Consider the following 54,249-nt stretch of genomic DNA (forward strand, 5'->3'; position numbering starts at 1 on the left):
TGCCGCCCACTTCGAAGAGGTCGGAATAGACACACACGAAGCGCCTATAACCGTGGCCGGCGGCAAAGGCGTTGATCATGCCGTTGCCGGAGAGGACGTAGGCGTCGGGTACGCGGCGCATTCCGAACTGTTCGGCAGCTTCGGCGACCATCCGGTATCCCTCGGGGAACTGCGTGGGGCTCATGCGCACGCCGGAGGCTCGAAGCTGCGCGTACATGAGCGCGCGGGCGATCCATAGCACCCATGGGATCAACATGAAGGCAACGAACAGCTGGATCCCGATGGAGATGGGGCTGTAGGGGTTCGAGAGCCCGCCGTCTGCCGACTCCCCCTCGAAGGCGGGCTGGATGCTCGACCACTTTCCCGTCGCCGCCATGTAAATGATGAACACGACGGCACCGACCCACGCGACGAAGAGAAGGCACGTGATGAGAACTCCCACGGCAAACAGCGGGATGTCCCACGGATGCCGAAGGGAAAGATCCCCCAGCAGCCCGTGGCGCGTGGAGCCGTTAAAAAGGCCCGGTTTCCCTGCCGGTTTCGTGTGCTCGCTTTCGAAGGTGGGCGGGTCTTGAGATTCGATTTCGGTCATGACTCCACCGTAACAACAGCGATCTTCCGATCCCTACCGCACCACCAACGCGAGAAGAGTGGCGGCGAAAGAATGATTGTGGCGTGTTGGTGCCTGCTGCCGATGGGGCATAGCGCGCGAAAGCACAAAGGTGGGGCGCCGCCGTCGCGACGCCCCACCCACATGACTGAGATGCTCAGGCCACCGGGGTGATGAGGCCCTTCGTCTGGGAGGTCGCGCGCGAGAAGCGCTCAGCGACATCGGCCCAGTCGACGATGTTCCAGAATGCCTTCACGTAGTCAGCCTTGACGTTCTGGTAGTCGAGGTAGAAAGCGTGCTCCCACATGTCGAGGAGGAGCAGCGGCACGGTTGCCGCTGCAAGGTTGCCCTGGTGGTCGTAGAACTGCTCGATGATGAGCTTCTCGCCGAGCGAATCCCATGCGAGGATTGCCCAGCCGGAGCCCTGAATGCCGAGCGCGGCAGCGGTGAACTGGGCGCGCAGGCCATCAAACGAACCGAAGAACTCTTCGACTGCCTGAGCGAGCTCACCCTCGGGCTTGTCACCGCCTTCGGGCGAAAGGTTCTCCCAGAAGATCGTGTGGTTCACGTGGCCGGCGAGGTTGAACGCGAGGTTCTTCTGAAGCTGGTTGATCGTGCCGAAGTCGTTCTTGTCGCGAGCTTCCGCGAGCTGTTCGAGCGCCTGGTTCGCGCCGTTGACGTACGTCTGGTGGTGCTTATCGTGATGCAGCTCCATGATGCGGCCCGAGATCGAGGGCTCGAGAGCGGCGTAGTCGTATCCGAGATCGGGAAGAGTGTATTCAGCCATGGTGGCCACCTTTCTTCGACGCTGACGTGCGGGGCATGCGCAAAGCACATACGCACAGGTGAAACCCTATCGAGTCCCATTGGGTGTTCAGTGTGAACTCGGGTTTACGATAGAGGCGTGAGTTCTACAACGACGAAACCAGGTAACGACCGCATCATCTGGGTGGATTGCGAGATGACGGGCCTCGATAAGACAAACGATGCTCTTATCGAAGTCGCCGTTCTCGTGACCGACGGGGACCTCGAAATCCTCGGCGAAGGGGTGGATGTCGTCATCAAACCCCCGGCAGGCGCGCTCGAGTCGATGGATGATTTCGTGCGGAACATGCACACGACTTCGGGTCTGCTCGAGGAGCTCGACGGTGGCATCACCCTCGTCGAAGCCGAGGAGGCGTGCCTCGCCTATGTCAAGGAGCATTGCCCCGAGCCCGGCAAGGCGCCTCTCGCGGGCAATTCGGTGGGCACCGACCGCGCGTTTATCGAGCGCGATCTTCCGAAATTCGCCGAGTTCATGAGCTACCGCACGATCGACGTCTCAAGCCTCAAGGAACTCGCCAAGCGCTGGTTCCCCCGCGTGTTCTTCAATACGCCGGAGAAACACGGCGGCCACCGCGCGCTCGCCGACATTCGCGAGTCGATTCAGGAGCTCAAGTACTACCGCGAAGTGCTCTTCGTGAAGGAGCCCGGCCCCACGAGCGACGAGGCCCGAGCAGCCTCGAAGAAGTTCGAGATCACGCCTCAGTAGACTCTTCCCGCACTCTCACACCACACAGGAGTTTTGACAATGACGACACCCCTCCTTCTCGAAGAAACGAAGACCGACCCCGCGCATGCCGCGTGGCTTGAGGAGGTGGGGACGGATCTACTTGAGTGGGGCGCGGCTTCGCGCACGGAGCATGGCTTTGGATGGCTCGACTCAAGCGGCACTCTCGATCCGGATCACGACCTCGAACTGTGGATCAATTGCCGCATGACGCATTGTTTCGCTCTCGCGAGCATCCGCGGCACCGAGTCCTCTCGCGATTATGCCGAACTCGCAGCTCACGGCCTCTCGGCGCTTTCGGGCGCGTTCCACGATGACGAACACGGCGGTTTCTACTCGATCATCGCCCGTGAAACGGGTGAGCCGGTCGATGATTCAAAGCAGGCCTACGCCCACGCGTTCGTGGTACTCGCCGCTTCGAGTCTCGTCGAGGCAAAGATCCCTGGCGCGGGCGAACTCCTTGAAACCGCGCTCGAGGCGCATGCACGCTTTTTCGAATCCGAACACGGGATGTTTGCCGACACCTACTCGCGCGATTTCTCGAACTGTGAGGACTACCGCGGGATCAACGCGAATATGCACAGTGTCGAGGGACTCCTCGCAGCCTCGGCAGCGACCGGCCGCCTCGAGCTTTTCGAGCGCGCCGCGGTCATCGTCGAGCGCGCGCTCGCGTTCGCGAAGGGCAACGGCTGGTTCCTGCCCGAGCACTTCACGACCGCGTGGGAGCCCCGCCCCGACTACAACCGGGAGGAGCCCGCCCACCCGTTCCGCCCCTATGGTGCAACGATCGGCCATTCGTTTGAATGGGCGCGCCTCGCCCTGCACACCGCGGCCGGTTTCGAGGGGCAGTTTTCCGACGCCACCCGGGCTCAGGAACGCGCCTCAGCTTTGCGCGACGGCGCGCTCGCCCTCGCCGAGAAGGCATGTGAGACGTGGGGCATCGACGGTGACGGCGGCTTCCCGTACACGGTGGACTGGGATGGCTCACCCGTCGTGCACGAACGCATGCACTGGGTCGTCGCTGAGGCCATCGGTGCGGCCGCTGTGCTGTTCCGCACGAACGGCGATGCCGTCTGGGAAGAACGCTATGAGTCCTGGTGGCAGTGGGCGAAGACGACAACCATCGTTCCCGGCAGGCTCGGCAGCTGGGTCCACGAGCTCACCGCCACGGGCGAGATCAGCGAAACGACCTGGAAGGGCCAGCCAGACATTTACCACGCCTACCAGGTCACGCTTATTCCGCGCCTGCCCGCATGGCCGCCTCTCGCTCACGCCGTCGCTACGGAAGCTCGCTCTCGATAAACCGCGCGTTCGACCCCGCGAGCCTTCGCTGCATCACGTCGAAGGCTTGCGGGTTCGAGTCGATCGCAAGGAACCGTCGGCCCAGTTTGTGCGCGACCGAAGCGGTCGTACCCGAGCCGGCAAAGAAATCGAGCACCCAGTCGCCCTCGCGACTGCTCGCTTGCACGATTCGCCTGAGAATCCCCTCGGGCTTTTGGGTCGCGTAGCCGGTCTTTTCGCGCCCCGTGGGTGACACGATCGTGTGCCACCACACGTCGGTGGGAAGTTTTCCCCGCTCAGCTTTTTCTTTCGTGACGAGGCCGGGCGCCATGTAGGGCTCGCGATCGACGTCCTCCGAGTTGAAGAAATAGCTTTTTGGGTCCTTGACGTACACGAGGATCGTGTCGTGCTTCGCGGGCCATCGCTTTTTCGTACGCGCTCCGTAGTCGTACGCCCAGATGATCTCGTTGAGAAACGACTCGCGGCCAAAGAGCGCATCGAGGAGAACCTTCGCATAGTGCGCCTCGCGATAGTCGAGGTGGAGGTAGAGCGTTCCCGACTGGGCGAGCACGCGATGTGCCTCGATGAGCCTCGGTTCGAGGAACTCCCAGTAGTCCTCGAACGCGTCGTCGTAACCGTAAAGGGCGCCCTTGATGCTCGTGTAACTGCGCCCTTTGAAACCGACTCGCGAGCCCTCGGTGCCGTCGACTGCGCGCACAGTCTGGAGGGACTGGCGCTGTTGGCGCCTGCCCGTGTTGAACGGCGGGTCGATGTAGATGAGCTGGATCGACTCGTCCGGGAGAGTGCGGAGTACCTCGAGGTTGTCGGCGAGCACAACGCTCGAGGCAGCGCCCTCTCCCACGAGGGCCTTTGTGTCGCTCATGTGTCCTCATTTCGCGAGTGCCGGTTTTGCGCGCTTAAAGGAAAGAGCCCCTCGCTCGAGGGGCTCTTTAGCGGGGTGATCGACGGGATTTGAACCCGCGACCGCCTGGACCACAACCAGGAGCTCTACCAACTGAGCTACGACCACCATTGTGCGGGGTCTCCCGCAACGGATAAATACTTTACCCGGCCACCCCGGGACTTCGCGAATCCTTGCAGGAGAAAGGGATGTGAATCTCACCGCATGTCAGAAAGCGGGGCGAGGGCGCGGAACGTGCGGATAGCCGCCTCGGCCGCGGCATAGCCAGCGTCCTCGCTCGCGCCTTCCACACCCGAACGGTCAACGGCCTGTTCGCGGGTATTGACCGTGAGCACGCCATTGCCCACGGGGGTGGACTCATCGAGGGCGACGCGTGCGAGAGCCTCCGTCGTCGCGCCGGAAATGTACTCGAAATGCGGGGTCTCGCCGCGAATCACGACGCCGAGCGCAACCACGACATCGCACGTGCGCGCAAGCGCTTGCGCGGCAACCGGGAGCTCGAACGAGCCGGGCACACGAACTTCCGTCACCGTGCAGCCCGCATCGGCGGCCGCGCGCCTGGCACCGTCGAGCAAGCCATCCATGATGTCCGCGTGCCAGCTCGCCGCCGCGATACCGATCGTCGCCGGGCCGGCATCATGCGTGCCAAGCGCCGCGGAGGGGGTGCCGTATCCAGCCATAGGGTTCTCCTTCGATGTCGTGGGGTTAGTCGTGCGAGGGGGCGAGGCGATGCGCCATCTTCTCGCGTTTGGTTTCAAGGTAGCGCCTATTTGCCACGCGCGGTGCGATGACGCTCGGCACGATCTCGGCAACGTCGATGCCGAGGCCCGCAAGCGCGCCGTCCTTTTCGGGGTTATTCGTCATGAGACGCACGCGCCCCATGCCCAGGGCGCGAAGAATGTCCGCCGCATCGTCGTAGCGGCGCGCGTCGACGGGCAGGCCTAGGTGGACATTCGCCTCGACCGTGTCGTCACCGAGATCCTGAAGGTGGTAGGCGCGAATCTTCTCGAATAAACCGATGCCTCGCCCTTCGTGGCCGCGCATGTAGATCACGGCCCCGCCTTCGCGCTGGATCGTCTCGAGCGCTTTTTCCAGCTGCTCGCCGCAATCGCACCGGTACGAGCCGAAAATATCGCCCGTCGCACATTCGGAGTGCACGCGCACGAGAGGAGGCTGGGAAGCGTCGGACCCCTCCCCCGGCCAAGCGGCGCCACGCGCGAGCAGACTCACGTGTTCCGCATCGCGACCGCGCCACGCACGCACCTCAAACGTGCCGAGAGGCGTTGGCATCTGAATCGGCTCAGTGCCGCAAACGCGCACCTCGCTCACTGGGCTGCCTCGCGGGCGTCGCGATCCTCAAGATACGCCGTGAGCTGCTCAATCGTGATGATGCCCAGCCCGTGCTCGCGAGCGAACGCCGCGAGGGCTTCCGCGTGCATCATCGATCCGTCGTCATACACAACCTCGCCGATGAGCCCCACGGGCCTCAGGCCCGCAAGCCGCGTGAGTTCAACAGCGGCCTCGGTGTGGCCGGGGCGCTCGCGCACGCCGCCGTCCTTCGCGATGAGGGGAAGGACGTGACCTGGGCGAATGAGGTCTGCCGCGCTTGCGGTCGCGAGCGTACGCGCAGTGATCGCCCGATCCACCGCGGAAATACCCGTCGCTTCAACCGCGCGCGCATCGCAGCTAATCGTGTAGGCGGTGCGCAGCGGATCCTCACTGTTCGGAACCATGAGCGGAAGCTCAAGGGCAGCGGCGCGCTCAGCGGTCATGGGCGCACACAGGTACCCGGAACTGTGCCGCACAAAGAAACCGACCTTCTCGGGGCTCGCGAGCTCGGCGGCCATGATGAGATCGCCTTCGTTTTCACGGTTCTCGTCGTCGAGCACCACGAGGATCTCTCCGCGCGCCAGCAGGGCGAGCGCCTCGTCCATAGGAGTCAGGTCAATCGCAAAGCTCATTTCGTGCACTCCTTGCGAGCGGCGCGCACGGCTACTAGACGCGCCGTGTATTTGGCGATTACGTCGGTCTCGACGTTCACTCGGGTTCCGACGGTTGCCTCGCCGAGCGTCGTAGCCTCGAGCGTCTCGGGGATGAGGGCCACCTCGACGAACGCGGGGCTCTCCCCCGGCGTATTCACGGCCGTGACGGTGAGCGAAACACCATCGAGGGTGATCGAGCCCTTTTCGGCGACCTGCTCTTCAAGGTTGTCGGGGATCTCGATGCGCATGCGGCGCCACGTCCCCTCATCGTCAATGCGGGCAACGGCTCCCACGCCGTCGACGTGCCCCTGCACGATGTGGCCGTCGAGGCGGGCGCCGACCTCGGTGCAGCGCTCGAGATTCACGCGGCTTCCGACGGCGAGGTCGCCGAGGCTCGTGCGCGCGAGGGTCTCCCCCATGGCGATCGCGGTGAAGCGAGCCTCCTCGCCCTGGGTTTCGGGCGTTTCAATCGCCGTCAGGCACACGCCGTTCACGGCGAGAGATCCGCCGAGCGCGAGGCCGTCGAGCAGAGGTGCCGGTGCCGCGAGGGTGAGGCGCGCCGCGTCGTCCGCCCCTTTCTCAAGCCCCGTCACGGTGCCCTTCGCGCTGATAATTCCTGTAAACATTGTTCACTCACCTTTCGTGGGAGTTTGCTGCCGCGCACGCGGGATCGCGTGGAAGAGAAGATCTGAACCGCTCACATGGAGTGATTCGGGAACGATGTCGAAGTCGAGCCGGTTCTTGAGGGTTCCGATACCGAGGCCCGCGACGGAGGGCGTGCCCGCGCCGAGCATGGTCGGAGCCTGATGGATCCAGAGGTCGTCGACGAGGTCGAGCTTGAGCGCCGCGGATATGAGGCGCGGACCGCCTTCGATAAGGAGGTGCTCAACTCCGTGGTCGGCACGGAGATTTTCGAGTACGCCGCGAATATCGTGCGTGCGGTAAAGAAGGGGGCGTGCGTGTTCAGGGCCCTGTGCGGCTTTCGCGAGCCACGAGTGTGGCTCGAGCGGGCTTTCACCGATCACCACGCGGCGCGGTTGACGAGCGCCGAGGCGGCCGTGCGCGTCGCGTGCCGTGAGCGCGGGGTCATCGGCGCGCGCGGTTCCCGTGCCCACGGCGATCGCATCCACGGTGCTCCTGAGCGCGTGTCCCTCTACACGGGCGTCCTCTCCGGTAATCCACGCGTTCGTGCCATCGACCGCTGCTACGTATCCATCGAGGGTGTGCGCGATCTTTGCGGTGACGAACGGACGCGACTCACGCGTCGCCTGGAACCAGCGGCGGTTCAGTTCCGTTGCGCGGGCAGTGAGGCCCCCTCCGACGCTAGCCGGCAGCGCGTCACTCCACAGACGGGTGTCGATGCCGGCGCTACGAAGAATGGCACTACCGTTCGCGGCGACGTCGTGCGGGTCGCGAACGGCGTAGAGAACGCGGCCGATGCCGGCGTCGACGAGAGTGCGCGCGCACGAGGGCGTACGGCCGGCGTGGGCGCACGGTTCAAGAGTCACGATGCAGGTCGCACCGTGCACATCGAGGCCACGTTCCCGGGCGGCTAAGAGGGCATCTGCTTCGGCATGCGGGGTTCTCGCTCCTCGGTGAAAACCTGTGACAAGGAGCTCCCCGGAGGGACTTAGGAGCGCTGCGCCAACGCGCGGATTGGCACCGAGGGGTCCGCGGCGCGCCTGTTCAAGCGCGCGCTCACACCCCTCAAGCAGGGCGCTTTCGCGCGCGGCGTCGTGAGGGGGCTGATTCATGCCCATGGTCCTCGCCTCCCGCATCGCTCATCTCGATCGATGGTCCGGGAGAAGGGAAAACTGCGAGAGCACGGCGCGTAAAAGCGGCATGCTTCGCCCGCATGAACCTCCCATCCAGACTGTACTGTCGGCACCGGAATTCCACCGGTCAGGCCCAAGGCTCGCCCCACGGAGTGAAACGCGCCCGGGTTAGCGGGCTTTCACCGCCAGTTCGGAATTGCACCGAGTTCCCGGAACATGCGCCACCAGTTTAGCGCGCATGCGGGAGGGAACGACAAAACCCCCGCTCTTCCGAGCGGGGGTTTCCGTGTCGTGCGCCATCAGGGATTCGAACCCCGGACCCACTGATTAAGGTGTTCTCCCACCCGAGTCGTTTTTCTCCGTGTAATTGGCCGTGTGCATATCCTTCGCGAGCGGGATCGACGCGCACTGGCGGAGCCGAAGCCCCTTCGATGGCGTCAACAAAGCGGTCGCGGGCCGGACGAGTCGAGGAGCCGCTCTCTCCCCTACATCGAGGAGGACCCCCATGTTTTCCGCTCCTTCATCATCACGGATCATGACGAGGTCGAAGGTGACCGAATTGCCGAGCTAAAAGGGCTCCCTGAGCCCTCCTCCATCGCGCAGAACCCGTACACCGCAGCCGAACACGACGTTATGGGTGAGCTCTTCAGCCGCGGCCGCAGCTGCGCAGCCGCAATAATCGCGGAAGAGTCTGTTGCGACCTCTCAAAAGACCAAGAAAATCATCACTTCCATTCCGCCTGCCCGCAGTGCTGCTAAAATGCACCAAGATGGAACGCATCACCTTTGGTTGGGACTACACGAGCTGGCCGATATTTAGCAGCACGACCGGCAGCGATCCGTATCCAGACATCCGCTCCCAAATATCTCCCGATCTCGCCAATGCTCTCGCGCAGTGGGCCGAAGAGATGTGCGAAGCGTATGCGGATGAGACTGGTCTCGTCCGACCATCACCTTCAACAGCCGCCAAACTCGATAACAAGTTTAATGAGCTGACTTCACGACTTCTCGCTGAAGGAATCGACGTTGAGCAAGACGCTCGTTGGTGGCATTCGTAACCACTGAGTGGATGTCAACGCAGTCGGCCTACGATCGACGTGAGTTCTATGCAGGTCGCACGTTTCCGCACCTTTGTCAGGGCAAGCGCTGCGGGTAGGGGTATGCGCGCCGCGTTCCCAAGGGGCAGTTTTGGCATGCGCGCGGAAATAAACGCGCAGGGAAACAATCATGCTCAAACGCAAGTGCTCACCGCGGCATAGGCGACTGGAGACCAGAACCGGTCGTTTCACATAATATTTGGGGCACTTTGCATCCGGTTGCACCAAAAACCAAATGACACTACAGCACAACGCGGGTCAATCCACATATCGGAAGGTCCTAGGAGCTGCGTAAAGACAGTTCAATTCGTTGGCGGCTCTGGGTCAAAGCGCAAGATGTCTCCGGGCTCGCACTCGAGCGCCTGACACAGAGCCGCCAACGTGGAGAACCTAATGGCCCGAGCACGACCATTTTTTAGGACACTTAGATTTGTCGGAGAAATATCTACACGCTCCGACAATTGCTTAACCGTCATTTTCCTCTGGACTAGCAAAATGTCTAAATCGACTCTGATGGCCATCAGACTAAACCTTGCATGTCAGTTTGCATAACAAGATAGGACCGTGCGGAGGACCTCAGGGCGAGAGTAAAGCAGACCGACGCTACACCAACAATGACATTCGCTGCCAGAAGTAGAACAATCCCTGGCCCGCCTACCTGCACGACCGCAAGAAGATGAAGCAGCACTAGAGCTGGAATTCCGAATACTCCGCAAAAAAGGACAGCTATACCCAGCAGCAAGTTCGGAGTTCGTAGCGGGAGTAGCTGCTTTGTGCGCAGTTCCCGCACGAGGAAAAAAGTAATGACAAGCACGCACTCGAGGCAGAAGAGAACTGCTATTCCCGCAAGCGCGTAGGGAAGAGTGAGAGGCGCGGTCTCCGCGTACGCCCCTCCGAAGGCCTCGGTTAGCTCGGGAAGAAGGATCTGGAGCAGGAGGCAGCCTAGGAGCAGTGCTATGAGTGCGCCTTCACTGGCGCGGCCAACCAATCGTGACATGTAACGATTATCGGTAATGACGTAACGATAGTCAATATGCATCCGAGAGCGAACAGCCTCAAGACTTGAATGAACTGGTCACCGTGGGCGGCGTTGCCGGGGATGGGCACGGGTGAGCCAGGAAGGAACACTTGGCCACCCGCACCCATGGTGTTCGTGTGAGCGGGGTCGGCGGTTGCCGTCATCGATATCGGCCTGGCGGATCCATTTATGGAGCGCCATCTCGTGGATTCCGAAGTCCTTCGCGATCTGCGCGAGCGTGACGCCGTCCTCACGGGACCGGGCCACCCGTACGACGTCATCGCGGAACTCTCGAGGGTAGGGAGCGGGCATAGGGCACATCGTTCCAGGCCGCCCTGCGGGCAAGCCAGATCAGATGTCACCTTTCCGCGCAGCAGTCCCTCCTGATTGCTTTTCAAATCGCGCTTAGACTCCTGCGCCGAGGAAGAGCCTGGTGCATACGTTGTTGGGAGGTGCTCGTGCGTCGGCTACATCTGCCTGTTGATGGGTGCGCTGCCGAATGTGATCGCATCGGCAGCGCACCCGCCGCGGGGGCGTTTTCAGCCGCCCGAGGCCCTAGGAGTCGACCCGGTTGGGCTCTGCCGCAGTGCGCGTGCTGCGGTTCGGTCCGCGTTCTGCCTCTCGTGGCGGCGACGGCTGTGAGTGTGCACTGCGTGCCTTGAACACGAAGCCCCCGGTCGCGACAAGGACTGCGAGTGCCCCAATGCTGGACCAAATAGCATGCGTCTGTTGAGTGAAGGCATCACTTACTGCGATGGAACTCGATACGCCTAAGCATATGCCGAATAGCGCACCGATTAACCGGTCTTTCATCATGGCGGTTCCTATCTCTCGGGCCGTCGTGTTAGGGAAGGCGCATGCACGGAACGCAGACATTGGGGGCGCCAAACTTTGAACAGCATGCTCGCAACGCGGGACCGCATGAAGCGAAGGCGCACGCTAGGCAGAGGGCGATACCGGCGCCGGTGGGAGATGAGGCGCATGGTGCCGCGCATGTAGCGCATCCTGCTGCTCGCTCCAGACACTGCATGACGTTCTTTGACTGGCAGGATCCACTCACCTGATAGTTCGTCTTCGCGCAACCGCCACAGGGATCTTTCTTTGATGCTCTCGCTGTGTGAGCATCGTACGTGGCAGCTAATTGGGCAGCTGGGATTGGCTTTTCCGCGCGACCATTGACACTTGCGGCTGAAAGGGAGAGAGCGTCTTTTTCCTGGTCATACCTATATATTTCGACGCCGACTCCGGTGGAGCCGTCTTCGGCGGTCTCTTTTGTATAAACGAGGAACCGAGAGTCGGGAAGCTGGAGGGCTGCGACGGACCGGTGGGAGCCGTCGCTGAAGCTTGTCCGGGCGAACTCCGATTGCATTGCTTCGGGCGCATCGGGACGCTGCCCGGCCTCGGTGGCCTCCTTACCACGTAATCCCTTCTGAGCGATGGCTGTGCTCCGCGGGAGACTCGTTGCCAGGTCGAGGTCAAGTGCGGCGAGGGCAGCTCTTGTGTTGCTATCTTCCGAAAGCTCTTGCATCAGCTCGTCGATGCTGGGCTGGTCGAGACCACTAGTCTTGGACTTTAGCGGCTTCGGCTCGAGGGCATGCGCCACCCCTGAGCCAACCCGTGTATGGATGGTTGCAATGGTAGCGACGGCCGCGAGCCCGGCTGCGCTTTGAAGCGCGGCGCGCCTACTGAAGAACCGTCGCTCCGCATGAGGAGTAGTAAATGCTAGATGTTCATTATTGCGGTGAACTCCGATAATTCGGGCCAGAAGGGACGTAGTCGGGCCAAAGCGGCGGGCCATGAGAGCAACAAGCCGCGGGCCTGAGTATACCTTTGGGGTAGTACGATTGAACGTGATCGCCACGGGGATGTGTGGCGGGTTTGGGCCGAAGCGGTTGATGCGGATCTGTTCGACCTCTGGGTCGGAAAGAGGTCGTGCGAGGAGTTTGCCGTTGGTTTCCTGCTCCAGTGAGTGAGAGATGGCGCTACATTCCCCGCACCCTGAATCAAAGGCGATGTAGGTTTCCGAATAGTCCAGTGAGTCCTGCGTCATTAATAGTCCAGTGAGTCCTGCGTCATTACTGTACTCCTGTGGCTTTTTCGGAAGGCACCGGTTGGTCACCCCTGAGTCAAACTAGCAGCCGACTCTAGTGTGGTCAAGATCTCAAGTGAGCTTCCTCTGAACTCCGGGCCAGTTCTAAGGACCAAGCATGGGGAGTTGGTCAAACGTGTTGCTCTCGGAGATCGGTTTGGATTTCGTGAACAAACGAGGTGTGTAGTCGGGCGGCGATAGCCCTTTGTGGAGGCGCATACCGCCGAGGCTATTTCCCGACTAACCTGGCCGCGATGACGTCGTCCGTGTCGCCCTGAACCGTGAGCACGGCACCCACCTGAAGGACATCGCCGAGGACTTCGGCACCAGCTTCTCCTGCCTGACGAACTGGGTCCGCCAGGCCGAGGCCGAGGCCGGCAACAAGTCCGGCACCACGAAAGCCGAAGCCGAAGAACTCCGCGCCGCATCCCCACGCCCCCAGATGCCCATGAGCACCACTGAAACGTGGCAACCGAGCCACCCGCGACACCACGAGCCCACGCATCCTGCATCAGCACATGGTCAAAACCGTCGCCGTCATCAGCACGCGACAGCTCCGAAAACCGTGTCACCGCCTCAACTCCAGGCCCCACCTGACGAGACCCAACCCCCATCACGTCCTCAACCGCAGCCCGATCAAGATTCGTCGCGACACTCGTAATCACGTAACCGAGAGGGTTATCCATCGCCAGCAACCGCGCCGCGAAAACCCCTAAATCACCGCCACCGCAGCCAGCCACAACCAAGACCGCTTCGCTCACGCAGTCCCCACTGCATTCGAGCGTCGAAGACTTAGCTGAAAGCACTTCACCGATGAGCTCCACGAACTCAGGACCTGCTTCGCCGTGCCAGCCGTCTTCGGCTAGCCCGCCCAAGATTCCCCGAAACCTCGCTTGGTCAGTCATCGCGCTACCGCCTACTGCGCCGAGCCCTCGTCGGACTCACGCGCTTGCTCGGCAGCTTCACCCCATCGGCGAAGCATTTGGCCGCGAACGTTAATTTTTTCGTCAGTCGCGGCTCGTAAGGACAATGCGACTTCGTCCCAGGTCGCAGGCCGAACGGAACGCCTTTGGTCCATTGCCCAGTCATAAAGTCCGGGGTAGCCCTTTTGTGTGAGCAGGATGTCTGCAATTCGAGCACTAGTAGTCATAAGGACAACGGACTACTATTTTTAGTAATCTCGCACCATCTTAAATACAAATTGGTAACGATGCAGTTAGCGCCCACCCTGAGGGTATGTTGACACTGAATCAGGTAGGAATCATAAAGCAAACGGTAGACGAACGAATTTCTGCGGCCACTCGCGCACTGGTAGCACTCCACGGCATGAGGAACGCCGACCTAGCAGATGTGCTTGGCATCGGGCAGAACTCTGTGTTTATGAAGTTGCGCGGCGACTCACCTTGGAAGGCGGCTGAGGTGGCACCGGTGGCGGAATACTTCGGTGTGCCGATCTCTATCATTTTCGATGGGATGGCTGCCGTTAACAATGAAGAAGCCCCCGCTCTTCCGAGCGGGGGCTTCCGTGTCGTGCGCCATCAGGGACTCGAACCCCGGACCCACTGATTAAGAGTCAGTTGCTCTAACCAACTGAGCTAATGGCGCCTAACGAAGAAATACTTTACGCCGCACTGTGCCGCTTGCGCCAATCGAGCCTGGCTTTTTATGCCGAAGCACACATTCAGTGCCGCCACTTAGACTGTGACGGTGAGTCGTAGCCGAACCATAAGGAGCTGAGCGGTGAGGATCGCAGTCACGGGTGCCACGGGAGTCCTTGGGCAGCAGGCTGTCGAGGCCCTCGTCGCGGCCGGGCACGAAGTCACGGGTGTCACGCGTCGCGAGCGCGGCCTTCCCATTGTCGAGGGGCGCGGCGCTCACGGCGTCATCGCCGATGTCTTCTCCGCAAGCGACCTCGAGCGCGCCTTTCGCGGCCACGACGTCGTGATCAACACCCTCGCGAAGATCCCCACGGGAATGGGCGCACTTCGCCCCTTCGCCTGGCGCGAGGACGACCGTCTCCACCTCGAGGCTTCCGCAGCAATCGCGAAAGCAGCCGCACGCGCGGGCGTTCGCAAACTCATCCAAGAATCCTCGATGTTCATGTACCCCGATAACGGGAGCAAATGGATCAGCGAGGATCACCCTCTCGCCGTGAAAAACCAGGCCTTCAAACCCCGCGTGCGCGAAATGCGCGCGGCGGTCGACTTCGCGGAAAATGGACGCAGCGCCGTCATCCTCCGCCTCGGGCAGCTGTACGGCCGCGACCCGGGCACCACCTACGCTCTTCGCAAGACTCGCGAGGGCGAAGCGGTTCTCCTCGGCAAGCCGAGCGACTACATCACTCTCGTGCACCACATCGACGCGGGCCGAGCCTTCCTCGCGGCCCTCGATGCCCGATCCGGCTTCTACAACGTGGGCGGCGAGCCCATTACCCGTGCACGATGGGCGAAGGACCTCGGTCGTGAGGCGCGCGCGGGCATGGATGCGAAGTTCTTTCCCGCAGCAACCCAGGCCGTACTCCCCGCAAAAATGGACGTGCAACGCCGCTCGCTGCGGGTCTCCTCGATTCGATTCATGCGCGAAACGGGCTGGCGACCCACGATCGGGCCGTCGAGTCTCGGCTGGTCGCGGATCTAAACCGCCGACGCACGACGATTCATGACACCTGTCACGTCAATGTCGTGACAGGTTCCGATAGCGAGAAATTCGTGCCTGAAAAAGACTTGAGGCATGAACGAAGTAGCAGTGGAGATCACGGGGATCCGTAAACAATTCCCCTCGGTGCTTGCCGTCAACGACATCGACCTCACGGTCGAGCGCGGCGAGATTCTTGCGTTTCTCGGGCCGAACGGCGCGGGAAAAACCACGACGCTCGACATGGTGCTCGGGCTCTCGCAACCCTCGTCGGGGAACATCCGGGTGTGCGGCACCACGCCGCACGAAGCGATCAAGGCCGGCAAAGTCTCCGCGCTTTTGCAGACGGGCGGACTCATTGCCGACATCACGGTGGGAGAAACCGTCGATTACATCGCCTCGACCTTTCCGAAGCCCACGATGGGCCGGCGTGCTCTTGAGCTCGCGGGCATCACGGACCTCGCGGATCGCAAAGTCAAGGCGTGTTCAGGCGGCGAGCAGCAACGCCTCAAATTCGCGCTTGCTCTCCTGCCTGACCCCGAAGTGCTCATCCTCGATGAGCCAACGGCCGGGATGGACGTCACCGCTCGCCGCAGCTTTTGGGATCGCATGCAAGCCGAAGCAACCGTCGGACGCACCGTCATTTTTGCCACCCACTACCTCGAGGAGGCCGAGCAGTTTGCCCGGCGCGTCGTTTTCATCTCCGAGGGCTCGATCGTGGCCGACGGCCCCACGGATCAGATTCGCGATCTCACCGGCGCGCGCGAGGTGCGCGTGTGCGCGAACCATCCCGAAACTGTCATGGCCGCCCTTCGCGAGCGTTTTCCGAGCCAGCGCGTTGAGATCAATGGTTCGAGTGTGGCGACCGTCAGCAGCGAAAGCGACAGCGTGGCCCGGTTCCTCCTCGCCATGGATGGCGTGAGCGCACTCGAGATTTCACGCCCCTCCCTCGAAGACTCCTTTGTTCGCCTCACACAAGATCGGAAGGTCAGCTAATGTTTGCGATCGAACTCAAGCGCCAATTCAGGGATCTCGTCAATCTTTTCTTCATCGTCGGTCTGCCGGTCATCATTTACATCGCTATCGGCACCACGAATGAATTTGCCGATATCGAGATCGGCGATGGCAATATCGCGATGACAATCATGATCGCCCTCGCCGCGTACGGAGCCGCAAGCGCGACAACCGGCATCGCCACGCAGGCTGGCGTTGAAAAAATCCGCGGTTGGGGCAGGCAGCTCGGGCTCACGCCGCTGAGCGACATGCGCTACGCCGCGGTCAAGGTGGGAGTTGGAAGCATCATCGCTCTCCTCCCGCTCGTGATCGTGTATGTGATCGGCGCCCTCACCAAAGCGGAGGCCCCGCTCGAGGATTGGATTATCTCGTTCCTCATTCTCTTCGTGGGTTCAATGATGTTTGGCTTCTACGGCCTTATTTTTGCCTTCGCCATGCGAAGCGAGGGCGCTGCAAACGCCTCCACCGGCCTACTCGTGCTGTTCGGCTTCCTCGGGAATCTCTTCGTTCCCCTCAGCGGCACGCTTCTCCAAATCGGCCGGTTTACGCCGCTTTACGGGTATGCAATGCTCGCGCGATACCCCGTCACCCATGGGAAGATGTATTCCACCGGCCCGGGCTTTTACGAGGACCCGCTGTGGTACGGCCTCGTCAACGTAGCGGTGTGGCTCGTGATCTTCGTGGTCCTCGCCCTCATGCTTGCCCGGAAGACTCGCGAAAGGCAGTAATGCTCGAGAACAGGGACCAGGGAGCCACCGTGGAGCATAGGCGCGCAATCGCGTATGCGATGTCGCTCGTGTGGCTCCTTTTCCTCGCCTTTCCGCTGGTGACGGCCTTTCAGGGAGGGCTTCCGACGCTTGCCGGCGCACTCTCGATCCTCCTGACGCTCGCGTTTGCCGCGCTTTACGCGGCATCAATGATTCGGCACTTTCGCGATCCCGATAGGATCACCGAATCGCTCACGTGGCAAAGCGTCGCGTTCATCGCGCTACTCATCGCGATGTGCGTCGCGCAAATGTTCCTGATCGGCACGGATGCCTTCTCACTCGCGGTCTTCGTCGTGCCTGTGTCTGTCTTCCTCCTCCCCCGCGCCCCGGTTACATCGCAGGCGCGTGCGTCGTGATCGCGATTCTCGCCTATCCCGTATACGCCCGAGAGTTCTGGCTATTGCCGTTCGGCATCATCGCTTCGGGCGTGTTCCTCGGTTGCGCGGGATCGGTGTTCTTCACCAAGGCTGCCCTCGACGACTCGCGAGTCGCCTCACAGGAGGCTGTTTTGGACGAGCGCGAAAGGGTTGCGCGCGACATTCACGACGTACTCGGGCACACCCTCACCGCGATCGCGCTCAAATCCGAGCTCGCCGAGCGCCTCGTGGAGAAGGATTCGGCTGCGGCCAAGCGCGAGATCGCCCTCATCACCCAACTCTCACGCGAGGGCATTGCCGACGTGCGCTCCACGGTTCTCGGCCTTCGCGTGCGTCAGCTTGGCGCCGAGCTCGAGCAGGCGCGAACCGTTGCGCGCGAAGCCGGGATCGAGCTCGCGGTACGCGGCGACGCCACCGACGTCGACCCGCAGTACAGGACCCTCTTTGCGTGGGGCCTGCGCGAGGCAATGACGAACATCGTGCGCCACTCGCACGCCACAAAAGCGGTCATCACGATTCGCCCTCACAGCATCGACATCACCGACAATGGCGTAGGGTTCTCGGGCACGAGCGGAAACGGCCTGCGCGGCCTACGCGAAAGAGTCGAAGGCGCGGGCGGAACGCTCACACTCACGGGCGGCGAAGACGGGACGACAGTGCAGGTGCGAATGTGATCAGGGTTCTTATAGCGGACGACCAGGCGATGGTGCGCGGCGCCCTCGCGGCGCTCCTGAGTCTCGAGGACGACATCGACGTCGTTGCCGAGGCCTCGAACGGCGAAGAGGCACTCGCGATTGCGCGCACAACCGACATCGACGTTGCGCTCGTGGACATCGAAATGCCCGGCCTCGACGGCATTGAGACAACCGCAGCGATCGTGCGCGGGGGGGCTCGATGTGCGTTGCCTCATCGTGACGACCTTTGGCCGGCCCGGCTACCTTCGCCGCGCCCTCGATGCCGGTGCAAGCGGTTTCGTGGTGAAGGAAACTCCCGCTGAAAAACTCGCCGACGCCGTGAAGAAAATCCACGCGGGCCAGCGCGTCGTCGATCCCGCACTCGCGACCGAGTCGCTTTTCGACGGAGCAAACCCCCTCACCGAACGCGAGCAAGAAATCCTGCGCATCGCCCGCGACGGCGACAAAATCTCAAGCATCGCGAAAAAAGTTCACCTGAGCGAGGGAACGGTGCGAAATTACCTATCCTCAGCTATCCACAAAACCGGCGCCGCGACGAGGGCTGCCGCCGCAAAACGCGCCAACGAACGAGGATGGCTCTAGAAAGAAGGCAAGCGTCGGGCGCCCCTCTCATACGCGCGAACGCGCGTTAACCTCGAACCTATCGAGCATGTCCTCTACCGCGTGAAACGCGTGATGGGAGTAAGCGCCCACCGAACGCTCCTCCTCGAGAGCGAGCCGGAGCGCATCCAGATAGCGCGTGAAGAGCGCCCAGTAGACATCGCGCGTATCCCTCTCGAGCCGCAGAGCTTCCGTGTTCGTGCGGTTGTTGAGCGCCGCCATGCGCCTTTCAAGCTTCGTGATGACGTGCGGCGGAACCGGCTGGCCGTCGATCGTCTGCTCGGCGAGGGGGCCGAGCTCACGGTTGACCGTCTCCAGCATGCTCCTCACGAGCATCTTTTCCTCGTGCCGCCGCTCATCAATGCCGGGTGCCGCAAGACCCGTTGCGCGAATAACGAACGGGAGCGTCCCCCCGAAGAGCAGCAGCGACCCCACGGCCACGAGGAAGGCGACAAGTATGACCGCGCCGCGATACTCGACGAGCTGACCTCCCGCAACATATGGAAGGGTTTGGATCGCCGCGAGGGTCACGACTCCTCGCATCCCCGCCCATGCCAGCACGATTCCGCCCTTCGGCGAAATCTGCTCGGTGAGCGCGTAATCAATGTCGGCACGGGTGCGATTGAGCCATCGCGAGCTTTCCGATTCCCAGTTCGAACCGAAGCGGTTACGCGCACGCTGCTCGCCCTTCTCGGTGAGGCCGCCCTTGAGCGTGTGCCCGAGCGCGCGGGCACGGGCCTCGCGGTGATTCGACATCCACACGACAACCGCGACGCCACACGCACGCAGCACGATCAACACGGCGAGCACAACGAGCGCCATGAGCCACACGCGCCCCAGGCTTCCACTCACGCGCGAGTCGTTCACGAGCCGCGCCACTTGCATGCCCATGAGAAGGAACACCGCGTGCTCGAGCACGTAGCTCGTGGTTGCCCAGGTCGAGCGGACCATCGCACGTTCCTCCGCGTTGAGGGACCGCGGCGCAAGATGGGACATCACTACCGCGGTGACGACGACCGCGATCACGCCGGACGCATGCACCTGCTCCGCGGGAACATACGACGCCCACGGGCTCGCGAGAGTCACGATGGTGACAAGCACCGGGTCGTTGAGGCGGCCACGAGCCCAATTGATGACCCGACCGGTCACATACCCGATCGCCAGCCCGCCTGCGACGGCCCACAGGAAGCCGAGGCTCGCTTCAACGAGCGAGAACCCAGTCGCGAGGGTCGCGACCGCCATCCGCATCGTCACGAGAGCGGCCGCGTCGTTGAAAAGGCTCTCCCCCTCGAGCAAAGTCATGAGGCGATCGGGAAGGCCGAGGCGCCGGCCGATGCTCGTCGCCGCGACCGCATCGATCGGCGATACCGCGGCCCCGAGTGCGATGGCGAGTGGAAGGGAGATCTCGCAAAAAAGCAGGTGCACGATCACGCCCACGAGGACGGCCGGCACTATGACCATGACGATACTGAGCCACGCAATCGGCTTGAGATTTCGTCGAAGCTCAATCACGGGCACGTTGCGACCCGAGGCGAAAAGAATCGGCGGAAGCACGCCGAGAAGAACCATCTCGTTCGTGAGTTCAATGTCGGGAATCCACGGCGTGAAGCTCGCGACGATCCCGAGCACGAGAAGGAGGAGCGGCGCCGCGATGCCGGTGCGGCGCGAGAAAAGTGCGGAGGCAACGAGGACGGTGAGCCCCACGAGCGCGAGGACGATGAGTTCCATTTATGGCTCTTTCCTCGTGCGCGCGGGGCCCACTGTCATAATGCTTACTTCGCGTCCACCTGCGCGAGGAAGTCCTGTGCGCCGCCCACGAGCTCAATGTGCCCCGTGGGCAGGTCGGCCGTCGCGAGCTTCGCGATCTCTTCTGCAAACTCGCGCACCGAGTACAACTTCCCGGCTGCCTCGCGACGTGCCTCGAGCGCACCCGGCTCCATGCGGTTGAGGAGGGTTGCCGTGACCGTTCCCTCGATCATGTCGCCCGAAACGACAACGAAGCTCACGCCTTTTTCGCTCATCTCGGGGATGCGCGACGTCAGCTCATCCTCGCCCGCGCGCTTCGACTTCGCGACCGCATCGTACGCGTCCATGGTGTCAACCTCGTTGATGAAGTGCGCCTGGTGGCTCGTCACGAAGATGACGCGACCGCCGGGATTCATGCGCGAGAGCGCAGCGGTGAGTGCGTTCGATTGTGCGTCGCGGTTGAGGCGAAGCGCGTAGTTGTCGCCGAGATCCTTCTCCATACCGCCCGAGGCGTTGAGAACGAGCAGATCGAGCGAACCAAACTCGTCGATCGCCGTTTGCATGAGGCGGTCGAGATCCTCTTCGTTCGTGAGGTCGGCGCCCACGGCTACGGCGCGACCGCCGGCCTCTTCGATTTCTTTCACGACCTTGTTCGCCCGCGGCGCCTTTTGACGATAGTTGACGACGACGTTGTAACCTTCCGCGGCGAGAATCTTCGCGGTGTCAGCACCCACGCCTCGCGACGACCCTGTGATGACGGCGGTTTTTGTGGTGGTCATGAATGATTCCTTCCAATCGGAGGAGCAAGAGGTTCAGAGATAGAGGCCGGTAACGTCGCCTTCGTGCGCATCTTCGTACACGGCGTGTACGTCGCGTTCGCGAAGGAGCACGTATACCTTCGCGTCGAGTTCGACCTCGGCACGGTCAGCCGGATCAAAGAGCACGCGATCGCCTACGCGCACCTGGCGCACGTTGCTACCGGCGGCGACGACGTTCGCCCATGACAGGCGAGTCGACACGCTTACGGTTGCCGGGATCAGAATCCCGGACTTGCTGCGGCGCTCGCCCTCGGGATCCGGCTCGACCAGGAGGCGGTCGTGAAGCATCCGGAGCGGAAGCGCGGGTGTGTCACTCACTTCTGACGGTAGTCCCGGTCGAAGTAGTCGCCGTCCTTCGGCGTGCGCGTCACGAGGACAATCGCGCCAGCGGTGATCGCGAGGAGGCCGAGAGCACCACCGATGAGGCCCGCGACCGGTGCGGGCTTCACGGCGCCGCTATCGGCGACGAAAAAAGACTTCGCGGTATCCGAAGCTTCGTTCTTCCAGCGCTGGATGGCGTTGACGGGGTTGATGCGGTCGAGCAGCTCGTCGATGTCAGCGGCGAGATTGTCCTGGCGGCGCAGGGCCTCGCCCTTCATCTCCTCGAGGCTTTCCTTCTTCTTTCCCACGAGTTCCTCCCGGGATGTATGGTCGCGTGGTCGTACCGCTCGAGTCTACCGGTCGTCGGCTGGACTTTCACCGCGACCCCTTGGCCGGGTAGGCTAGGCGGGTATGCGCACGTGGCGGAATTGGTAGACGCGCTGGATTTAGGTTCCAGTGCCCTCGGGCGTGGGGGTTCAAGTCCCCCCGTGCGTACTCCCTCTCATCTCGACAACGCGCCAGCGTTGAGGAGGAAGCGATGACCCTGATTGGCCTCGTCCGTCACGGCCAGACGGACTGGAACCTCGCGCACATCTTCCAGGGGGCAAGCGATGTTCCCCTCAACGCGACCGGGGTGGAGCAGGCCCATCGCGCTCTCGATTCCACCCCGGAGTTCGCCTGGGACGGCGTCATGAGCTCACCTCTCATTCGTGCCCGCCTCACCGCCGAAGTGATCGCGACCGACCACAGCCTTCCGTTGATCGGCGTCCACGAGGGGTTCCGCGAAGTCGATTTTGGCTGGGCGGAAGGCAAACCCAGCGCCGAGGCCTACGCGGCCTATCCAGAGCGTGATTTTCCCGACCGGGAAAGCGTCGATGCCGTCCTCGAGCGCGCATGCGCAGCGGTGCGCGACGTATCGGCGCAGCACCCCGATGGACGGATTCTCGTGGTCGCGCACGGGACTCTCATTCGATACCTGGCCAGTGCCGTCGCACAGCGCGACTTCACCTCGCTCCCTAACACCTCGCTCACGCTCCTCGAGGTCTCCCCCACGCTCTGGCGAGTCCCTATGATCGCGGGCTATTCGCTACGCGAACCATTCGAATGGGCACACGAGGAGGGTGCGCTCCCCCGCTTCGATCCCGCCTGGGACGCGCCAAGCGGCATTGACCCGGCCACCCTCCCGCTCGCCGAACGCTCCGCACTCGAGGAGTACCGCCCGACAACCGAAAAAGCACCGAGCCACACCACCGAGGAGTCACGATGACGCGCACCGCAGTGGGAACCGAATCCAACTGGTTTGACGACGACGAGATCCGTGAGCTCCGTCGTAAGCTCCCGATCCTCTACATCGATGTCGTCCCCGTTCGACTCGACCCCTACGGGGCGATCAAGGACATCGGTCTGCTTCTTCGCGCCGACGGTTCCGGGCGCATCATTCGCTCCCTCGTCTCTGGCCGCGTCCTCGTGCACGAGAGCCTTCGCGAGGCCATCATTCGCCACGTCGAGAAGGATCTCGGTACCGTGGCGCTTCCGAAGGTCCCCACGTCGATGGTGCCTTTTACCGTTGCGGAATACTTCCCCACCCCGGGCCAGTCGCCGTTCGTGGACCCGCGCCAGCACGCGGTTTCACTCGCGTACATCGTTCCCGTCGAGGGCGACTGCGCCCCGCAAGAAGATGCACTGGATCTCGGGTGGTTCGATGCGGCGACGATCCTTGAGTCAGCCGTCATGAACGAGCTTGAGCAGTCGCATGCGATTCTCGTGCGCCGCGCCCTTGCAGCCGGGGGCATCAACTAGCAGCACACGCCTAGCGTCTCAGGCACGCAAGCGCCCCGCGGGAATCAGATCAGGTTCGCGAGTCGCCCGGCCAACGCGCGAAACGCCTTGCCGCGGTGGCTGATCGCGTTTTTCTCCTCGGCAGTGAGTTCAGCCGACGTCTTCTCGTACCCCTCAGGGACGAAAAGCGGATCGTAGCCAAAACCTCCCTCACCGCGCGGCTCACGAAGGAGGGCCCCTCTCATCGTGCCGAGCTCGACCACCTCTCGAGCGCTGCCACCGTCGGAATGGGGAATGACCGCCGCGGCCGCACACACAAACTGCGCCCCGCGGTGGGCCGGCGCGATATCGGCGAGCTGAGCGAGAAGGAGGGCGTTGTTGGCGGCGTCATCGCCGTGGCGGCCCGACCAGCGGGCACTGAAGATCCCCGGGCTTCCGCCGAGAATATCAACGGCAAGACCCGAGTCATCGGCGATCGCGATGAGGCCGCTCTCTCGCGCCGCCGAACGTGCCTTGATCAGAGCGTTCTCCTCGAAGCTCACGCCATCCTCAACCGGGTCGGTGAGACCCAATTCGGCACTGGAGACGACAAGAGCCGGGTCGAAGCCGTCGATCGCCCCCGCGAGTACCTCGCGCAGTTCCTTGAGCTTCTTGGCGTTGTGGCTCGCGAGAACGATCTTCGCGTCGGTACTCACTGGCGTTCCTCAAAGGCCGCGAGCTGCATCTGGATCAACTGTTCACAGCCCTGGGAAGCAAGGCCAAGGAGTTGGTTCAGCTCGTCGTAGCTGAAGGGTGCTCCCTCGGCTGTTCCCTGTACCTCAACGAACTCGCCCGAACCGGTCATGACGACGTTCATGTCGGTTTCAGCCTTGACGTCCTCGCGGTACTCGAGGTCAAGCATCGGGATGCCGTCGATGATGCCGACGCTCACCGCCGACACGGAGTCGCGCAGGACATCGGCGAGCACCGGGATCGAGGCATGGCGTTTGCCCCACGTGATCGCGTCGACGAGGGCGACATACGCGCCCGTGATTGCTGCGGTGCGCGTTCCACCGTCGGCTTGCAGAACATCGCAATCGAGCTGGATCGTGTTCTCGCCAAGCGCCTTCATATCGACGACGCTTCGAAGCGAGCGGCCGATGAGTCGCGAGATTTCGTGGGTGCGCCCACCGATCTTGCCCTTGACGCTCTCGCGATCCGAGCGGCTCCCGGTCGCGCGCGGAAGCATGGCGTATTCCGCCGTAACCCAGCCCGTGCCGCTGCCCTTCTTCCAGCGCGGCACACCCTCCGTGAAGCTCGCCGCGCATAGCACGCGCGTGCGTCCAAATTCGATCAGGCAGCTGCCTTCGGCGTGGTCAAGCCAACCGCGCGTGATCCTCACGTCGCGGAGCTGATCGACGGTGCGTCCGTCGACTCGGGTGATCTGCTCGGTCATGGCTTTCTCCTCGTTGGTCGCGAGCTGGGAATTAAAGCGTGTAGGTGCGAAGTGACTCGGCGAGTTCGAGAGGACCGTCGAACTCGGCCCTCGCCTCTTCGAGCGGGACTTTGCGATCGGTCCACGGCGGGATGTGGGTCAGCACAAGCTTCTTCACCCCGGCTTCGCGCGCCAGAATTCCCGCACGCTTGCCCGTCAAGTGGATGCCCTGGAAGTGGTCGTCGCGCCCCTCAACGTACCCGGCCTCGCACAAGAGAAGGTCAACGCCACTTGCGAGAGCCGAGGCGCCCTCACACACGTCGGTATCGCCCGTGTAAGCGAGTACGGTGTCGCCCACGGCGATACGGAAGCCGAATGCGGGAACGGGGTGCTCCACGGGCACTGCCGTGATGATCGCACGCCCCGCTTCGATACTGTCCCCCTCCGATAGCGCAATGAACTCGTAGGGGGCGCGGATTGCGCCGGGCGGGATGGGGTCGGGATTGCCGGTCGCGGCGCTCAAACGTTCGTCGATGCCTTCGGGCGCGAAAACGCGGACCGTCGGACAGTTGACGAGCGGGTGATAGGCGAGGTAGACCTCGAGTCCCGCGAGGTCGAGGAAGTGATCCGCATGCAGGTGCGAGATGAGAATGATGTCGATGTGAGACGGGTCGATGACCTTGTGAAGGTTAGAGAGGGCACCATTGCCGCAATCGATGAGGATGCGAAACGGCTTACCGCGTTTACCGGGCACGGTCACGAGGTAGCACGAGGCCGGCTCGCCCGGACCCTCATAGCTGCCGGAGCAGCCCACCACTGTCAATTCGATGCTCATGCATTCTCCTCACGGGCGGGGATGGAGGTCGTGTGGGTAATCGCGGGGCCGAGGAAGCGCTGCGAGAGGCGCGCGAAGTTGCTCGTGCGGCCCACGCGCGGCGCCGTCTCAGCGAAGATGTGGCTCGGCGCGGTGGCCGCCGTGCGCATGAGGTTTTCACCCTGAAGTGTGCGGTACACGTCGATTGCGGTTTCTTCCGAGGACGACACGAGCGTGACGTCCGGCCCCATCACGTAGCTGATGACGCCGGCGAGCAGCGGATAGTGCGTGCAGCCAAGCACGAGCGTGTCCACGCCCGCTGCTTTGAGGGGCGCGAGGTACTCCTCCGCGGCAGCGAGGACCTCCTCGCCCGAATCGGTCCCGCTCTCGAGGAACTCGACGAAGCGGGGGCAGGCTGCGGCCTCCACATGGACGTCAAGCGCCGCTGAAAAGGCATCCTGGTAGGCCCCCGACTTCACGGTCGCGCGCGTACCGATCACGCCGATCCGCTTGTTGTGGGTCACGGACACGGCGCGGCGCACGGCCGGTTTGATGACTTCGAGAACGGGAACGCTGTAGCGCTCGCGCGCGTCGGCGAGAACCGCCGCGGTTGCCGTATTGCATGCGATCACGAGCATCTTGACGTCGTGCTCGACGAGTTCGTCCATGACCCCGAGAGCGTATTCCCGCACCTTCGCGAGCGGTTTGTCGCCATAGGGCGTGTGGGCCGTGTCGCCGATGTAGAAAAGCTCTTCATTCGGCAACTGATCGATGATCGCGCGTGCGACAGTGAGCCCGCCGATCCCGCTATCAAAAATCCCGATGGGTGAATCGTTCACGCTTTCAATCTATCGATCTGCGCGCTGACCGAGAGTGCTTCGGCCCACCCGTGCAAGGGATCTCACAGGCATCTAGGAGCGAGCGTTCAGGGCCCCGATCAACGTCGCCTGGAGCCACGAGGCGAACTCATACAGTGTCGCGAGGAACTCCAAACCGGCAACTCCCGGCTCGGCCTCAACCTGTTCGAGGTCGTTCGAACACAAAAGCTGGAGCGCTTCGAAGTCACCGTCGTTCTCGATCCCCATGCGGTCCGCGAGAACGAGGCGAATAACATTGAGCGCCTTGAGCCATGAGACCGCATCGGAGCGCTCGATCACGATCTCATCGTGCGGCCCTTCGCCCCCGATGTCGCCGGCAACTTCCAGGCTCGCGCGAAGCACGCTCAAGTTCGCGATATGGGCATCGGCGAGGTTGCCTTGCGTGAGGCGCCGGTACTCGCCCGCCTCTTCATCGTTCTCGCTCGCGGGCGGAAAAAGCCGTTGAGTTGCGCTGTCGCGCGGGGCCTCCGTCCGCGCGCGCGAAGTTTCAGCCTCGAGCCTCGCGAGCGGGTCCTCTGACATCACCTCGCTCGGGCGTTGCCCGGTCTCATCACTCTCGCCGATTTCAAGATCGGCGCGAATGAGGTCGGTAATTTCGCCCGCTACTTGCGCGAGTACGGCGCGCTCTTCCGCTTCGAGCCTGCACATCAGTCGACCGTCGGCCCGCGCGATGAACGAATGCGCCACTACGCCTCCTCGAGGATCGCGAGGAGGCCGAATTCGTGCATCGCACCCACGTGAGATTCAGCGGTCTCTCGCCCGTCGCACGACACGATCGCACGCCCCTGCGTATGGACCTGCATCATGAGCGCGTGGGCCTTGGAGCGGGCGTACCCGAAGTGAGTGCGAAACACGTAGGTCACGTACGTTTGCTCGTTCACGGCGTCGTTTAGCACAACGGTGTTCCACTTTCGGTCGGTTTCAGTTCCGACGCTTGCCAGGGACTCGCTCTGGCGGTCTTCGCGCACGGCGTTTCCTCCCTCGCCTCTCAACTTCGGGCTCCACTACGGGTATGAACACTAAGACTACCCGGCTTCCTCGTTTAGGCTTGCTCTGTGCCAACGACCTCACTAAAGACCGATTTGTACGAACTCACCATGATCCAAGCCGCGCGTGATGCCGGTGTCGCGGATCGCCAATGCGTGTTCGAGGTGTTCACCCGCTCGCTTCCCGAGGGGCGACGCTACGGCGTGTTCGCAGGGATTGGCCGTATTCTCGATGCGCTCGAATCGTTTCGCTTCGAGGCTGAGGATCTCGATTTTCTGCGGTCGACGGGGCAGTTCACCGAGGACGTGCTCGCCTATCTCGCGGACTACCGGTTTGAGGGCAGCATCGATGCGTATGCGGAAGGCGAGCTCTTTTTCCCGAGCTCCCCCGTCGTGCGCGTCGAAGGCACCTTCGAGCAGTGCGTGCTTCTCGAAACTCTCGTGCTCTCCATCCTCAATCACGACTCGGCGATTGCGTCCGTGGGCTCGCGCATGATCCAGGCTGCGGCGGGGCGCCCGTGCATCGAGATGGGTTCGCGGCGCGTGCATGAGGATGCCGCCGTCGCCGCCTCGCGGGCCGCGGCCATCGTGGGATTTTCGTCAACCTCGAACCTCGAGGCCGGTCGAACCTACGGGATTCCCGTCGTGGGCACCTCCGCCCATGCCTTCACTCTCGTGTTCGATACCGAAGCGGAAGCCTTCCAGGCTCAAGTAAACTCGCTAGGTGCGCACACGAGCCTGCTCGTGGACACATTCGATATCTCCGCGGCGATCGAGTCCGCGGTAGCCATCGCGGGCCCCGACCTCGGCGCGGTGCGCATCGACTCCGGCGCCCTCGGCGAAACGGCCCGCGAGGTGCGTGCCCAGCTCGATGCGCTCGGCGCGACGCGCACCTCAATCACCGCGACAAGCGACCTCGACGAATACCGCGTATTTGCACTTCGCGACAGCCCCGTCGACAGCTACGGGATCGGCACTCGCCTCGTGACCGGCGGCGATCACCCCGCGCAGGGCTTCGTTTTCAAACTCGTCGAACGCGAGAACTTATCCGGCGAGATGGAGGCCGTCGCGAAGAAGTCCGCGCAAAAGGCCACCGTCGGGGGAAGCAAACGCGCCTATCGTGTGTGCGGCGCCGAAGGTGAGGCATGCGCCGAGCTCGTCCTCGCCGATAACCAGGGCGATCAGCCATCGCAAGCCCCGGGCTCCCGGCCTCTTCTCACACGCCTCGTCGAGCGCGGCAACGTTCTCGACTCACGCAGCCAATGGGAGCGTATCAAAGCCGCACGCAGTGTGCACGAGCGTGCTCTCGACGAACTTGCACTCGCCGATCCGCATATCCGCACGGGGCAGGACGGCGATGTCGCGCTGCCGGTCGTCCACTCCCTCGAGGAGCTTGCCTACCTGCGAAACGCCGGGAAGCGATAGTTCCCGGCAAGCGTCGGGCTACTTCTTGCCCACGAACCAGCCGCGAAGAATGTCGATCCTCTTTTGAATCTGCTCCGCGCTCGCCTGCGGAACCGCAGGGCCACCCGAGCGGCGGCGCAGTTCGTTGTGCACCTGACCGTGCGGGGTTCCGGTGCGGCGCGCCCAGCCCGATACGAGCGAGCTGAGCTCCTTGCGAAGCGCCGTCACGTCGCGGTGCGTTGCTGCCGCGGGCGCGCTCGAGCGCGCTGACGAACGCCGTTGCTGGCTCTTTTGACGCTCGCGCAAGAGCGTCGTCACTTGCTCTGGCTCAAGCAGGCCTGGGATTCCCAAAAACGCCTGCTCTTCCTCGCTCCCCGCCATCGCGAGGGTCCCGTACTCGCCACCGTCGAAGAGGACGCGGTCAAAGTGGGCATCTGATTCGAGGGCCTCGTAGCTGCCCTCAAGCTCACTACTCGCCTTCTCCTCGCGATTGGCCTCGCGCAGCGCCTCCTCATCGAGGCCTGTCTCCGGGTCAAGCTGGTCTTTTTCGCGCATATCGAGGACGTGGTCGCGCTCGACCTCCATCTCGTTCGCGAGGCCGAGAAGAACGGGAACCGAGGGAAGAAACACGCTCGCCGTTTCACCACGCGTGCGAGAGCGCACGAAGCGGCCCACCGCCTGCGCAAAGAACATCGGGGTCGAAGTCGACGTTGCATACACGCCCACGGAAAGGCGCGGAACGTCGACTCCCTCGGACACCATACGCACCGCGACCATCCAGCGATCCTGCGAGGTGCTGAACTCTTCGATCTTGCGGCCCGCGGTCGCGTCATCCGAGAGGACGAGAGTGGGTTTCTCACCCGTGATGCGCTCGAGAATTTTCGCGTACGCGCGCGCAGTGGACTGATCCGTCGCAATCACGAGACCGCCCGCGTCGCTCACGCCGCGACGAACCTCGGTGAGGCGTTGATCGGCGGCCGCAAGAACAGTGGGGATCCACTCGCCCTTCGGATCGAGCGCCGTGCGCCACGCCTGCTGCATGATGTCTTTCGTTTCGAGGCCGCCAAGCTGCGCCGAAACCTCGTCCCCGCTCTTCGTCCGCCAGTGCATTCGCCCCGAATACGTCATGAACAACACGGGCCGCACCACGTGGTCCTGCAAAGCCTGACGGTAGCCGTACGTGTAGTCGGCCTTTGAGCGCATGAACCCCTCGGCGTCAGGTTCGTAGCGCACAAAGGGGATGTGGGCATCGTCCGAGCGGAACGGGGTACCCGTGAGTGCGAGGCGACGTTTCGCGGGGTCAAAGGCCTCGCGGACACCATCGCCCCACGTGAGCGCGTCGCCCGCATGGTGGATCTCATCAAGGATGACGAGGGTCGGAGCCGCCTCGGTTCTCGCTCGGTGCAACCTCGGGTTCGCCCCCACTTGCGCGTAAGTGAGGGCAACGCCTTGATAGTGATCGCCGTGCCGACCCTGGGAATTAGAGAAGTTCGGGTCGATCTGAATGCCCACGCGTAGCGCGGAATCCGCCCACTGGGTCTTCAGGTGCTCGGTCGGGGCAACCACGGTGACGCGGCGCACCACCCCTTCCTTGAGCAGGCCCGCGGCGATCTGCAAAGCAAAGGTTGTTTTGCCGGCGCCCGGGGTCGCCACGGTCATGAAGTCGCGCGGCTGGCGCTCTTGGTAAAGGTTCAGGGCTTCGGCCTGCCACGCACGGAGCTTCGGCGCCGTGCCCCACGCTGCGCGCTCGGGGAATGCGGGCGGCATCTGCTGCGCCGCAAACGACGAGGGCTTGCGGGGGGTCGACTGGGTGTGCACAGCCGGCGCGTGTTGCTCGCTGGTGCGCGTCGACTCCAGATAGCTCGAGAACAGGTCGGGCGAAGCGGAAGAATCGTGGGCATTCATAAGCGCCATCCACGATAAACCCGGCAGCGGCTAGAGCATCTCAGCGACCCGAGCCGAAAAGCCCCCGAAAGCCGCCAAAGCCGCCTTTACCTCGGCCTTTATCCTCGCCGTCGCCCGAGTTGCTTCCGTCACCAATGCCGTCGTAGATCTCTTTGCACTGCGGGCACACGGGGTACTTCTTCGGGTCGCGGCCAGGAACCCACACTTTGCCGCACAGCGCGATCACCGGCGAGTTGTTTAGCGCGGCCTTCGCGATCTTTTCCTTCTGCACGTAGTGAGCGAAGCGATCGTGATCGCCTGGATCGGCGTCCTCCGTCTGTTCCTCACGTTCGAGCACCGCTGTCGAGCTCGGCGCAGCGCCGGGGGCAGCGGGTGCCTGCGGGGCACCGTGGTCCGGGGAGTTCGGGTCCGAGATCGAGGCCGTGAAGCGAATGCGTGTCGTACTCATGCCTCGATCCTAGCGGGGCTCCCCCGCGCGGGCCACGGCGCGCGCAACCGCGGGCGTGACGCGCTCGTCAAACACGCTCGGCACAATGTGGCGCGCTGAAAGCTCGTCGTTGCTGACAACGGAGGCGATCGCCTGGGCCGCCGCGAGAAGTGCCTCGTCGGTGACCTCGCACGCGTGGGCGTCGATAAGCCCGCGGAACACACCGGGGAACGCAAGGACATTGTTGATCTGATTCGCAAAATCACTGCGTCCCGTCGCTACGACGGCGGCGTGCTTCCAGGCGATCTCAGGGTCGACCTCGGGCACGGGGTTCGAGAGCGCGAAGACGATCGCGCGCTCGTTCATGCTCCTCAGCATCGACTCATCGAGAATGTTCGGGACGCTCACACCGATAAACACATCGGCTCCCTCAACGGCCTCGCGCAGCCCACCCTCCACTTTGCGAGGGTTCGTGTGGCGAGCGATCCACTCGAGACGATCTCCGGCCTCGCGACCCTCTCGAACGATGCCCTTCGAGTTTGTGACGATCACATCGCGCGCGCCCGCCGCAAGGAGAAGCCGCAGGATTGCCGTGCCCGCAGCGCCCGCACCCGACATCGCGATGCGGACCTCTTCAATCGGCTTTTCCACGATCGTGAGCGCGTTCGTGAGCGCCGCAAGAACGCACACGGCGGTACCGTGCTGGTCGTCGTGGAACACAGGAATGTCGAGCTCGGCACGCAGTCGGTCTTCGATCTCGAAACAGCGCGGCGCGGAGATGTCTTCGAGGTTGATTCCCGCGAAAGCGGGTGCGATCGCCTTGACGTGCGCGACGATGTCCTCAACCTCGTGCGCATCGAGGCAGATCGGGAAGGCATCCACGTCCGCGAAACGTGAAAAGAGCGCCGCCTTTCCTTCCATCACGGGTAGCGCGGCGAGGGGGCCTCGATCGCCGAGCCCTAGGATGGCGGAGCCGTCGGTCACGACCGCGACGGTGTTCTTCTTGATCGTGTACTCGCAGGCTTTCTCGGGCTTTTCCGCGATTTCCTCGACGACGCGGGCCACGCCCGGCGTGTAGACGATCGCGAGGTCGTCAGCGTTGTCGATCGGAGCGGTGGGCTCGACTGTGAGCTTTCCGCCTTCGTGGGCCTCAAAAATGCGACGTTCGACGGCTTCGGTTCCGGTCTCAAGACGCGTGGGTTCGGTGCTGTCAGGTGTGTGCGTAGCCATGATTTCATCCTTCCACGGCCGCGACCTTTCCGCCGGGACTTAGCGAAGATCCGCAATCGCGCGGCGCACTCTCTTTTCCGAAACCGTGTACCGCGTTCCAAGTTGCTGCGCAAAGAACGAGACTCGCAGCTCTTCGAGCATCCAGGGAATCTCGCGCGCCTCATCGCTTTCGAGCGCCTCGGTCGAGAGTTTCGATTTCGCTTTCTCGAACATGCCGACAAGATCCTCGATCTGCCACGCAAGTTGGGCATCGCGCGCAGGGTTGTCCTGCATTTTCTCGATCCTGTGGATGTCTGCCTTCAGGTAGCGAGGAATCTCGGGAACGATGTGCGCAGGCGTGCGCGAAATGAACCTCCCGGAGGTGAGTGAGTCGGCGTGCTCGCGGATCTGGGTGAGCTGCTGCAGCACCGAGAGGCTCGACACTTTGGAAATAGCCCGCTGAAGCTTCGCGTGAAGAGCGAGAGCGTCGACGGCGGCGAGCACGAGCGTGCGTGAAAGGCCTGCGTGCTCGGCACGCACGGCCTCGACGAGCGCGTCGAATTCAGCCTTCGTCCACACAAGACCACCGTTTTCCGTTCGGGAAATCAACTCGGCGCTCGCGGCGAGCGCCGCATCGCTCAAAAGCGCCTTTGCGCTCCCGTAACTGGATTGAGAAATCGCGAGCTTCGTGGGATTCGGGAGCGAGCCGAGCACCTGCGCCGACTTCGACCCGAGGGCTTCGGTCACGAGGTGCGTCACGGCACGGACGTGCTCGCGGCGCTGATCGAGGGCAGTCGGCATCGCGGTGAGGTCGACACTCACACCGCCGCTATCCTCGCGGAGTTTGAGCGCGGGATACACGACAACATTGAGCCCACCTTGCCGGTTGCGTTTCGTGCGGGGAATCTCGAAGTCAGGAAATCCGTCGAGATCGCGGTCGCCAAAGGACTCGGCTTGCCGGGCCGCGCTTGATTCGACACGTGCGCGGTGTGCCTTCTTGAGTGCGAGAAGGTCATCGCCCGAGCCGATCTCGCGCCCGCGATCATCGCGCACCGAGAAATGCATGCGAAGGTGCGCGGGAAGTTTGCTCGCATCAAATTCATCGCCGTAGAGCGGCAGGTCGTCGGGGACACCGGGAAGTGCCACGAGTTCGTCGGCAACAGCTTCGACGAAGCGCTCGCCCGTATTCGGGTCGTCGTCGCGCAGGATCTGGGCGACGGCGCGTGCCTTGTCCGGCGCGGGGATGAGGTGGCGGCGAATTGGCTTCGGGAGGGTCCGAATGAGCTCGGCAATTCTCTCTTCGCGCATGCCAGGCACGAGCCAATCAAAGCCCTTCGGCTCGAGTCTGCCGAGCACGGCGAGGGGAACGAGGGCCGTGACACCATCCTTGAAGTGGGCCGTCGATTTCGGCTGGTCACCGTCGCAGGCACCTCGAGCCGAAGGCTCGAATGCATAGCGAAGCGCGAGCGTGATGTCCCCCTGCACCCATGTGTCGGGGAAACCTGCGGCGTGGTCCTCCGCGTCGCCCTCGAGCAAGATTTCACGAGTGAGATGCAAGAGCTCGGGAGTCTCGTGACGCTGCTTCTTCCACCACGCATCGAAGTGCCGCCCGCTCGTCACCTTCGCGGGGATACGCGCGTCATAAAACTCGAACAGGGCGGCGTCGCCCGCGATGAGGTCCCTGCGCCGCGCCTTGTTTTCAAGCTCTTCGAGTTCCTCTATGAGTCGCACATTGTCGCGAAAGAAGTGGTGGCGGGTGTTCCACTGCCCCTCGATGAGGGCATGCTGAATGAAAATCTCGCGCGAAAGTTCGGGATCGATGCGGCCGTAGGCGACGGGGCGGCGCGCGAAAATCGGGACGCCAAACAGGGTCGCTTTTTCGTACGCCATCGCGCTTGCCTTCTTCGAGCTCCAATGCGGCTCGGAGTAGCTGCGCTTCATGACGTGAGGGCCGACGTCCTCAATCCACGCGGGATCGATCTTCGCGGCCGTGCGGGCGAACAGGCGTGATGTTTCCACGAGTTCCGCGGCCATGACGTAATCGTGGCGTTTTCTCGCGATCGTGCTTCCGGGCCAGATCACGAACCGAGAATTGCGCGCGCCCTGGTAGTCGCGCGTGCGCTCGTCGTAGAGCCCCACGTGGCTCAGAAGCCCGGCCAGCAGGCTTTGGTGGATGGTCGCGTCGCTCGCCGGGTTATCCGACGGCCGCAGCCCCACGTCGCGGCACATGTCTTTGAGCTGCGCGTGGAGGTCCCACCATTCACGGATACGCACGTAGTGCAGGTACTCGCTCTTGACTTCGCGCTTGAATGCCGAGTTGGAGAGCGCCTTGCGGCGCTCGCTCAAGTGCCGCCAGAGGTTGAGGTAGGTGAGGAAGTCACTCGTATCGTGAGTGAAACGCGCGTGCAGCTGATCCGCCTGCGTTTTCTTCTCGAGGGGACGCTCGCGCGGATCCTGAATCGAGAGTGCGGCGACGATCACGAGGACTTCGCGGAGTGCACCGCGCTTATCGGCTTCGAGGAGCATACGCGCCATACGCGGGTCGAGCGGAAAACGCGAGATCTGCTCGCCGATCGCCGTGAGCGCTCGTCCACCGGGGGCATTTTTCTCGCTGCGGATCGCACCGAGTTCCTCGAGGAGGCGCACGCCATCACGCACCGCGCGCTTATCGGGGGCTTCGACGAACTCGAAGCTCTCGATGTCGCCGAGCCCAAGAGCGGTCATCTGCAGGACGACGCTCGCAAGGGCTGTACGAAGAATTTCTGGTTCGGTGAACTCGGGCCGCGTGTCGAAATCTTGCTCGGAATAGAGGCGAATCGCTATGCCGGGGCTCGTGCGCCCGGATCGCCCCGAACGCTGCTTCGCGCTCGCCTGACTGATCGGCTCGATCGGGAGGCGCTGCACTTTCGTGCGCTGCGAGTAACGTGAAATGCGCGCGAGGCCCGAGTCGACGACGTATTTAATGCCCGGAACGGTGAGGGAGGTTTCCGCGACATTCGTCGCGAGAACGATCCGACGGCGGCCGTCTTTCGGCGGGCTGAAGATCTTCTGCTGGTCCTGCTCTGAGAGGCGGCCAAAGAGAGGCAGAACGTCTATTCGACTCGCCGCCCCCACTCGTTTCTTCACGTGCGTTTGGAGCTCCTCTCCCACCTCGCGGATCTCACGCTCACCCGGGAGAAACACAAGGATGTCGCCGGGCCCCTCGGCGATCAGTTCATCGCACGCATCGACGATCGCCTCGGTGAGGTCGCGCTCCTCGCTGCGGATGTCTGCGAGTTCGTCCACCTCACCGATCTCGGGCTCGAGGACGAGCGGCCGGTAGCGCACCTCAACGGGGTAGGTGCGGCCCGACACCTCGATGATGGGGGCGGGGTGCAGGTCACCCGCGCGATCCTTCTTTCCGAAGAATTCGGCGAAGCGCTCGGGATCGATTGTCGCCGAGGTAATGATGATTTTCAGCTCGGGCCTACGGCGGGCGATGCGCTTGAGGTAGCCGAGCAGCATGTCGATCGTGAGACTGCGCTCGTGAGCCTCGTCGATGATGATGGCGTCGTATTTCTTCAGCAGCCTGTCGCCGTGAATCTCCGAGAGGAGGATGCCGTCGGTCATGACCTTGAGACGCGTGGATGTGGCGGTGTTTTTCGTAAACCTCACCTGGTATCCGACGCTTCCCTCGCCAAGCCTCTCGCCCAATTCCTCCGCGATGCGACTCGCGACGCTTCGGGCGGCGATCCTTCGGGGCTGCGTGTGACCGATCATGCGCCCGCGGCCACCGTAGCCGAGTTCGAGGAGCATTTTCGGAAGCTGCGTGGTTTTGCCCGAGCCTGTCTCGCCAGCGACGATCACGATTTGGTTGTCGCGAATCGCTCGCTGGATTTCCTCACGCCGCTGAGAGACGGGAAGGTCAGCGGGGTAAGTGATCGCAAGACGCGGCTTCGCCGTACCGGGGCGCGCGCCAGTATTCTCGTTGCTGGAGGTCATATCGCCTCCATCGTAGTCGCCGGATCGCCGCATTCGTCCGTGGGAGTGGACACAAGCATCCCTCACATGCGGCAGGTGCGTCCGCATCCGAGTCTCGTTCAGCACGACACCCCTACCATTGAGGCGCATCCCTACCGAACAGAGAGGTTCTTATGAAAGCCCTTCGCAAGTCCGCCCCACAAAAGGGACTCGAGATCGTTGACATCCCGGAGCCGCAGGTCGGCCCCAACGATGTCAAAGTGCGTGTCATGCGCGCCGGTATCTGCGGCACCGACCTGCACATCCTCGAGTGGGATGCTTCCGCACAGGACATGTGCGATTCGGTCCCGTTCACGCCGGGCCACGAGTTCTACGGAGAGGTCACCGAGATCGGTGACGACGTCGTGGACGTGCGCGTTGGCGATCGCATCTCGGGCGAGGGCCACGTCGTGTGCGACATTTGCCGCAACTGCCGCGCGGGACGCCGCCACATGTGCATTCGCACGCGCTCGATCGGTGTGCAGCGCGATGGCGCGTTTGCCGAGTACGTCGTCATCCCGCAGCAAAACGTGTGGGTTCATCACAACGATGGTGGCGAAAAGGTCATCACGCCCGAGCTCGGCGCGATTTTCGATCCGCTCGGCAATGCCGTGCACACGACGCTTAAATTCCCACTCGTTGGCGAGGATGTTCTCATCACCGGCGCTGGCCCGATCGGGCTCATGTGCGCCGCCGTTGCTCGCCACGCCGGTGCACGCTACATCGCGATCACCGACGTCAAGGAGCACCGCCTCGCGATGGCAAAGGACATGGGCACGGATGCCCAGATTGACGTCTCGAACACGAGTATTCGCGACACGCAGGCGTCTCTCGGCATGCGCGAGGGCTTCGATGTCGGCCTTGAGATCTCCGGGCAGGCAAGCGCCCTCCAAGACATGATCGACAATATGAACCACGGCGGCAAAATCTCCATGCTTGGCCTGCCCTCGAAGCAGTTCGAGATCAACTGGACGACCGTCGTGACGCGCATGCTCACCCTCCAGGGCATCTACGGACGCGAAATGTTCGAAACGTGGAACGCCATGAACGCTATGGTGCGCACCTCGAAGATTCTTCGCGAGCGCGTGCTGTCGACCGTAACCGACGTGCTGCCCGCTGAAAAGTGGGCGGATGCCTACGCGCTCGCGCGCTCAGGCGAAGCTGGCAAGATCGTTCTCGACTGGGAAAACATTTAAGGAGTATCGATGTACACGAGCATGAAAGACGAGCTGACCGCGGAACTCAACGCCATTCGCGAGGCCGGAACGTACAAGAATGAGCGCCCGATTCTCACCCCGCAGTCGAATGCGGTCTCGGCTGCTTCCGCGCGCGATGCAGAAGGCCGCGACGTCCTGAACTTCTGCGCGAACAACTACCTCGGTCTCGCCGATCACCCCGAGCTCATCGCCGCCGCAAAGCGCGCCCTGGACGAGCGCGGATTCGGCATGGCGAGCGTGCGCTTCATCTGCGGCACCCAGGATCGCCACCTGGTCCTCGAACAGAAGCTGAGCGAGTTCCTCGGAACCGATGACACGATCCTGTTTTCCTCGTGCTTCGATGCGAACGGTGGCGTTTTCGAGTCACTCTTTACGAAAGAAGACGCCATCATTTCCGATGAGCTCAACCACGCGAGCCTCATCGATGGCATCCGCCTGTCGAAGGCCGCGCGGTACCGCTACAAGAACGCCGACATGGACGATCTTCGCACCCAGCTCGAGGCCGCGAAGGGCGCCCGCCGCACCGTCATCGTGACCGACGGCGTCTTCTCCATGGACGGCTACCTCGCTCCGCTCGACAAGATCTGCGACCTCGCCGATGAGTTCGGCGCGCTCGTGCTCGTGGACGACTCGCACGCCGTGGGCTTCATGGGCGAGACGGGGGCGGGCACCCCCGAGCACTTCGGAGTTTCGGATCGCGTCGATATCTACACGGGCACGTTCGGTAAGGCCCTCGGCGGCGCAAGCGGTGGGTACGTGTCGGCGCATCAGGAGATCATCGATGTTCTGCGTCAGCGCGCCCGCCCCTACCTCTTCTCGAACTCACTCGCGCCGGCGATCGTCGAAGCGACCATTACCGCTCTCGACCTCGTGAAGAATTCGGGTGAGCTTCGCACGAAGCTGTTCGAGAATGCGGAGCATTTCCGCAGCGCTATGACCGAAGCCGGGTTTGAGCTGCTCGAGGGCGAACACGCCATCGTCCCCGTGATGTTCGGCGACGCCGCCCTCGCGGGCCGCATCGCGGACCGCATGCTCGAGCACGGCGTGTATGTCACGGCGTTCAGCTACCCGGTCGTGCCGAAGGAGAAGGCACGTATCCGCGTACAGCTCTCGGCGGCCCACACGAGCGAGGATATCGATCGCGCCGTCCAGGCATTTGTCGCGGCTCGCGACGCCGAAAACTGAGTTTCCCATCGCCCTGAATTGCATAGGGGTTGTGGGGGTTTGACCCAAGCTCTCTCCCCCATTGCCCTGAATTGCACGGGGGCCACGGGGGTTTGACCTCCGACCACTCCCAATAGCGAAAGGCCCGGCATCTGAACTGGCCCCCGAAAGTTGGACTGGTTTAACTCTAGGCGGTTAGGGCTTCAAGGGGGGGGGTAAGTAGCAAAATGTGTGTCTATTTTCGGGGTTCTTACTGATCAAACGGTATAAATCGGGCGTGTATAAGGTTTCGCACCTTATACACGCCCGATTCTGGTCCAATCCATCAGAACGGCATCCTCATGTGCTATCCGGGGGTTGGTTCGCTCCCAGGAAATCTTCCGGTGGTGCATGCGCTACAACACGCGCAGGCGGCACTCCTGGTGCAACCTTCTAGCCCCCGTTAACTTCCTAGCCCCCGTTGATTTCGAAGCGCTTAATTCAGCTACACTGACCCAAGCAGCATAGTTAGCCCCCGACGTGTCTACTTTCCAGGGGCCAGGCCCACCAGCACAACTAGGAGAACACCATGTCGAAGAAGCAGACCGTTCTACGCACCGGCCTCGGGACCCTGTTCATCGGAGCCGGCATCATCCAAGCCACTCACCGCGAATTCTTCACCGCCCTCGTCCCGGAACAGATCGCTGAACATGGCGACCGGGTGCAGGGCGCCGCGACCGTCGCCCTCACAGGGATCGGGGCGAGCTTCCTCATCCCGCCCCTCAATCCCATCGCTCGTTGGGCCGCGACCATCATGCTCGCCGGAACTCTTCCCGCTGCGATCGATCAGCTCCGCAACCCCGAAGTGACGGAGAAGCTCGGCATCCCGACCTCCGTCGTCGCACTCCGCATCCCAGCGCAGGTCCTGGTGATCATCGGCGCCTGGTACGCCACCCGCAAATCGAGGTAGCAACCTCCACGCGCGTCTGACCAAGAGCAATGGCAGCGGCTCTATAGCCCATGCCTTGCTCAAACAGTCCAACCAACTGCTCGCGCTGATGCTCACTCAGCGAACTCCGTGCTCTCAACGAAAACTACTCCCCACTAGTCGGTAACTGATTTCTCAGTCCAACTAATGGGGAGCAGTTCAATCCGTGCCGGGCCTTTCGCTTTCCTGGCACACTGGCAGGCATGACTTCCCAGACGCCCCACGAACCGGGCAACTCGCGTTCTTCCGGCACTACCGGGCAGCAGGACATCATCATCGGGGTGATCGTCTTCCTGCTCGGGTTCCTCGCTATCGCCACAGCGTGGGGCACGATCTCCTACATGACAGCGCTGGCCAGCTGGATCGCTGGCATCGTTTTGGTTATGCGCGGAATCCGCAAGCACCGGGGTACTCCGCCGCAGGCTTAGCGTTCCCCCTGCGCACGCACCTCTAATCCGTCGAGCATCACGTCCAGAAGTTCCTCCTGAATCTCGGAGAAGTAATTCTTGCTCACGGCAGTCTCCGGAAGCGGACGCGTGATCACCCCTAAGCCAAAATGGACATCAAGGGGAGCAACCTTCTGCGGACATAGCCCGGCTGCTTTCGCCTTGTCGACTAGCGGTTCGTAGATCCGACGCAGGTCAGCCACACGGTTATCCACAATTTCACCTACCCCTTGCGTCCCGCCCGCAGTGCTGGCATTGAGGGCGCCGAAGAGCGCCTGCGCGAGCGCTGCCAGCTTCATCTCGCCGATGGCGTGCGCCGCGCCCCGCCAGGCATCCCGAGGGTTCTCATCGAACTTCTCCCGAGCCTCATTGATCACAGCCTCGATATCGGTCACGGCGCGGGCTCCGATTGCGTCGAACAGCTCAACGCACCCAGGGAAATGCCTACTGGCCGTCGCTACGCCGACGCCGGCTTCCTTCGCGATCGCCCTCATGGACACACCGGGTCCTTGCTCCACGAACAACTTTCGGGCTGCGTCGACAATGACGTCTCGGTTCGCTACTGCATCTTGTCTCACGCTTGCATCCTAACAAATGGAACACTATGCTCCAGTTTATAAGTGAAACGCAATGTTCCAGTTAAGGAGTTTGCCCATGTCAACAACCACGACCGAGACGCGAAAAGCGTCCCCAACACTTAAAGCCTTCGGTGTCATCCTCGGTATCCCGGTAATCATGGGACTCATGCTCTTTGCGTTCCTCGCCCCGAATTTCGCCTCTGGGCCCCAGGACGTCCCTGTTGCTCTGTCCGCACCCGAGCCCGTCATCGAGCAGATCACTCAGGGCATCAAAGACAAAGCCGGAGACGAGGCACCCGACATCCGCGTCATGGACAACCCAGAGACTGTGCGCGAGTCGATCCTGAACCGGGAAACGGTCGGCGGCATCGCCATCACCCCCGACGGAGCCACCACGTACACCGCCTCCGGAAACGGCGCACCGTACGTGCAGCTTATCGACGGCATCGCTGCCTCCCTCGAAGCCCAGAACATGCCCGTCGAACGCGAAGATCTCGCCCCCACAACCAAAGACGACCCGCAAGCAGCCGGCATCGCTCTGCTCGGCCTCCCGCTGGCTTTCGGCGGCATCATCTCGGCGGTCGTTGCAACGTTCCTGTTCCGTGGCAATAAATGGCTCAAGCTCGCCGTCCTCGTGGGCATCGCAGCTCTGGGCGCATTGGTGGCAACGTGGATGCTCCACTCAGTCTACGGAACGTTGTCCGGCAGCTTCGGCATGGAGTGGCTGGCGGTTTCCCTGGGCATCCTGGCCACGTCCATGCTCACCGCTGGCCTCGGCGCTGTGATCGGCACCGCAGGTGCGGGAATCGGTGCGATCCTGACGATCTTCCTGGCCAACCCGCTCTCCGGACTATCAACGGGTCCCTGGCTCCTCCCCGCCGGCTGGTCGACCCTCGGCCAGTGGATGCCCATCGGCGCGACTGGCCACCTCGTTCGGTCTCTGGCCTTCTTCGACGGCGGCGGTACCGGCGCAGCGTGGTGGGTCCTCGCGGCATGGATCGCTACGGGACTTCTGCTGCTGCTTTTCGACCGCTCGGCTAAGCCCGCGACCAAAACTGCATAAATCCAGTTAGTAGGTCGCAGTCAAAGCGCCCTCACGCGTGAGATCCGGCCCCGCAGGCAACAGGCCAATGTGAACTGGCCCCCGGAAGGTGGACTGGTTTAATTCTAGGTGGTTAGGGCTTCAAGGGTCTGATTTCGATATTGCATCGAGGTCAGGCCCTTGAGTCGTTGTTGGATGCGTTCGGTGTTGTACCACTGGATGTACTCGTCGATCGCCTGGTTGAACTTTGCGACGGTGTCGAAGACTTCTCCGTGGTACATCTCGGTTTTCAAGTGCCCGAAGAAATTCTCCATGACCGCGTTGTCGTAGCAGTTGGCTTTACGCGACATCGACTGCACACCACCGTTATCGCCGATCAGGTTACGCCAGGAGGCATGCTGGTACTGGAAACCTTGGTCGGTGTGCATCATCCACCCAGGTTCAGGCGCACAGGTTTTAATCGTCTTAGTTAAAGAATCGGCGGTCAACGCTGTCGACGGCGATGTAGCAACGGTGTGAGCGACGATAGAGCGGTCGAACAAATCCATCACCGGCGACAAATACACTTTTCGGCCTGCGACCCTGAACTCGGTGACGTCGCTGACAAAGACGGTATTTGGCTTATCTGGGGTGAACTTGCGGTCAAGTGTGTTGTCAGCGATATGGCTGATCGTCCCAGCGTAGGAAACATACGGCCTGCGCTGGCGGACTTTGGCTCGAAGCCCCATCTCGCACATGAGTTTGTAGACGAGCTTGTGGTTGGCCACCCAGCCCTGGTTGCGCAGGTCAAGTAGCACTCGCCGGTAGCCGTAGCGATGCTTGTTACGCTCGAAGCTTTCCCGGATCGCGTCTTTGAGCGCAGCGTGCTTATCCGGCTCGCTGAGTCGTTTCTGGTGGTAGAAGAACGTCGATCTCGGCATGCCTGCCGCATCCAAAAGGTCTTGCAGACGATGCTGTGACTTGAGGATGACAATCGCCTGGACTTTCAGGCGCGTCCCTGATTCCTCAAGTCCCGCAATTTTTTTAGATAGGCGTTTTCCGCTTCCAACCGTGCGACCTGGCGTCGCAGCTTCTCTTCCTCCGAGAGCGGCTTCGGCGCGACCGAGCCTTTGGGTCTGCCCTTCGGCTTCGGTTTTAGTGCCTCATCGCCACCTTTACGCCATTTCCACGACCACGCTCTGACTAGCTGCTCTGATGACAGGCCAAATTCGCGCGCAAGATCCATCGCTGTCTCACCAGCACGGTGGCGCTCGGCCACTTCCTTCTTGATTTCGAACGAATACTGCTGGTTAGTTGGTTTCTCCACAAGACATAGCCTGCCATGCAGCTTAAACCGACGACAGAGCTTACGGCCGGCGTATTTGGAGACACCAAGAGCATTCGCAGCGGCTTGATAGCTCATGCCTTGCTCAAACAGTCCAACCAACTGCTCGCGCTGATGCTCACTCAGCGAACTCCGTGCTCTCAACGAAAACTACTCCCCACTAGTCGGTAACTGATTTCTCAGTCCAACTAATGGGGAGCAGTTCATCCGTGCCGGGCCTTTCTCGTATCAGAACACCGGTTGAGGCCTAGGACCTCGCCCGTACCGTCCCGACGTTTGCTCAGTGCTCGTCGTAGTGGTCGCCGTGCTCCGCGTGGCGGTGGCCGTCGTGGATGTAGTCAACGTGGTCGTCGTGCTCGACAGCCTCGTGTCCGCAATCCTCGCCGTGCTGGTGATCGGCGACGGTGTGCTCAGCCTGCGGCTGGTGCTCGTCGTAGTGGTCGCCGTGCTCTGCATGCAGGTGGCCGTCGTGCTTGTAGTCCACGTGGTCACCATGCTGGACTGCTTCGTGGCCGCAGCCTTCGCCGTGCGCGTGCTCGGCGGGGGTGTGTTCAGCTTTATGGTCAGTCATGGCGTTCTCCTTCTTGTGCGTGCGCCAGTGCGTCGTGGATGACGTGGGTGACATGGGCATCGGCGATCGAGTACCTCGTCGCTCTTCCTTCACGCTCCCCCTTCACCACGTGCACCTCGCGGAGTTTCCCGAGGTGCTGGGAGACGAGCGGTTGCGAGAGGCCCGTGAGATCTACGAGCTCCTTGACTGTGCACTCGCGTTCAGCGAGGTGCAGCACGATCTCGAGACGCGAGGTGTTGCCAAGCGCCTTGAATACTCGTGCGGCGTGCTCAATCTGCATGCTGTCTTCCATACGACAATCACACCACACCCATGAGCATATTGCAATATGCCTATTTATTGCGAATCGTTCCCACTCTCGCACTCACGCGACACCCGCAATGAGCGCACACACCCCCACGGCGACCCCCGCCCACGCGGCCGCCCACAGCACCGAGGCAAAGGTCCCAATAATGAACAACTCTCCCACGCGAGCCGCCTCACGCCCCTCCTTCTCCGCGCGCAGCTCCGGATACCGGCCGAGCCCCTTCACGGCAAGCGCGACAGCGATACCCGTCGGGAAGCCTGCAACAATCGAGACGTAGACAGCAATTCGCTCAAGAATGCCGATCCATCGCCCTCCCGGCAATTCCTTTTGCGCCCCCATGAGGGTGCCCTGTGCGGCGGCGACGCGAGCCCCGCCGTCATCAATGCGCCGCAAAAGCGCACGAATAACCCCATTGCCCGCCACGGCCCCACAGGCACATACAGTTAGCGCAAGCGCGCTCCACACAACCGTCACAACACCACCTGTTTAGGCATTTCCTACATTTAGGACGAATTAAGCTATTCTCTACATATGGCACCAGTGAAGGATCAGGCTTACGCCGTCGCTGTCATCGGCGATATCGTCAACTCTCGCGATCACAACCGCACCGCGCTCCACGAACACCTCACCAGTGCGCTCAACGCGATTCAGACACCATCACACGAACGCCTCCACCCTACCGTCGGCGACGAAATTCAAGGCGTGTTCGCCACCCACGGCGACGCCCTTCGCGCCACCCACATCCTCAGGCTCCACCTTCGCGAGCATGACATCGACATCCGATTCGGAATCGGCGCCGGCGAGATCCGCATCATCGACGAAGACGCCGGCATCCAGGACGGCTCCGCCTGGTGGGCCGCGCGCGAGGCCCTCGAGCGCACAGAAGAACTCGCCCAAACCTCCGGGTTCTCAGGTATACGAACCGGGCTCAGTGCAGCAACCTCGGAAAATAAAAAGTCCGACGGTCGCCGGGCAACCATCGGAACACAAGCCCCGCAAGGCAACGACACACCCCCGCCCGAAGCGCTGTGCCACTTGATCGACGCACACGTGAGCGCGCTCAAGGGGGGCGCCTGCGGAAGCTTACGCGGAATCCTCGAGGGCGAATCAAACGGCGATACCGCGGCGCGCCTCGGCATCTCTCCGAGCGCCAACACGCAGCGCATTATGCGCCACGATCTGCGTCCGCTAGCCGAGGCAATGCGCGCGACGTGGCTATCAAACGCCCCCGCTGCACGGCCCGAGCGCTAACGAGGCAGGGCACGAAGGCGCCGGAACGCTCTACCGCAGGGCGTCGCGCACCTTGGCGAGCATCGCCATTGCCGCTTCAGCCTGCTTCCCGGCCACGATTGGATTGTCGGCAAACGTCGCGAAGCCGCAGTCGGTATTCAGGAGCACTCGATCCTTGCCGAACATCTTCACTGCGGTACGCCCGCGCTCGAGCACAGCTTCGAAGGTTTCATCCTGCGGCGCCTTCTGGTTAAAGATGCCGATACCGATGCGCTGGTCTTCGCGCAGGCCCGTCAGATGCTGCCAGTCCCCTGCGCGCGGCGTGCATGTTTCCACAATGACGTTGCCGATCGGCACGGATGACAGGAGCGGGAGCAAAGGCGCGTAGTCTCCGGAAAGTGCTTTGGATTCGTCGGGCGTCCAGTTGCCACGGCACACGTGAATACCCAGGCGATCGACAGGAAAGCCCTCCGCTACCTGCGCAATCAGATCCCGCGCAAATTCCAGCTCCGGCTGCACTGCTTTACGCTCACCGAGCGCCCCGCACATGAATGTACGACCGCCGCCACCTTCGTTGCCGTAGACCACTTCGCTAAGCACGGGCTCGTCAATTTCCACCAACGCAACGCCTGCGGCGAGAAGCTCGGCGATTTCCTCCCGCAGAATCCGGACCACGTCGGTGGCGAGGGTTTCCCGATCGGGGTAGGCGCGATCGGAAACGCACTCCATCCACATGGTGCGAGTGAGGAGGTAAGGGCCGGGAAGATCCACCTTCACCGCGCGATCGGTGATGGTCTTCAGGTATTGGGCTTCATGCACAGCAAGGGATCTGTCACGGCCGAGCGGCCCGAATACCGCCGGGTGGCGAACCTCCCCTGCCGGCACATCGAGGGCGCGCAGCTCACGTTCAAACTGCACCGGATCATCAACGTACGGCAACAGATCCGTGATGGGGATGAGCTGACAGTTCTGCAGCAGACCCCCAACGAAGCTGGAATAGTTATCGCGGCGCATTTCACCGTCGGTGACGACGTCGACGTCGGCGCGTTCTTGCGCTGCCACGACAAGCTGCACGGCGTCATCAGCGGTAGCGTCAAACTCCTCCTGGGAGAGCCGGCCTTCCAGATGCTCATGCAATGCGCGAATCAGCCACGACGGCCGCGGCCAGCTGCCCATAGTGTGCACGGCCAGGGGCTCGAGCGCGGGCGCCGCAGCAGGCTCGGGAAGCTCGGCAGGAATATGTGGCGTGACCACTTCCTGCGTAATCGCCATTTGCGGGCGCTTACGGGGTTTCTTTCCTTTGCCTGCCGCGGGCACGAGTGCCTCGGGGGTGTTCTCCTGCTGAGGCATGCTCGCTGCGCCGTCGTAGGCACCCTTGCACACCAAGAACCGCCACTGGGTGAGTTCGCGCCCCTGAAACTGCACGGTCGTGGTCGTCGTATCGACCAGGTCATTCCCGGTCATACTGCACCAGCTAGGCAAGTCGACCTCTACCGTGGAATCCACGGAGGCGATCTCCAGGAACTTTCCCGGATCCAGGGGATCCAGATGTTTGCGGATCAGCAACAGCAGTCCGTTGCCACAATCCAGATCTCCACCGTCAAAACTGGTGTGGCCTTTCAAGCCGTCTTTGAAGGTGGCCGGGGTGAACTCTTGAGCGTTCGTCATGGCGGTATTCGAGTAGCAGCCGTCAGTAGCTCACGCAGCTAGCGCCCTGAGACATGTACTCGACGAGCTTCGCGCCGCCGACGATCGTCGCGCCGTTGATGAGCTTGCCTTCGTCCAGTCCACGCTTCTTGTAGCACGGCGAGCACACCCAGATCGTGCCGCCAGCTTCGGCGTAGTTGGTGATCAGTTCCTTGAGCGGCGCGAAGCCCTCCTCGTGAAGGTCATCGGCGTAGCCTTCTTCAGCGAGCCGCGCCCCCTCGGAGGAGAGGAACACGACGGTTTCCTGATCGGAGGCGATCGAGGCATTGGCGATAACGAAACCCACGGTCGCCTTGTCAACATCGTCTTTGGCGTGGGTGATGCTCACACAGATCTTGGACATGTCAGGAATCCTTTCGTCGGATCAAAAACCGCGGCGGCTGTGCCACGGCAAGAGTGTGCCCGGTGAGACTGCACCAGGCGGGGATGTCGATGATCGCGCCTTCGTCGGTGGCGATCAGCTCGAAGATTTCTCCCGGATTCAGGGCGAGCATTCGCGAGCGAAGCTTCATGACAAGCTCGCCGCAGCCCAAGTCCTCGGCGTCCCATCTATCTGCAATAGCGAGATCCGCGGAGTTGCTCATATGCATGCCTTTTCACCCAATGGACAAATCTAAAGGTGTTGTAGTCATACACACCACTGGCTCCACCATATCAACGCAGGCCAGAACCGGCTTGCCCAATCCACAAAGCAACAAAAAGGGCGCCCACTTTGCATAGTGGGCGCCCTCATCGTGGAGCCGGCGGGAATCGAACCCGCGTCCGATAGTGCGAAGCCAGGGCTTCTCCGGGCGCAGTCCGCGAAATCGTTTTCTCAGCCCCAGCGCTCACACGGACACGTCGCTGACGGGCTCAGTCACTCTAAGGTGTTCACCCAACCCCGGTGACCAGGGTTGGTAGCAGTGGCCCTCTAGATGATGGACAGGTCAGATCGAAGGCAATCCCTGACGGTCCAGACTGCTGTCGCTGATCAGGCAGCGAGAGCGAAGTCAGTGCGCTTAGGTTCGGCACTTATTGTTTTCCAGGGAGCGTTAGCGAGATAACCCTGGATCCTCGGCCCGCTTCCCCTGGCTGGACAACTACCGTCGAAACCGATCGACCCCGTATCGGGTGGCAACGCCCGTAAACGGAACGTGCCAGATAATCTGCACCCGCAACTGCGGGTGGGATGCGTGCCTGATTCGCACACCCTATTCGATTATCAAAAATCTGTTGCACCTTCCGGCACAGCAGTTCAGTATACAGCTTTCAACGCCTACCGCCAAGGGCTCTATTCCCGAGGGCAAGCGTCGGCCCCTTCGCCACCGCGGAACCTGGCGTGCGGGCGGTTCCGACGCTAGCTGAGCATCTCCCGCCGCCTCATCGCGCGTTGAGCCTCGCGAGCATCCTGCTTTTCGCGCAGGGTTTGGCGCTTATCCCACTCTTTCTTGCCGCGAGCAAGCGCGATCTCGACCTTGGCGTGCGAGCCGAGAAAGTAGATCGATAGGGGGATGATCGTGTACCCCTTTTCGCGAGTCTTATTCATGAGTTTCAGGATCTCGCGTTTGTGCAACAGGAGCTTACGTTTGCGGCGCGCCGCGTGATTCGTCCACGTACCCCGTACATACGGAGCGATGTGCACGGCATCCATCCACACTTCGCCGTTGTCGATATAGCAGTAGCCATCAACGAGAGACGCACCGCGCTCGCGCAGCGACTTCACCTCGGTGCCCTGGAGGACCACGCCGGCCTCCCACGTCGCATCGATGTGGTAGTCGTGGCGCGCCTTTTTATTCGAGGCGATAAGCTGCTTTTTTCGCTCCGGCGCTACGGGCGCCTGCTTCTTTCCAGCCTTCGTGGCCACGTTCATCCCTCCACAGCTGCTGACACATTGACCGCCTAGTATCCCACAAATTTGCGGGGGTCGAGCGCCGTGCCGTCAAGGTGCGTCTCGAAATGTAGGTGACAGCCAGTCGAGGCTCCCGTGGAACCAACGTAGCCCACGGTCTGCCCGGCCTCGATCCGCTGGCCGGCAGAGACCGCGAACCCCTGAAGGTGGTGATACGAGGTCGTGAGGATCTGACCGTTATACAGGCCATGGCTCACGATGACTTTGTTCCCGGCGCCGCTGTTGTGAGTCGTCGCAAGAACCTTGCCCGCAGCCATCGCCCCCACGGGAGTCCCGCATGCCGCCGCATAATCCATACCCTTGTGGAGCTTGCGCGTGTGGTACACGGGGTGGAACCTATAGCCAAACATTGAGCTGCGGCGCGCCGAAACGGGATCGCGGAAGCCACCCGACGATGCGCCACCGCCGCTCTCAGGCTTCGGCTCGGGGATTCTGCGGGGCTTTCGCCGCTCGCGCTTTGCCCGGCGCTTTTCCGCCTCGCGAGCCTCGCGCGCCTCCCGAGCCTTCCGCTCCTGCTCGCGTTGGCGCGCAAGCGCTTCCTGACGCTCTTTTTCGATGAGCTGCTGAATGTCTGTTTCGAGAGTGCTCGACTCAGATTCGAGCGCCGATTCCGACGCTCGATACTTGTCCTTGAGCGTTTCGAGGTTCGCCGCCTGAGATTTCTGCGAAGCGTAAAGACCATCGAGGTCTTTCTTTGCCTGCGCCGCTTCGCTCTCAGCCTGGCGGCGCTCGGCGACCGCAGCCGCTGACTTCTTCTTGAGGTCCTCGATCTCGGCACGGATCGCCTCAAGCCGGTCCGCGGAGTTCACATTCGTGGCTTGCTGACCGCGAAGATCCGTGAGCTTCGCGCCTTGCGCTTGAAGCGTGAGGCGGTAGTTCATCGTTCGATCGACCGCGTCCTGCGGATCCTCCGAATTCAAGAAAATCGACGCGGGATTGGGAGCACCCGTGCCTTTATACGCCTCGATAGAGGCCCGTGAGACGTCCTCGTTCGACTGCGAAATCTTTTGCTGGCCACTTTCGACGGCCTGCCGGATTTCACTCTCCTCGGCTTGCGCGGCCTCGAGCCGCTTCGCCTGTCGGGCGTCCTCAGCTTTCGCCGCCTCGAGCGCGGAGCGCGCGGAGTCGAGGCGTGCCTGCGCATCGGGAATCCTCGCCTCAGTTTCGGCAAGGGCGAGGTACGCGTCGGCAAGCTCCGTGTCAACCTCGTTGAGATCCTCGCGCAACGCTGCAAGCTTTTCGTCGACGCTCTTCTTTTGTTTCTTCTTGTCGTCGATATCGTCAGCGAGCACATAGTCGTGCGAAAAAATGCCCGACGAGGCTAGGCCGAGAACGGCAGCGAACGACGCACCTTTCACGAGTGCGCGTCGAGAAAGAAAATTCATTTTCCCCTCACCATTCGACATATCCAGAACCTGCCTACACCTTCAAATAGCGGTTGAGCGAAACGACGGACGAGCCTATCGCGAGAATAGCACCGAGCGCGAGCAAAATAGGCCCTACCCACAAAAGGTCCGACATCGTCATGTGGATGAGATCAGCACCGAGAGTCGGAGCGAGCCAGCCCTCCACAAGATATTTAATAGCGAGCGAAAGTACACCGGTAGCCAGCGCTCCGCCGATCAGTGCGGCAACAGCGCCCTCCAGAAGGAATGGCAAGCGAATAAAGATATTGCTCGCGCCTACAAGGCGCATAATCGCAATCTCACGCCTTCTATTCGCCACCGACATACGGATCGTCGTCGCAACGAGGAGCACCGCCGCTACCAGCATGACGACAGCGAGAGAGATCGCAAAGACAGTTGATTGATTCAAGATCGAAATAAACGGTGCATATACCGCGAGAAGATCGGACACCTCATCGACGCCCTCCCTCCCCTGGAAGAAATCCACGACAGCGCTTGAGCGCTCCGCCTCCACAAGCGTGATGTGGAAACTCACCGGCATATCTTCGGCAGTGAAATCCTGCGCAAAGCTCTCACCGCCAAACTGGTCGCGGTATACCTCGAGAGCTTCCTCTTGGGAGCGCTCATCCACGGACGCGATATACGGGCCCAAAATATCGCCCTTGAGCGCCTCACGGACCTCGGCAATCTGTGCGTCCGTCGCAGCGCCGCCGGCACATGATGTCGCCGTCGAATGCGGAGAACACATATAGACGCTAATTTGCGAGTTCTTCACGAGGATGTCTTGAAGCGCGACAATCTGCTTCTGCATGAGAAGCCCCGCCCCCACGAACGTGAGCGAAACCGCGGTCACAATCACGACGGAAATCACCATCGCCATGTTGCGACGAAGCCCTCCGAAGCTTTCTTTAAGGATGTAGCGAAGCCTCATGCGAGTTCATCCTCCTCGCCCGAATCCGAATCCTCGAAGGCACGATCGAAGTCTCCCACGCGCTCGTCACCGCTCGCGGTTTCGTCAAACTGCTCGAAAGCTACGTCGGACGCGCGCACACTTCCTCCGGTCGCAGAGTCCGACGGCTGCCACTGACCCACTACCTCACCATCGGGTACCGCACCCGAGATCACGCTCTCATCTGAGGATCCTCGATAGTGGCCGCGCGTCTCATCGCGCACAACGTGTCCATCGACGAGCTCGACGACGCGCTTGTTCAAGCGATTCACTGCTTTCTCGTCGTGAGTAGCCATGAGAACGGTCGTTCCGCGATCGTTGATGTCTGCGAGAAGATCCATAATCCCCTTGGCCGTTTCCGGATCGAGGTTGCCCGTTGGCTCATCGGCAAGAAGGATCGTGGGCCGATTCACGTACGCACGCGCAATGGCAACACGCTGCTGCTCGCCACCAGACAGCTCATGCGGAAGCCGTTTTCCTTTGTCTGCCAAGCCCACCATGTCGAGAACCTCGGGCACGAGCTTTTTCACCACTCTGCCCGGAGTCCCAATGACCTGGAGCGCAAACTCCACATTCTGGAACGCCGTCTTCGAGGGCAGCAAACGGAAGTCCTGGAACACCATCCCGATTTCACGGCGGAGCCGGGGAACTTTCCAGCTCGACAGACGCGAAAGGTCCTTGCCCGCCACAAAAATGGAACCAGAGGTCGGATTAGTTTCCTTCAAAATGAGCCTGAGCATTGTCGATTTTCCCGAGCCTGAAGCCCCAACGAGAAAAGCGAATTCGCCACGCTCAAACTCGATCGACAGATCAGTGAGGGCGGGCGCGCTCTTACGCTGATATGTTTTCGTCACGTGTTCGAAACGAATCACAGGCTCATCCCATCTGGGCGGGTCGACAGCTCCCCTCGAGATGTCCGCGGGCACTACGAGGGTCAGTACCCGTCAACCCTAACCACGCCCCACCTAAAATCTTTGGATTCAAGCCGGTCACACGGGTCACGTTTTCCTCAAGAATTCGTCAAGAGGTGCTAGAGACTGCGCACTGAGCCTCGCACCCATGTGAGCTCAGCAAGCGTCGGCCCCGTGCGGGTACGGGCTGAGCTCTACCCCGGCGAGTTAGTCCTCCGTGCGTGCCTGTTCGACGCGCCAGCGGATACCGGCCTCGATAAAGCCATCGATATTGCCATCAAACACCGAGGTGGGATTGCCTTCCGAGTACTCCGTGCGCAAATCCTTCACCATCTGGTACGGGTTCAGGACATAGGAGCGCATCTGGTCGCCCCAGCTCGCCTTGATATCGCCGGCGAGCTCCTTACGCTTGGCGTCTTCCTCTTGCTTCTTCAGGAGCAGGAGTCGCGACTGAAGCACGCGCAGAGCCGCGGCACGGTTCTGGATCTGCGACTTCTCGTCCTGCATCGAAACGACAATGCCCGTGGGGATGTGAGTCATGCGCACGGCCGAATCGGTCGTGTTCACGCTCTGGCCACCCGGACCCGACGAACGGAACACGTCGATCTTGAGTTCATTCTCGGGGATCTCGATGCTGTCGGTCGTTTCGATGAGCGGGATCACCTCGACTGCGGCGAACGAGGTTTGACGGCGCCCTTGGTTGTCGAACGGGGAAATACGGACGAGGCGGTGCGTCCCGCCCTCGACGCTGAGCGTTCCATACGCGTATGGCGCACTCACTTCAAAGGTGACGGACTTGAGACCGGCCTCCTCCGCATACGAGGTGTCCATGACTTTGGTGGGGTACCCCTTGTGTTCAGCCCACCGCAAGTACATGCGCAGCAGCATCTCGGCGAAGTCCGCGGCATCGACACCACCGGCGCCCGCGCGAATCGTCACGACCGCGTTGCGCTGATCGTATTCACCGCTCAGCATCGTGCGAACCTCGAGCTCGTCAAGCGCTTTACGAATCGCGGAAAGTTCCTTTTCAGCGTCCTCGGCAAACTGGGCATCGCCTTCTTCCTCGCCAAGCTCGACCATAACCTCGAGGTCGTCGATGCGACTCGACAGTTCGCTGACGCGGCGCTTCTCCGCCTGCGCATGCGAGAGATCGGACGTGACTTTCTGAGCCGCCTCCGGGTCATCCCACAGATCGGGGGCGGCCGCCTGCTTCTCGAGGTCGGCGATCCTGGCGGTCAGCGCATCAAGATCGGTGACCTTCTCGATCGATTCGAGGGTGGAACGCAGGTGGGGAATCTCGGCAGAAAAATCAGAACTCACAAACATCCACTCTACGCTACGCACTCACCGCACGACAGGGACGCGACGCTCGCGCCCGGGACAATGCGGTCCGCTACACACCAGCATCGGCGGTCCGCACTAGTGCGCATGCGCCGATGAGTCCACGCGCACAACGATGGGAGAGTCGAGCGCACGAGAAATCCACCCCACGAGCGGCGGGTGCACACGCGCTTCGAGGGACAGCCTCACCTCACCATTCGGCGAGAGGGCAAGCGCTGTAATGTCCATATCGCTCACGCGAGAAAACTGGTGCGGGTACTGCGCGAGATAGGCAGAGGCACGCTCGCGCGCTTCGGCCTCGGTGGGAATACGTGGGTCACCCGCGTCATCGTAGAGCCTGTTTTCGCTCGCTCCCCCCGCTGCGTAAAGGGCCGCGCCATCCGCCACGAACTGAACGCGATTGCGGTCGATCTCGACACCGGTCACGGCAATGCCGAACGCAATCACCATCAAAACCACGACGCTGACGCCTATCGTCAAGACGCTGGCGTTGCCGCGCTCCCCTCTGCATCGCGCCAGGCGACGCTTTCGGATCATGACGTGCCTCCTTCAGCAATCAACGCGTGTCGGCCTTTCACGTCGACGATTGAGGAGTCCAGACCGATCACTCCGAGCCCGGGAATAGGCGCCGCGAGGCTCACCTCCACCGAAACGACCTCTCCGGCAACCGGACATGACGCCGACTCGCACGACACTTCGATGTCCCGGGCCTCTACCTCGACACCGTAGTCGCGCTCTACCTCGGCCACGATGCCCGCGATGCGTTCCTCGCGCCCCTCGGCAAGATCATGGACCGAATACACCCGTGCGATCTGCCGCGCGAGGGTGTCGGCGGCGAATGAGGCGGACTGCACGGAGGCACACGTGAGCAGGAGATATACGAGTGGAATGAGGAGGATGACGGATAGTCCAGTGAACTCGACGACCGCGTTCCCCGATGCATCCCTCAACCGACGCGACGTTCCCTTCGCGACGGCGCCCAGCCTAGAGAGCATCCTCATCCACCGCATGTCCCACGACGTGCAATGCGTTGCTCGGTCCGAAAAATCCGATGAGCGGCAGGGCCGCGTGGATTTCTATCTCAATCACACC

Annotated in this window: 58 protein-coding genes, 3 tRNA genes, 1 other RNA gene and 2 pseudogenes (2 of these 64 only partly in view); 20 read left to right on the forward strand and 44 right to left on the reverse strand. The window is 62.1% G+C overall.

All coding sequences use genetic code 11. The annotated features are described in order from the left end of the window. A protein-coding gene (locus tag HMPREF3157_RS09430) for a M48 family metallopeptidase (RefSeq protein WP_016664921.1) crosses the window boundary here: on the reverse strand, positions 1–592 show its 5' portion. The gene continues 644 nt to the left of window position 1, outside the view; only the first 592 of its 1,236 coding nucleotides appear in the window; it begins with the start codon at positions 590–592; its stop codon lies off the left edge, out of view. A 175-nt stretch (positions 593–767) separates the two neighbouring features. Next, positions 768–1,397: a superoxide dismutase gene (locus HMPREF3157_RS09435; RefSeq protein WP_016664922.1), complete on the reverse strand. Its 630-nt coding sequence runs from the start codon at positions 1,395–1,397 to the stop codon at positions 768–770. 117 nt (positions 1,398–1,514) lie between these two features. Here HMPREF3157_RS09435 and orn point away from each other — a divergent pair, with 117 nt between their 5' ends. Next, the gene (gene orn, locus HMPREF3157_RS09440; protein WP_256365837.1) at positions 1,515–2,141 is read left to right on the forward strand and encodes an oligoribonuclease; all 627 of its coding nucleotides are present in this window, start codon (positions 1,515–1,517) and stop codon (positions 2,139–2,141) included. A 39-nt stretch (positions 2,142–2,180) separates the two neighbouring features. Next, positions 2,181–3,461, forward strand: a complete 1,281-nt coding sequence (locus HMPREF3157_RS09445; protein ID WP_070436203.1) for an AGE family epimerase/isomerase — start codon at positions 2,181–2,183, stop codon at positions 3,459–3,461. Here the strand turns inward: HMPREF3157_RS09445 and HMPREF3157_RS09450 are convergent. The 7 genes from HMPREF3157_RS09450 to ribD all read right to left on the reverse strand — a co-directional run bounded on the left by HMPREF3157_RS09450 (position 3,439) and on the right by ribD (position 8,098). Beyond that, on the reverse strand, positions 3,439–4,323 hold the full coding sequence (locus HMPREF3157_RS09450) for a DNA-methyltransferase (protein WP_016664925.1): 885 nt from the start codon (positions 4,321–4,323) through the stop codon (positions 3,439–3,441). The two genes, HMPREF3157_RS09445 and HMPREF3157_RS09450, sit on opposite strands and share 23 nt — an antisense overlap. A 74-nt stretch (positions 4,324–4,397) precedes the next feature. Then, a tRNA-His gene (locus HMPREF3157_RS09455) sits at positions 4,398–4,470 on the reverse strand. An 89-nt stretch (positions 4,471–4,559) separates the two neighbouring features. Continuing rightward, complete coding sequence (ribH, locus tag HMPREF3157_RS09460; RefSeq protein ID WP_016664926.1) at positions 4,560–5,042, reverse strand: 6,7-dimethyl-8-ribityllumazine synthase; 483 nt, start codon at positions 5,040–5,042, stop codon at positions 4,560–4,562. A gap of 25 nt (positions 5,043–5,067) precedes the next feature. Beyond that, the gene (locus HMPREF3157_RS10575) at positions 5,068–5,691 is read right to left on the reverse strand and encodes a GTP cyclohydrolase II (protein ID WP_016664927.1); all 624 of its coding nucleotides are present in this window, start codon (positions 5,689–5,691) and stop codon (positions 5,068–5,070) included. Continuing rightward, positions 5,688–6,323, reverse strand: coding sequence for a 3,4-dihydroxy-2-butanone-4-phosphate synthase (gene ribB, locus HMPREF3157_RS10580; protein WP_016664928.1), 636 nt, complete (start codon positions 6,321–6,323; stop codon positions 5,688–5,690). The genes HMPREF3157_RS10575 and ribB overlap by 4 nt, the downstream gene beginning before the upstream one ends. Then, a complete protein-coding gene (locus tag HMPREF3157_RS09475) occupies positions 6,320–6,970 on the reverse strand; it encodes a riboflavin synthase (protein WP_070436204.1) in 651 nt (216 codons plus the stop codon). The genes ribB and HMPREF3157_RS09475 overlap by 4 nt, the downstream gene beginning before the upstream one ends. A gap of 3 nt (positions 6,971–6,973) precedes the next feature. Beyond that, entirely contained in the window at positions 6,974–8,098 is a 1,125-nt protein-coding gene (ribD, locus tag HMPREF3157_RS09480; protein ID WP_070436291.1) for a bifunctional diaminohydroxyphosphoribosylaminopyrimidine deaminase/5-amino-6-(5-phosphoribosylamino)uracil reductase RibD, read from the reverse strand. Between the two features lie 790 nt (positions 8,099–8,888). Between ribD and HMPREF3157_RS09490 the strand changes: the two genes are divergently transcribed. Beyond that, complete coding sequence (locus HMPREF3157_RS09490) at positions 8,889–9,176, forward strand: hypothetical protein (RefSeq protein WP_070436206.1); 288 nt, start codon at positions 8,889–8,891, stop codon at positions 9,174–9,176. Between the two features lie 341 nt (positions 9,177–9,517). On the opposite strand, the gene HMPREF3157_RS09495 is transcribed toward HMPREF3157_RS09490, so the two are convergent. From HMPREF3157_RS09495 to HMPREF3157_RS09510, 3 genes are all read right to left on the reverse strand, one after another. Beyond that, a complete protein-coding gene (locus HMPREF3157_RS09495; protein ID WP_070436207.1) occupies positions 9,518–9,736 on the reverse strand; it encodes a helix-turn-helix domain-containing protein in 219 nt (72 codons plus the stop codon). 554 nt (positions 9,737–10,290) lie between these two features. After that, entirely contained in the window at positions 10,291–10,545 is a 255-nt protein-coding gene (locus tag HMPREF3157_RS10870) for a transposase (RefSeq protein WP_197736232.1), read from the reverse strand. A 2,006-nt stretch (positions 10,546–12,551) separates the two neighbouring features. After that, positions 12,552–12,803 (reverse strand): hypothetical protein, encoded by a 252-nt coding sequence (locus HMPREF3157_RS09510; protein ID WP_126846445.1) that lies wholly within the window; start codon positions 12,801–12,803, stop codon positions 12,552–12,554. An 845-nt stretch (positions 12,804–13,648) separates the two neighbouring features. On the opposite strand from HMPREF3157_RS09510, the gene HMPREF3157_RS10960 reads away from it, so the two are divergent. Further along, entirely contained in the window at positions 13,649–13,888 is a 240-nt protein-coding gene (locus HMPREF3157_RS10960) for a helix-turn-helix domain-containing protein (protein WP_168161706.1), read from the forward strand. Here the strand turns inward: HMPREF3157_RS10960 and HMPREF3157_RS09515 are convergent. Then, a tRNA-Lys gene (locus tag HMPREF3157_RS09515) sits at positions 13,854–13,927 on the reverse strand. The genes HMPREF3157_RS10960 and HMPREF3157_RS09515 overlap by 35 nt on opposite strands. A gap of 135 nt (positions 13,928–14,062) precedes the next feature. On the opposite strand from HMPREF3157_RS09515, the gene HMPREF3157_RS09520 reads away from it, so the two are divergent. The 6 genes and pseudogenes from HMPREF3157_RS09520 (at position 14,063) to HMPREF3157_RS09540 (ending at position 18,391) form a co-directional block, all read left to right on the forward strand. Then, positions 14,063–14,959, forward strand: coding sequence for an NAD-dependent epimerase/dehydratase family protein (locus HMPREF3157_RS09520; RefSeq protein ID WP_016664938.1), 897 nt, complete (start codon positions 14,063–14,065; stop codon positions 14,957–14,959). A 93-nt stretch (positions 14,960–15,052) separates the two neighbouring features. Next, positions 15,053–15,952 carry an ABC transporter ATP-binding protein gene (locus tag HMPREF3157_RS09525; protein ID WP_016664939.1) on the forward strand — a complete coding sequence of 300 codons (900 nt, stop codon included), beginning with the start codon at positions 15,053–15,055 and terminating at the stop codon, positions 15,950–15,952. Then, on the forward strand, positions 15,952–16,698 hold the full coding sequence (locus tag HMPREF3157_RS09530) for an ABC transporter permease (RefSeq protein WP_016664940.1): 747 nt from the start codon (positions 15,952–15,954) through the stop codon (positions 16,696–16,698). Before HMPREF3157_RS09525 ends, HMPREF3157_RS09530 begins: the two co-directional genes overlap by 1 nt. Next, the gene (locus HMPREF3157_RS10585; RefSeq protein ID WP_016664941.1) at positions 16,698–17,093 is read left to right on the forward strand and encodes a hypothetical protein; all 396 of its coding nucleotides are present in this window, start codon (positions 16,698–16,700) and stop codon (positions 17,091–17,093) included. The genes HMPREF3157_RS09530 and HMPREF3157_RS10585 overlap by 1 nt, the downstream gene beginning before the upstream one ends. Next, the gene (locus HMPREF3157_RS09535; RefSeq protein ID WP_016664942.1) at positions 17,090–17,788 is read left to right on the forward strand and encodes a sensor histidine kinase; all 699 of its coding nucleotides are present in this window, start codon (positions 17,090–17,092) and stop codon (positions 17,786–17,788) included. The genes HMPREF3157_RS10585 and HMPREF3157_RS09535 overlap by 4 nt, the downstream gene beginning before the upstream one ends. 29 nt (positions 17,789–17,817) lie before the next feature. Continuing rightward, positions 17,818–18,391, forward strand: a pseudogene (locus HMPREF3157_RS09540) (response regulator). A gap of 27 nt (positions 18,392–18,418) precedes the next feature. Here the strand turns inward: HMPREF3157_RS09540 and HMPREF3157_RS09545 are convergent. From HMPREF3157_RS09545 to HMPREF3157_RS09560, 4 genes are read right to left on the reverse strand one after another with little or no spacing between them, the layout of a single operon-like run. Beyond that, positions 18,419–20,137, reverse strand: a complete 1,719-nt coding sequence (locus tag HMPREF3157_RS09545; RefSeq protein WP_070436210.1) for a cation:proton antiporter — start codon at positions 20,135–20,137, stop codon at positions 18,419–18,421. 44 nt (positions 20,138–20,181) lie between these two features. Further along, a complete protein-coding gene (locus HMPREF3157_RS09550; RefSeq protein WP_016664945.1) occupies positions 20,182–20,934 on the reverse strand; it encodes an SDR family oxidoreductase in 753 nt (250 codons plus the stop codon). A gap of 33 nt (positions 20,935–20,967) precedes the next feature. Further along, positions 20,968–21,261 (reverse strand): GroES family chaperonin, encoded by a 294-nt coding sequence (locus tag HMPREF3157_RS09555; protein WP_070436292.1) that lies wholly within the window; start codon positions 21,259–21,261, stop codon positions 20,968–20,970. A gap of 26 nt (positions 21,262–21,287) precedes the next feature. Beyond that, positions 21,288–21,602 carry a hypothetical protein gene (locus tag HMPREF3157_RS09560; protein ID WP_016664947.1) on the reverse strand — a complete coding sequence of 105 codons (315 nt, stop codon included), beginning with the start codon at positions 21,600–21,602 and terminating at the stop codon, positions 21,288–21,290. 105 nt (positions 21,603–21,707) lie between these two features. On the opposite strand from HMPREF3157_RS09560, the gene HMPREF3157_RS09565 reads away from it, so the two are divergent. The 3 genes from HMPREF3157_RS09565 to HMPREF3157_RS09575 all read left to right on the forward strand — a co-directional run bounded on the left by HMPREF3157_RS09565 (position 21,708) and on the right by HMPREF3157_RS09575 (position 23,094). Beyond that, positions 21,708–21,789: transfer RNA gene (locus HMPREF3157_RS09565), tRNA-Leu, on the forward strand. Between the two features lie 43 nt (positions 21,790–21,832). Next, complete coding sequence (locus tag HMPREF3157_RS09570; protein ID WP_070436211.1) at positions 21,833–22,561, forward strand: histidine phosphatase family protein; 729 nt, start codon at positions 21,833–21,835, stop codon at positions 22,559–22,561. Then, positions 22,558–23,094: a DUF4916 domain-containing protein gene (locus tag HMPREF3157_RS09575; protein WP_016664949.1), complete on the forward strand. Its 537-nt coding sequence runs from the start codon at positions 22,558–22,560 to the stop codon at positions 23,092–23,094. The genes HMPREF3157_RS09570 and HMPREF3157_RS09575 overlap by 4 nt, the downstream gene beginning before the upstream one ends. A gap of 44 nt (positions 23,095–23,138) precedes the next feature. Here the strand turns inward: HMPREF3157_RS09575 and rdgB are convergent, their stop codons facing one another. From rdgB to clpS, 6 genes are all read right to left on the reverse strand, one after another. Further along, complete coding sequence (rdgB, locus tag HMPREF3157_RS09580) at positions 23,139–23,768, reverse strand: RdgB/HAM1 family non-canonical purine NTP pyrophosphatase (RefSeq protein ID WP_016664950.1); 630 nt, start codon at positions 23,766–23,768, stop codon at positions 23,139–23,141. Next, on the reverse strand, positions 23,765–24,508 hold the full coding sequence (rph, locus tag HMPREF3157_RS09585) for a ribonuclease PH (protein ID WP_016664951.1): 744 nt from the start codon (positions 24,506–24,508) through the stop codon (positions 23,765–23,767). Before rph ends, rdgB begins: the two co-directional genes overlap by 4 nt. Before the next feature lie 31 nt (positions 24,509–24,539). Beyond that, positions 24,540–25,322: an MBL fold metallo-hydrolase gene (locus tag HMPREF3157_RS09590; protein WP_016664952.1), complete on the reverse strand. Its 783-nt coding sequence runs from the start codon at positions 25,320–25,322 to the stop codon at positions 24,540–24,542. Further along, the gene (gene murI / locus HMPREF3157_RS09595) at positions 25,319–26,140 is read right to left on the reverse strand and encodes a glutamate racemase (RefSeq protein ID WP_016664953.1); all 822 of its coding nucleotides are present in this window, start codon (positions 26,138–26,140) and stop codon (positions 25,319–25,321) included. Before murI ends, HMPREF3157_RS09590 begins: the two co-directional genes overlap by 4 nt. Positions 26,141–26,212: 72 nt before the next feature. Beyond that, the gene (locus HMPREF3157_RS09600) at positions 26,213–26,866 is read right to left on the reverse strand and encodes a DUF2017 family protein (RefSeq protein ID WP_016664954.1); all 654 of its coding nucleotides are present in this window, start codon (positions 26,864–26,866) and stop codon (positions 26,213–26,215) included. Continuing rightward, positions 26,866–27,147: an ATP-dependent Clp protease adapter ClpS gene (clpS, locus tag HMPREF3157_RS09605; protein WP_016664955.1), complete on the reverse strand. Its 282-nt coding sequence runs from the start codon at positions 27,145–27,147 to the stop codon at positions 26,866–26,868. The genes HMPREF3157_RS09600 and clpS overlap by 1 nt, the downstream gene beginning before the upstream one ends. 87 nt (positions 27,148–27,234) lie before the next feature. On the opposite strand from clpS, the gene HMPREF3157_RS09610 reads away from it, so the two are divergent. Further along, positions 27,235–28,590 (forward strand): nicotinate phosphoribosyltransferase, encoded by a 1,356-nt coding sequence (locus HMPREF3157_RS09610; RefSeq protein ID WP_016664956.1) that lies wholly within the window; start codon positions 27,235–27,237, stop codon positions 28,588–28,590. 18 nt (positions 28,591–28,608) lie between these two features. Here HMPREF3157_RS09610 and HMPREF3157_RS09615 read toward each other — a convergent pair whose 3' ends face one another. From HMPREF3157_RS09615 to hrpA, 4 genes are read right to left on the reverse strand one after another with little or no spacing between them, the layout of a single operon-like run. Next, on the reverse strand, positions 28,609–30,474 hold the full coding sequence (locus tag HMPREF3157_RS09615) for a DEAD/DEAH box helicase (protein ID WP_016664957.1): 1,866 nt from the start codon (positions 30,472–30,474) through the stop codon (positions 28,609–28,611). Between the two features lie 40 nt (positions 30,475–30,514). Then, positions 30,515–30,922, reverse strand: a complete 408-nt coding sequence (locus tag HMPREF3157_RS09620) for a DUF3039 domain-containing protein (RefSeq protein ID WP_016664958.1) — start codon at positions 30,920–30,922, stop codon at positions 30,515–30,517. 9 nt (positions 30,923–30,931) lie between these two features. Beyond that, positions 30,932–32,131: an NAD(P)-dependent malic enzyme gene (locus HMPREF3157_RS09625; RefSeq protein WP_016664959.1), complete on the reverse strand. Its 1,200-nt coding sequence runs from the start codon at positions 32,129–32,131 to the stop codon at positions 30,932–30,934. A 39-nt stretch (positions 32,132–32,170) separates the two neighbouring features. Further along, positions 32,171–36,091, reverse strand: a complete 3,921-nt coding sequence (gene hrpA / locus HMPREF3157_RS09630; protein WP_070436212.1) for an ATP-dependent RNA helicase HrpA — start codon at positions 36,089–36,091, stop codon at positions 32,171–32,173. A gap of 152 nt (positions 36,092–36,243) precedes the next feature. Here hrpA and tdh point away from each other — a divergent pair, with 152 nt between their 5' ends. From tdh to HMPREF3157_RS09650, 4 genes are all read left to right on the forward strand, one after another. Beyond that, positions 36,244–37,305: an L-threonine 3-dehydrogenase gene (tdh, locus tag HMPREF3157_RS09635; RefSeq protein WP_016664961.1), complete on the forward strand. Its 1,062-nt coding sequence runs from the start codon at positions 36,244–36,246 to the stop codon at positions 37,303–37,305. 9 nt (positions 37,306–37,314) lie between these two features. Continuing rightward, complete coding sequence (locus tag HMPREF3157_RS09640) at positions 37,315–38,511, forward strand: glycine C-acetyltransferase (RefSeq protein ID WP_016664962.1); 1,197 nt, start codon at positions 37,315–37,317, stop codon at positions 38,509–38,511. A 547-nt stretch (positions 38,512–39,058) separates the two neighbouring features. After that, a complete protein-coding gene (locus HMPREF3157_RS09645; RefSeq protein ID WP_016664963.1) occupies positions 39,059–39,439 on the forward strand; it encodes a hypothetical protein in 381 nt (126 codons plus the stop codon). Positions 39,440–39,660: 221 nt separating this feature from the next. Continuing rightward, entirely contained in the window at positions 39,661–39,885 is a 225-nt protein-coding gene (locus tag HMPREF3157_RS09650; protein ID WP_061212566.1) for a hypothetical protein, read from the forward strand. Here the strand turns inward: HMPREF3157_RS09650 and HMPREF3157_RS09655 are convergent. Next, complete coding sequence (locus tag HMPREF3157_RS09655; RefSeq protein WP_070436213.1) at positions 39,882–40,481, reverse strand: TetR/AcrR family transcriptional regulator; 600 nt, start codon at positions 40,479–40,481, stop codon at positions 39,882–39,884. The two genes, HMPREF3157_RS09650 and HMPREF3157_RS09655, sit on opposite strands and share 4 nt — an antisense overlap. Positions 40,482–40,557: 76 nt before the next feature. Here HMPREF3157_RS09655 and HMPREF3157_RS09660 point away from each other — a divergent pair, with 76 nt between their 5' ends. Beyond that, on the forward strand, positions 40,558–41,544 hold the full coding sequence (locus tag HMPREF3157_RS09660) for an MATE family efflux transporter (protein ID WP_070436214.1): 987 nt from the start codon (positions 40,558–40,560) through the stop codon (positions 41,542–41,544). A gap of 104 nt (positions 41,545–41,648) precedes the next feature. Here the strand turns inward: HMPREF3157_RS09660 and HMPREF3157_RS10305 are convergent. The 4 genes and pseudogenes from HMPREF3157_RS10305 to HMPREF3157_RS09685 all read right to left on the reverse strand — a co-directional run. Then, a pseudogene (locus HMPREF3157_RS10305) lies at positions 41,649–42,838 on the reverse strand (IS3 family transposase); the annotation flags it as partial. Positions 42,839–43,127: 289 nt separating this feature from the next. Further along, positions 43,128–43,418, reverse strand: a complete 291-nt coding sequence (locus HMPREF3157_RS09675) for a hypothetical protein (RefSeq protein WP_070436217.1) — start codon at positions 43,416–43,418, stop codon at positions 43,128–43,130. Further along, positions 43,411–43,698, reverse strand: coding sequence for an ArsR/SmtB family transcription factor (locus HMPREF3157_RS09680; protein WP_081976513.1), 288 nt, complete (start codon positions 43,696–43,698; stop codon positions 43,411–43,413). The genes HMPREF3157_RS09675 and HMPREF3157_RS09680 overlap by 8 nt, the downstream gene beginning before the upstream one ends. An 84-nt stretch (positions 43,699–43,782) precedes the next feature. Next, entirely contained in the window at positions 43,783–44,148 is a 366-nt protein-coding gene (locus HMPREF3157_RS09685; RefSeq protein ID WP_246816569.1) for a hypothetical protein, read from the reverse strand. A gap of 108 nt (positions 44,149–44,256) precedes the next feature. On the opposite strand from HMPREF3157_RS09685, the gene HMPREF3157_RS09690 reads away from it, so the two are divergent. Continuing rightward, entirely contained in the window at positions 44,257–44,976 is a 720-nt protein-coding gene (locus tag HMPREF3157_RS09690) for a SatD family protein (RefSeq protein WP_083288148.1), read from the forward strand. Positions 44,977–45,006: 30 nt separating this feature from the next. Here HMPREF3157_RS09690 and HMPREF3157_RS09695 read toward each other — a convergent pair whose 3' ends face one another. The 12 genes from HMPREF3157_RS09695 to HMPREF3157_RS09750 form a co-directional block, all read right to left on the reverse strand. Next, the gene (locus HMPREF3157_RS09695; RefSeq protein ID WP_070436220.1) at positions 45,007–46,623 is read right to left on the reverse strand and encodes a 5-methyltetrahydropteroyltriglutamate--homocysteine methyltransferase; all 1,617 of its coding nucleotides are present in this window, start codon (positions 46,621–46,623) and stop codon (positions 45,007–45,009) included. A gap of 22 nt (positions 46,624–46,645) precedes the next feature. Then, on the reverse strand, positions 46,646–47,005 hold the full coding sequence (locus HMPREF3157_RS09700) for a DsrE family protein (protein ID WP_016664969.1): 360 nt from the start codon (positions 47,003–47,005) through the stop codon (positions 46,646–46,648). A 1-nt stretch (position 47,006) separates the two neighbouring features. Next, positions 47,007–47,246 carry a sulfurtransferase TusA family protein gene (locus HMPREF3157_RS09705; RefSeq protein WP_016664970.1) on the reverse strand — a complete coding sequence of 80 codons (240 nt, stop codon included), beginning with the start codon at positions 47,244–47,246 and terminating at the stop codon, positions 47,007–47,009. Between the two features lie 148 nt (positions 47,247–47,394). Next, positions 47,395–47,765: a transfer-messenger RNA gene (ssrA, locus tag HMPREF3157_RS09710) on the reverse strand. Positions 47,766–47,998: 233 nt separating this feature from the next. Continuing rightward, a complete protein-coding gene (gene smpB, locus HMPREF3157_RS09715; protein WP_016664971.1) occupies positions 47,999–48,505 on the reverse strand; it encodes an SsrA-binding protein SmpB in 507 nt (168 codons plus the stop codon). 35 nt (positions 48,506–48,540) lie between these two features. After that, a complete protein-coding gene (locus tag HMPREF3157_RS09720) occupies positions 48,541–49,935 on the reverse strand; it encodes a M23 family metallopeptidase (RefSeq protein WP_016664972.1) in 1,395 nt (464 codons plus the stop codon). 34 nt (positions 49,936–49,969) lie between these two features. Continuing rightward, positions 49,970–50,887, reverse strand: a complete 918-nt coding sequence (gene ftsX, locus HMPREF3157_RS09725; protein ID WP_016664973.1) for a permease-like cell division protein FtsX — start codon at positions 50,885–50,887, stop codon at positions 49,970–49,972. Continuing rightward, positions 50,884–51,777 (reverse strand): cell division ATP-binding protein FtsE, encoded by an 894-nt coding sequence (gene ftsE, locus HMPREF3157_RS09730; protein ID WP_016664974.1) that lies wholly within the window; start codon positions 51,775–51,777, stop codon positions 50,884–50,886. Before ftsE ends, ftsX begins: the two co-directional genes overlap by 4 nt. A gap of 246 nt (positions 51,778–52,023) precedes the next feature. Beyond that, positions 52,024–53,142: a peptide chain release factor 2 gene (prfB, locus tag HMPREF3157_RS09735; protein WP_040386594.1), complete on the reverse strand. Its 1,119-nt coding sequence runs from the start codon at positions 53,140–53,142 to the stop codon at positions 52,024–52,026. Between the two features lie 93 nt (positions 53,143–53,235). Continuing rightward, on the reverse strand, positions 53,236–53,694 hold the full coding sequence (locus HMPREF3157_RS09740) for a pilus assembly protein TadG-related protein (protein ID WP_016664976.1): 459 nt from the start codon (positions 53,692–53,694) through the stop codon (positions 53,236–53,238). Continuing rightward, the gene (locus HMPREF3157_RS09745) at positions 53,691–54,152 is read right to left on the reverse strand and encodes a hypothetical protein (RefSeq protein WP_016664977.1); all 462 of its coding nucleotides are present in this window, start codon (positions 54,150–54,152) and stop codon (positions 53,691–53,693) included. The genes HMPREF3157_RS09740 and HMPREF3157_RS09745 overlap by 4 nt, the downstream gene beginning before the upstream one ends. Then, positions 54,142–54,249, reverse strand: the end of a protein-coding gene (locus HMPREF3157_RS09750; RefSeq protein ID WP_051120722.1) for a hypothetical protein. Its footprint extends 285 nt past the window's final position; 108 of the gene's 393 nt are visible here — the last part of the coding sequence; the start codon falls outside the window, past its right edge — the gene reads right to left on this strand; it ends in the stop codon at positions 54,142–54,144. Before HMPREF3157_RS09750 ends, HMPREF3157_RS09745 begins: the two co-directional genes overlap by 11 nt.

Source organism: Dermabacter sp. HMSC06F07, assembly GCF_001807345.1.
In the GTDB taxonomy this organism is placed as follows: Bacteria; Actinomycetota; Actinomycetes; order Actinomycetales; family Dermabacteraceae; genus Dermabacter; species Dermabacter hominis.

What these genes read in the sequence shown, in the direction of transcription:
- HMPREF3157_RS09435 (WP_016664922.1), bottom strand. Translation starts at nt 1,397, where the DNA reads ATGGCTGAATACACTCTTCCCGATCTCGGATACGACTACGCCGCTCTC.
- HMPREF3157_RS09445 (WP_070436203.1), top strand. Translation starts at nt 2,181, where the DNA reads ATGACGACACCCCTCCTTCTCGAAGAAACGAAGACCGACCCCGCGCAT.
- HMPREF3157_RS09450 (WP_016664925.1), bottom strand. Translation starts at nt 4,323, where the DNA reads ATGAGCGACACAAAGGCCCTCGTGGGAGAGGGCGCTGCCTCGAGCGTT.
- ribH (WP_016664926.1), bottom strand. Translation starts at nt 5,042, where the DNA reads ATGGCTGGATACGGCACCCCCTCCGCGGCGCTTGGCACGCATGATGCC.
- ribB (WP_016664928.1), bottom strand. Translation starts at nt 6,323, where the DNA reads ATGAGCTTTGCGATTGACCTGACTCCTATGGACGAGGCGCTCGCCCTG.
- HMPREF3157_RS09475 (WP_070436204.1), bottom strand. Translation starts at nt 6,970, where the DNA reads ATGTTTACAGGAATTATCAGCGCGAAGGGCACCGTGACGGGGCTTGAG.
- ribD (WP_070436291.1), bottom strand. Translation starts at nt 8,098, where the DNA reads ATGAATCAGCCCCCTCACGACGCCGCGCGCGAAAGCGCCCTGCTTGAG.
- HMPREF3157_RS09490 (WP_070436206.1), top strand. Translation starts at nt 8,889, where the DNA reads ATGGAACGCATCACCTTTGGTTGGGACTACACGAGCTGGCCGATATTT.
- HMPREF3157_RS09495 (WP_070436207.1), bottom strand. Translation starts at nt 9,736, where the DNA reads ATGGCCATCAGAGTCGATTTAGACATTTTGCTAGTCCAGAGGAAAATG.
- HMPREF3157_RS10870 (WP_197736232.1), bottom strand. Translation starts at nt 10,545, where the DNA reads ATGCCCGCTCCCTACCCTCGAGAGTTCCGCGATGACGTCGTACGGGTG.
- HMPREF3157_RS10960 (WP_168161706.1), top strand. Translation starts at nt 13,649, where the DNA reads ATGAGGAACGCCGACCTAGCAGATGTGCTTGGCATCGGGCAGAACTCT.
- HMPREF3157_RS09525 (WP_016664939.1), top strand. Translation starts at nt 15,053, where the DNA reads ATGAACGAAGTAGCAGTGGAGATCACGGGGATCCGTAAACAATTCCCC.
- HMPREF3157_RS09530 (WP_016664940.1), top strand. Translation starts at nt 15,952, where the DNA reads ATGTTTGCGATCGAACTCAAGCGCCAATTCAGGGATCTCGTCAATCTT.
- HMPREF3157_RS10585 (WP_016664941.1), top strand. Translation starts at nt 16,698, where the DNA reads ATGCTCGAGAACAGGGACCAGGGAGCCACCGTGGAGCATAGGCGCGCA.
- HMPREF3157_RS09545 (WP_070436210.1), bottom strand. Translation starts at nt 20,137, where the DNA reads ATGGAACTCATCGTCCTCGCGCTCGTGGGGCTCACCGTCCTCGTTGCC.
- HMPREF3157_RS09550 (WP_016664945.1), bottom strand. Translation starts at nt 20,934, where the DNA reads ATGACCACCACAAAAACCGCCGTCATCACAGGGTCGTCGCGAGGCGTG.
- HMPREF3157_RS09555 (WP_070436292.1), bottom strand. Translation starts at nt 21,261, where the DNA reads ATGCTTCACGACCGCCTCCTGGTCGAGCCGGATCCCGAGGGCGAGCGC.
- HMPREF3157_RS09570 (WP_070436211.1), top strand. Translation starts at nt 21,833, where the DNA reads ATGACCCTGATTGGCCTCGTCCGTCACGGCCAGACGGACTGGAACCTC.
- HMPREF3157_RS09575 (WP_016664949.1), top strand. Translation starts at nt 22,558, where the DNA reads ATGACGCGCACCGCAGTGGGAACCGAATCCAACTGGTTTGACGACGAC.
- rph (WP_016664951.1), bottom strand. Translation starts at nt 24,508, where the DNA reads ATGACCGAGCAGATCACCCGAGTCGACGGACGCACCGTCGATCAGCTC.
- HMPREF3157_RS09590 (WP_016664952.1), bottom strand. Translation starts at nt 25,322, where the DNA reads ATGAGCATCGAATTGACAGTGGTGGGCTGCTCCGGCAGCTATGAGGGT.
- HMPREF3157_RS09615 (WP_016664957.1), bottom strand. Translation starts at nt 30,474, where the DNA reads ATGAATGCCCACGATTCTTCCGCTTCGCCCGACCTGTTCTCGAGCTAT.
- HMPREF3157_RS09620 (WP_016664958.1), bottom strand. Translation starts at nt 30,922, where the DNA reads ATGAGTACGACACGCATTCGCTTCACGGCCTCGATCTCGGACCCGAAC.
- HMPREF3157_RS09625 (WP_016664959.1), bottom strand. Translation starts at nt 32,131, where the DNA reads ATGGCTACGCACACACCTGACAGCACCGAACCCACGCGTCTTGAGACC.
- hrpA (WP_070436212.1), bottom strand. Translation starts at nt 36,091, where the DNA reads ATGACCTCCAGCAACGAGAATACTGGCGCGCGCCCCGGTACGGCGAAG.
- tdh (WP_016664961.1), top strand. Translation starts at nt 36,244, where the DNA reads ATGAAAGCCCTTCGCAAGTCCGCCCCACAAAAGGGACTCGAGATCGTT.
- HMPREF3157_RS09640 (WP_016664962.1), top strand. Translation starts at nt 37,315, where the DNA reads ATGTACACGAGCATGAAAGACGAGCTGACCGCGGAACTCAACGCCATT.
- HMPREF3157_RS09645 (WP_016664963.1), top strand. Translation starts at nt 39,059, where the DNA reads ATGTCGAAGAAGCAGACCGTTCTACGCACCGGCCTCGGGACCCTGTTC.
- HMPREF3157_RS09650 (WP_061212566.1), top strand. Translation starts at nt 39,661, where the DNA reads ATGACTTCCCAGACGCCCCACGAACCGGGCAACTCGCGTTCTTCCGGC.
- HMPREF3157_RS09660 (WP_070436214.1), top strand. Translation starts at nt 40,558, where the DNA reads ATGTCAACAACCACGACCGAGACGCGAAAAGCGTCCCCAACACTTAAA.
- HMPREF3157_RS09675 (WP_070436217.1), bottom strand. Translation starts at nt 43,418, where the DNA reads ATGACTGACCATAAAGCTGAACACACCCCCGCCGAGCACGCGCACGGC.
- HMPREF3157_RS09680 (WP_081976513.1), bottom strand. Translation starts at nt 43,698, where the DNA reads ATGCAGATTGAGCACGCCGCACGAGTATTCAAGGCGCTTGGCAACACC.
- HMPREF3157_RS09690 (WP_083288148.1), top strand. Translation starts at nt 44,257, where the DNA reads ATGGCACCAGTGAAGGATCAGGCTTACGCCGTCGCTGTCATCGGCGAT.
- HMPREF3157_RS09695 (WP_070436220.1), bottom strand. Translation starts at nt 46,623, where the DNA reads ATGACGAACGCTCAAGAGTTCACCCCGGCCACCTTCAAAGACGGCTTG.
- HMPREF3157_RS09700 (WP_016664969.1), bottom strand. Translation starts at nt 47,005, where the DNA reads ATGTCCAAGATCTGTGTGAGCATCACCCACGCCAAAGACGATGTTGAC.
- HMPREF3157_RS09705 (WP_016664970.1), bottom strand. Translation starts at nt 47,246, where the DNA reads ATGAGCAACTCCGCGGATCTCGCTATTGCAGATAGATGGGACGCCGAG.
- HMPREF3157_RS09720 (WP_016664972.1), bottom strand. Translation starts at nt 49,935, where the DNA reads ATGAATTTTCTTTCTCGACGCGCACTCGTGAAAGGTGCGTCGTTCGCT.
- ftsX (WP_016664973.1), bottom strand. Translation starts at nt 50,887, where the DNA reads ATGAGGCTTCGCTACATCCTTAAAGAAAGCTTCGGAGGGCTTCGTCGC.
- prfB (WP_040386594.1), bottom strand. Translation starts at nt 53,142, where the DNA reads ATGTTTGTGAGTTCTGATTTTTCTGCCGAGATTCCCCACCTGCGTTCC.
- HMPREF3157_RS09740 (WP_016664976.1), bottom strand. Translation starts at nt 53,694, where the DNA reads ATGATCCGAAAGCGTCGCCTGGCGCGATGCAGAGGGGAGCGCGGCAAC.
- HMPREF3157_RS09745 (WP_016664977.1), bottom strand. Translation starts at nt 54,152, where the DNA reads ATGCTCTCTAGGCTGGGCGCCGTCGCGAAGGGAACGTCGCGTCGGTTG.